The following is a 53,171-nucleotide window of genomic DNA, read 5'->3' as shown; positions in this document are numbered from 1 at the left end:
AATTTCAGGATGCAAACTCTCCTACCCATCGAGTTGGAAGCGACATTAATCAGGAATTTACTCAGGTGAAGCATAAATACCCCATGCTCTCGTTAAGTAATTCCTATTCAAAAGATGAATTGCAGGATTTTGATACCCGGGTTCGTAAGTTAATTGGAGATGAATTTGACTATGCCTGCGAACTAAAATTCGATGGTGCATCGTTGAGTTTATGGTACGAAAATGGGGAGTTAGTAAAAGCTGTCACCCGGGGCGATGGAGAAAAGGGAGACGACGTAACTGCTAATGCGCGGACTATTCGCAGCGTTCCTCTAAAATTAAAAGGAGACTCCTACCCTGATTCTTTTGAAATTAGAGGCGAAGTTTTACTACCCTTTCAGGTGTTTGCAGAGTTGAATAAAGCCCGCGAAGAAGCTGGCGAACCATTGTATGCCAATCCAAGAAATACCGCATCCGGTTCGTTAAAAATGCAGAACTCGGCAGAAGTTGCCAAACGTAAACTCGATGCCTATTTCTACTATGTATTGGGTGAAAATCTGACTAAAGATGGGCACTTTGAAACGATTCAGGAAGCAGGCAAATGGGGCTTTAAAATTTCAGAATACACGACTAAGTGCAAAAGTATTGATGACGTTTTCGACTATATTAATCACTGGGACAGCGCACGATTCGACCTCCCGGTAGCAACGGATGGAATTGTTATTAAAGTCAATTCGCGCCGCTTGCAGAACAACCTGGGATTTACCGCAAAATCGCCCCGTTGGGCGATTGCCTATAAGTTTACAGCGGAACAAGTCAGCACCATGCTAGAGTCGGTGAGTTACCAGGTAGGCCGAACCGGAGCTGTAACGCCCGTCGCCAATCTAACCCCGGTATTATTGGCAGGAACCACTGTTAAGCGAGCTTCTTTGCACAATGCCGACATTATTGAAAAGCTGAACTTGCATGTGCAGGATGTTGTTTTTGTTGAAAAAGGCGGTGAAATCATTCCTAAAATTGTAAATGTTGATGAATCAGCGCGAAAACCTGAAGCTGAAAAAATTGAATTTATCAAGCATTGTCCTGAATGTGGCACCGAGTTGATTCGAAACGATGGCGAAGCAGCGCATTATTGTCCCAATGAAACGGGCTGTGCTCCGCAGATAAAAGGAAAGATTGAACATTTCATTAGTCGCAAAGCCATGGATATTGATGGTTTGGGACAAGAAACTGTTGAATTGCTTTTCAACGAAGGATTGATTAATAATAGTGCCGATTTGTATAATATTAAGGTCGAACAACTGACGAGTCTGGAGCGAATGGGAGAAAAATCTGCCAATCGAATTTTAAAAAGTCTGGAAGAATCTAAATCAATACCTTTTGAGCGAGTTTTATATGCATTGGGTATTCGTTATGTTGGAGAAACTGTTGCTAAAAAGCTAGCCAACAAACTGGTTGATATAGACACAATAACCAATTCGAGCTATGACGAATTAGTCGACATTGATGAGATTGGTGGTAGAATTGCAGAAAGTATCCGATCGTTTTTCGACAATGAAGACAACCAGTCAATCATTCAAAACCTTAAAGATCAAGGATTAAAATTCAAACTAAGTGAAAGCAATTTAGAAGGCCGAAGTAATAAACTGGAGGGACTGAGCATTGTCATTTCCGGAACATTCGAGAAGCACTCCAGAGATGAACTAAAAAAGTTGATAGAGAAACATGGTGGCAAAAATACAGGTTCGATCTCGAAAAAGACTTCGTATTTATTGGGTGGCAGCAATGTAGGTTCTTCCAAAATGGAGAAAGTTGAAAAATTAGGTGTTCAGGTTATTTCCGAAGATGATTTTTTAACGATGATTCAATAAACGAAGTTCAGTTATCCGGAGTTCGTTCTATTTGGAGTGTTCTGTGGAACTTATTTTGACTTTAAAGTCCGGTTCTCAACGAAACGATTACTTTTAATTTAATCGTACTCGGCTTATCACAAACAATTTCTTATTTTTGTCACGTCTATGAGTTTCAAAAATCAATTCATCAGCTGGCTGCTTAAACGCAAATGTCGTGAGTTCAAACGATCGGTTCAGGTTATCAACCTCAATTATGCAAAAATAGCAGGCGTTCTTTGGAAAGTAGATGATCGTGAAGTTTTTAATCTGCTGACTCAGGAACTTAAAAGCCGCGGCGTGCAAGTCAATAGCTTGTGTTTTTCGGAACAACGTGGGTCGGTGCAAGGTGAAGCGGTTCTCACCAAAGATGATTTTTCAATGTTCGGCAAGGTAAAAAATGAAGAAATTGCCCGCTTTATCGATCAGAAATTTGACATTCTGCTTGACATTAGTTTAAGTTCAGGGATTGAATTGCAGTATTTGCGTTGCTTGTCGAAAGCTAAATTTAAAGTTGGTTGGTCAGCTAAAACACCTGACTATTTTGATTTGAGTATCGACATCAGCAAGCGAAAGGAACCCGGTTTTTTGGTAGAGCAAATGCTCTATTATTTAAGTGAGATAAACAAAATAGAAACAAATAATTAATTATTCTAATATGACACACCCGTTTAAAGGAGCCGGAGTTGCTTTAGTAACTCCATTTAAGGAAGATAATTCAATTGATTTTAATGCCTTGGAAAACATTGTTGAAGATCAAATCAGCAACGGCATGGATTACTTGGTTGCTCTCGGAACAACTGCCGAAACACCAACTTTGTCTTTGAAAGAACAAAAGGAAGTGGTTGCATGCATTAAAGCCAAAAACGACAAACGGGTTCCACTGGTTTTAGGATTGGGTGGCAACGACCCATACAAAATAATGCTTGACATTCAAGCGACTGATTTTTCAGCTATTGACGGCATTTTAAGTGTTACACCATATTACAACAAACCGTCGCAGGAAGGATTAATTGAGCACTACAAATTAGTTTGCAAGACCAGCCCTGTGCCTGTTATACTGTACAACGTACCTTCGCGTACAGGTGTTAATATGAAGGCCAAAACTTCCATTCAGGTTGCCAAAGAATGTTCAAATGCTATTGCCATAAAAGAGGCTTCAGGTATTTCATCTCAGGTAGCACGAATGGTGAAACACGGTCCGGAAGGATTTGCGGTTATCTCGGGCGACGACGTGCTGGCCTTGCCTATTATTTCTGTTGGTGGTATTGGTGTAATTTCGGTTACAGCCAATGTTTTACCAGGCAAATTAAGCCAACTGATTCATTTTGCAAATGAAGGTAAATTTGCCGAAGCCCGGGAGCTTCACCTGCAGATGATCGACTTTTTCAAGCTGTTGTTCCGTGAAGGAAACCCCGGAGGAATAAAAGCAGCGATGGAAATAGCAGGCAAAGCCAAAAACATTGTTCGCCTGCCAAGTTATCCAATCAGCAAAAAGTTATACGGCGAAATTGAAGCTGAACTAAAAACATTGCTTTAAGAAAAGCGACACACTTTATATCAAGGAGATGCATGACAATGTATCTCCTTTTTTACTTTCAAGAATCATTTCTCCGTCGAAAAATCTATAAATCTAACATCTCAAACCCTTATATTTTCTTAATTTGTAACCCCAAACCGTTAAAACAATTCGGGAATAATGATTGATTTAAATGCCATACCTTCACCTTGCTTTGTATTGGAAGAAAAATTACTTCGTAAAAACCTTGAGTTAATTCGCTCAGTTGCTGATGCTTCTCAAGTCGAAATCATCGTAGCGTTCAAAGGATTTGCGATGTGGAGTGCTTTCCCAATCGTTCGGGAATATTTTAAGGGAGCCACGGCCAGCTCGTTGAGCGAAGCGAAACTCTGCCACGAAGAAATGAAAAGCCTGGCCCACACCTATGCCCCAGCATACGAATCCAGCGAGTTTACTGAGATCATGGAGCATTCAAGTCATATTACTTTCAACTCGCTTAGCCAATTTGAGCGTTTTGCTCCACAAGTTAAACGGTCAGAACGCCAGATATCGATGGGACTCCGAATTAATCCGGAGTATTCCGAAGTTGAAACCGAATTATACAACCCTTGTGCTCCGGGTTCCCGACTGGGGGTAATTGTCGAACAACTTCCAATTCAACTACCCAAAGAGATTGAGGGATTACACTTTCATACACTTTGTGAGTCGGACTCCGAAGATTTAGCTAAAACGCTGGCAGCTGTCGAAGAAAAATTCCACCGCTATTTGCCTCATTTAAAATGGCTCAACATGGGAGGTGGTCATTTGATGACTAAAAAGGGTTACGATGTTGAACGCTTGATTAAGCTGTTGAAAAACTTCAAAGCAAAATACCCTCAGCTGCACATCATTATGGAGCCGGGCAGTGCCTTTGCCTGGGAAACTGGTTTTTTAAAAGCCAAAGTATTGGACCTGGTTGAAAATAAGGGAATCAAGACAGCGATGCTCAATGTATCGTTTGCAGCACACATGCCCGATTGCCTTGAAATGCCCTACCAGCCACGAATCCGGAATGCAAGTTCAACACCAATTACAGGTAAGCCAACCTACCGAATGGGGGGAAACAGCTGCCTGAGTGGCGATTATATTGGCTATTGGTCGTTTGATGAGGAACTCAAAATTGGCGACTCCATCATTTTTGAAGATATGATTCACTACACGATGGTGAAAACAACTTTCTTTAATGGGGTAAAACATCCATCAATTGGGATCATCCGGACAAATGGAGAGTTCGAGTATATTCGCCAGTTTGGGTACGAGGATTACAAAAATAAATTGAGCTAAAAAAAGCCCCGCGTTTGCGAGGCTTTAATTTCAATTAAGCTGTTACTTTATTTTTTTGATACATTCGATTGCGTTGTTCGCGAATTTCATCGCTACTGATGTAATCGTCATATTCCATTTGTTTATCGATCGTTCCATTCGGAGTCAACTCAATAATCCGGTTACAGACTGTATGAATAAATTCGTGGTCATGCGATGACATGAGGATGTTCCCTTTAAACTGCGTCAGGCGGTTGTTAAAGGCCTGGATTGATTCTAAATCCAAGTGGTTGGTTGGTGTGTCCAGCATCATCAGATTAGCGTTAGCCAACATCATTCGGGCAATCATACAGCGCATCTTCTCTCCTCCCGATAACACCTTTGTATTTTTGAAAATCTCTTCGCCCGAGAATAACATTTTCCCCAGGTAGCCACGCAGAAATTGCTCACTGGTGTCAGAACTATATTGAGCAAGCCAATCAACCAGCGACAAATCTTTATCGAAAAACTTAGAACCATCCAAAGGCAGGTAAGCTTTGGTTATTGTTACTCCCCAGTCAATATTGCCGCTATCCGGCTGATCGTTGCCATTCAGAATCTCAAAAAGTGCGGTCATCGCGCGAGGATCACGCGAGAGAAAGACAATCTTATCATCCTTTTCAACAGTGAAATTCACGTCTTTGAAAAGCAGATCGCCACCAGCCGATTTACTCAAGTTGTGCACTTCCAATACTGAATTACCCGGTTCGCGCTCTGGAGTAAAAATAATTCCTGGATATTTTCTGGTTGAAGGTTTAATCTCATCAACATTCAGTTTTTCTAACATCTTCTTCCGGCTGGTCGTTTGTTTCGACTTCGCCACGTTAGCCGAGAAGCGTGCAATAAACTCCTGCAATTCCTTTTTCTTCTCCTCCGCTTTTTTATTCTGCGAAGCTTGTTGTCTCAATGCCAGCTGGCTTGATTCGTACCAGAAGCTATAGTTACCGGCAAACAATTGCACCTTACCAAAGTCAATATCCACCGTGTGTGTGCAAATGGCATCTAAAAAGTGCCTGTCGTGAGAAACCACCAAGACCGTTTGATCAATGTTCGACAAGTAATTTTCCAACCAGCTCACCGTATCTAAATCCAGATCGTTGGTAGGCTCATCCAGTAACAGGTTGTCGGGTTTGCCAAATAAAGCCTGTGCCAGCAATACTTTTACTTTTTCTTTTCCGCTCAGCTCCTTCATTATTTTGTAATGAAGATCTTCAGCAATTCCTAATCCACTAAGCAAACTGGCAGCGTCACTTTCTGAATTCCAGCCATCCATTTCGGCAAACTGATCTTCAAGCTCTGAAGCTTTAATTCCATCAGCTTCCGAAAAATCTTCTTTCATATACAGTTGATCTTTTTCAACCTTGATTTTCCAGAGCTGCTCATGCCCCATCATCACGGTGTCTAAAACCGGAACTTCATCAAACTTCTGGTGATCCTGACTCAACACGGAGAGCCGTTCTCCTGAGCCGATGCTCACATTTCCAAAAGTTGGATCCTGCTCGCCGTACAACATTTTTAGAAATGTAGACTTTCCGGCTCCATTAGCCCCAATAATTCCGTAGCAATTACCTCCTGTAAATTTCAGGTTAACATCCTGAAACAATACTCTTTTCCCAAACTGTATTCCTAAATTCGATACTGTAATCATCTATTCGCTTCTTAATATTTTGTGATAGAGCCGTGCTCTAATAACAGCGTGCAAAAATACACGAAAATTAAAGAGCCCAATACTTAAATGACTTAACTTGATGGTAATTTAATCTTTAACGTGTATTCGAAAGCTCATCGCAAGATCAGATCTCAACTGAACTCGTCGTAGGAAATCATGTCGGCTGGCACCTTTAATTGATTCAACATCGCCAGCGTAGCTTTAATCAATGCAGGAGGTCCGCATAAGTAGTATTCAATGTTCCCGGGCTTTGTATGCGACTGAAGGTACCGGCGATTGACAACATCATGAATAAAGCCAAGGTCACCGTTCCACTGGTCATTCTCGCGAGGTGCAGACAAGGCGACATGGAATGAGAAGTTCTCATTTGTTTGTTCCATTTCTTCGAAGTATTCCTTGTAGAACAAATCATCCAACGCTCGGGCACCATACCAAAAACTAAGCTTGCGTTTTGTCTTTTTAGTTTCCAGCAAATAAGACAGATGAGCCCGGAGTGGCGCCATACCGGCTCCGCCTCCAATATAAACCATTTCACGCTCGCTTGGCTTGATCAGGAAATCGCCATGAGGAGCCGTCAGTTTCACCTGATCTCCCGGCTTTAGATTGAACAGATAAGCTGATCCAATCCCCGGGGAAACATCCGTTCCTGCGGGAGGTAATGAAAGCCTGACATTGAACTTGATTGTTGCATCAACTGCCGGATTGGTTGCAAACGAGTAGTTTCTTTTCACATAAATTGAATTCGATGCATGTAAGCCGAACAAATCATTTTCTTTCCATCGTTCAGCAAATGGCGCTTCAACATCAATGGTTTTAAAACTAGCTTCGTAGGGCGGAATGATAAATTGAGCATATTGTCCGGGCAAATAGTCGATGGCACCGTTGTCGGTTTTTTCCAAAACCAATTCTTTAATATAGGTGGCCACATTTTTATTACTAACCACCCGGCAGACCACTCCTTCGTCCAACAGTGCATTTTCCTCCTGATCGGGCAGGTCAAGATACAAATAAAGTCTCCCCTGCTCCTCTTCTACCTGATACGTATTCAGACCAATGCAGACCGGAGTTCTGGCGGGAGATCCATCAGCTAGTTTGAATCGCCCGTTGTGTTTCGGACATTCAATAACATCGCCCAAAATAATTCCATCCGAAAGGTGCGTATTCCCGTGGGTACACATGCCATCAGTTGCATAATAGGCACCATTGGCATGATAAACAGCGTAAGTACGATGCTCAAAATCGAACCGCGCAATATCCCCCTCAGCCAATTCTGATGCCTTACAGATTTCAATTTTACCATTGGCCCAATGTGCTTTGTTGCCAACAATAATGTCAGGCTGCTCGTGATGTTGACCAGATCGCTCCGGCAGTTTCCGTTCTACATAGTAGTATGGATCCTTCACTTGTTTCAATATGGCGGGGATGATTTCTTTGAAGGTTTCAATAATTCCATTGTAGGGTTTTGGACAATCGTCTTTAACCAGCTCGTGCAACTGAGGCAGGTTGTGGTAAGGCACCAGTGGAAACATGTGGTGCTCAACATGGTAATTCATGTTCCAGTACAGGAATCGATGAACCCGGTTCATGTAAACCGTTCGACAGTTTAGTCGGTGATCGAGCACATTTTCCTGCAAGCCGGCGTGCTGAGTGAAGCCGTAAACCGGCATCAGCCAGGTGCCAAACAAGGTTGGCAAACCGATAAACATTAAAGGCAGAATGGTTCCGTAAAAGATAGATAGAAAAATGACAAACAAAAAGATAGAAACATATATCCGAGCTTTAAATATCACCTTCCGCCATTCCCTTTCAGGCACGTAAGTAGCAACTTGCGGATCGATTCGGCCACTGGCATGGGTGATCATTTTCTTAAATTCGGGAACAGCACTTGCAACACCGAAAAAGGTCAATATAATCTGTTTGATATCCGGAGGACGTGGAACAGCAATTTCAGGGTCGCGACCCCGAATAATTGTATCGCTGTGATGCCGGGCATGACTGTATCGCCAAACAGTTGATTGCCGCAAGACCATAAACGAGGAAATTTCGTACAGTACGTTGTTCATCCAGTCGGTTTTAAACGCTGTACCATGACTGGACTCGTGCCAGCGTGAATCGGAAGTAGAAGCATACAATACACTGTAAACGATGTACGGAAAGGCGACATACCACGCCCCCCACCAGAGATAGACCAGGTAGCCGGAACCGAAAATCAAACCAAACCACAACAGGGTATCTCTAATTGCCGGGCCATCTTTCCGAACCAACAATTCTCTCATTTTATCTTTAGGAACCGGACTGGTGTACCACTGGGCATCGGCCAGTCCTTTTGCTACGGCGCCCTTCGACTCAGCACCAATCAAGCTATAATCCCTATCAATATCGCTGTTACTGCTCATAAGTCCCATTTTTATCTTCTGTGCGAGGTCAGCTTCTTACTCAAAAATTCATCAAATAGCTCTTACGCTCACTGGCCTACCATTGATTCTTTCGTATTCGGCACAGTCGGCATAACAATACAAACCCACATCGGGAGCTCTGACAAACCCCTGAACCGCCTGCATCTTCTTAAGACTGATATTTTGCCTCCACCAAGTGAGATGGATATTCAATTTAATCTTCAAACAGACAGACGAAATTTTAGTTTAATCTGAAAATGAAGCACAAAAAAACTCCTGCTGCTCAAGCAACAGAAGTTTGTATCTTATCTATCAAATGTAATTATTTCTTCAAGCTTATAATTTGGCTACCTCATCGTCAATAAACTTCAACTCTTCGCTGGTCAGATCAAATGTTGCAGCAAATGCGTTTTGTACTGCTTGGTCTTCATCTCGGGCTCCAGCCAAGGCAATTGTTATTCCGTCTCGTTCAAGAGTCCAACGAAGGACTAATTGAGCCAAGGTCACTCCACGTTCATTCGCAATGGGTTTGATGGTCTCCAAAAAAACGTTGGTCTTTTTAATGCTTTCATCCGTAAATGACGGATTGTCTGCCCGATGATCACCCTTTGCAAAGTGCTGCCCCGGCTTCATCTTTCCGGTTAATAAGCCACGCTCCAGCGGACTGTAGGCCAATACCGACTTCCCATGACTCTTGCAATAAGGAACTGTTTCCTCTTCAATACCACGGTTAACCATGCTAAATGGAATTTGATTAGAAACCAGCTTCGTTATTTTTTCGGCTTCAGCCATCAAACCGGCATCATAATTACACACGCCAACATGACGCACTTTACCCTGCTCCACCAGCTTGTTTACTGCTTCAAAGGTCTCCTCGACAGGTGTGGTCGAATCGTGCCAATGAATTTGGTACAAATCAATATAATCCGTATTCAGACGCGTCAGGCTTTCTTCGCACTCTTTGATAATACTTTCCTTTCCGGCGTATTTATAAATATCAATCGGGTTTCCGTCATTGTCTTTACTCTTGAAATAAAAGTCTCCTTTATCCCAATCCCAGCGCAATCCAAACTTGGTTAAAATCTGAACTTTATCCCGGGGAATTTTCTGAATGGCTTCACCAACAATCTCCTCACTGGTTCCCTGCCCGTAAATTGGGGCAGTATCAATGGAGGTCACTCCGGCATCATAAGCCGCTTTAATGGCTTTTACAGCCTCGTTTCGATCGGTTCGGCCCCACATCCATCCACCGGCAGCCCATGCTCCAAAGGTAATTGCGGATAGTTTTAAATCTGAATCGGCAAGTTGTCTGTATATCATATTCTCTTCTTAATTGATTGGTTCTTTTTATTCTTACTATAAAAATAAGTCACAGACCATATTGATTGTTCATTTTTTAACATTTAGATTGAAGAGTAACATAGCCGCAAAACTTCAGCAAAAGCAAAAAGACCCCATTGCGGAGTCTTTTATGATGTGAATACGTTAGTTGACTGGAGTTATTGGGTGTATGCAATTCGTCGAGATGCCTTTCTTAACAAGATATTAATCAGATCCTCGGTGCTGCTTCCAATCGTTCCATTCAGAGCTTTGTTATAATTGATTAAAACGTCTCCATCAGCGGCATTATGAATGTACATATTCATGACAGCTTTGTTTGTACTTCCCCAGAAACCTACTAATGCGCCCAATACGATAGATGCACCTTCAGACATCGGTTTATTTGTTTCAAAAGTGCCGGAAACCAATGCATCGACTTCTAATAATTTTGCAATTTCTTCGGGCGTGTAATCTTTCATGTTTTCATAAGTAATACCGTTCCTTTTTAATAGAGCATTGGTTTTATTAGGATCCTGAACTTTTACCGTAAGCTGTCCTCTTTTTTCCCGTTTCAGGAACCAGGAGTAAAACCCCATTTGCACACTCTCCCCTTCTGACTTTTCCATTCGTTCAAGTTGTTCCGTTGAAATATTTTTCATCTGTTTCGGACGCAAGGTCACAGAAGAGTCAAAGGGTATTATCGCTATGATTTTATGATCCTTCGCGATTTGTTCGAAATTAGGATTTTCATAAAGATGTGTCTGCGCAAACACAGAGAGGCTAAACAGACAGGCAATCAGAGAAAACATTAATTTGTTCATAATAAAAAATGATAAGTGAATTTTAAGTTAGCTTAAAGAGTTCTGTTAATAAAAAACCGAGTAAATATAAATCTATTTATCTAAAAATAGTAAGAGGTGTATTATTTAAATTCATTCCAGTTAAATGGCTGCTGGTTCCTGACAAAAATCCATTATAACGAAGCTAAAACCTATAGTGATTGATAGCTGTAACCAATGGTGCAAGCTAGGAAAAACAATTTCTCTGTATCTTGTGGGAATATTTATTTTTAATGCAACAACTATTCAGAGGTATGCAATATTTGTACAATCTTATATCTATAGGCATGACTTTCAAAAAAAAAGAATCTTCGTATTAAACACGGGTATAGTACTTTGTGCAAAATGTTTTATATATATTGCTGACAGTTCTTTCTTTTTCCTTTCTTTATAATTCTTTTCTATATATATTTGTAACCATTGTGTAAGGTTTAACAATGTGGTCATGAAAGAATATTTATCTCTTGCAGAAACAGCAGAACTTGTTGGAAAATGTAAAGAAACACTAAGAAGGTGGGATAACGAGGGGATTCTCAATGCCTTAAGGGAGCCTGTTTCTGATTATCGAATTTACAGAAAGAAAGATGTACAAGCATTCTTAGGCAGCTTATTTGATGATAAATTCGAAGAAACGATTTCAAACTATGTTGAGCCAACCCATGAATACTCTGTGCTTGAATTATTTGCGGGAGCAGGAGGCTTAGCCGTGGGGTTAGAAAAGTCTGGATTGAAATGTGTAGCACTAAATGAAATAGACAAATGGGCTTGTAATACTTTACGAAAAAATAGACCAAGCTGGAATGTATTAGAGGGTGATGTAAGAGACTTTAATTTTTCGAAGTATAATAATAAAGTTGATGTAGTTACTGGTGGTTTTCCTTGTCAAGCATTTAGTTATGCCGGAAAGAAGTTGGGATTAAAAGATGCACGAGGAACATTGTTTTATGAGTTTGCAAGAGTTGTTCAAGAAGTTTCCCCTGCAATCTGCATCGGTGAAAACGTTAGAGGCTTACTTAGTCATGAGAAAGGGAAAACGCTAGAAGGTATGATTTCTATTCTAGATGAAATCGGTTACAACGTTGTTCCAGTACAAATATTAAAAGCAATTAATTACAAAGTTCCACAAAAAAGAGAACGTTTGATTCTTGTTGGTATCAGAAAAGATATCAATATAAACTATCAATATCCGAAGCCATACAAAAGAGTATTTAACCTTTCTGACGCATTAAAAAAAGGTGAACTGTTTGACAAAAACGTTCCGAAATCCGATGGAGCCAAATATCCAAAATCGAAAAAAGAAGTTCTGGATTTAATACCTCCTAAAGGATACTGGCGCGATCTACCTCTTGAAATCCAAAAAAAGTACATGGGGGGTAGTTTTTATCTTGGTGGTGGAAAAACAGGAATGGCTCGTAGAATTGGTTGGGATGAACCAAGTTTGACATTAACCTGTAGTCCTGCTCAAAAACAAACGGAAAGATGCCATCCAGAAGAAACACGCCCTTTTACAGTTCGCGAATATGCAAGAATCCAAACCTTCCCAGATGAATGGGACTTTGATGGTTCTATTGCGCAGCAGTACAAACAAATTGGAAACGCAGTTCCTGTCAATCTTGGTCGTGAACTTGGTTACTCTATTGTAAAGTTTTTAAACGAATACTATAAGACTAAAAGTAAAAAAGAGGGGAGTTTTTAATCTCTTCGGCTAACTCATTACACCCTCTATTTATAAAATCGTGAGTGTCAATACTCAAAATACTTTCATGCAGCTCTTTGACTAAGACGTCATAGAAATTTTCGAATCCTGTAATTCTATGCCATAATTCTTTCCCAATTATAACCGGGTGTGTTTTATCAATCCGTTTATAATGCATACTTAATTCGTCTGGCTCCCCATATAAAACACCTACAATGAAATCAGTATTATTAATTCCTTCAAATGCACTGTTCGTTCTTGCTAAGTTTATTGTTCGTGTAAATTTATTCATTAAAGGTCTGACATCATCTGAATTTATTGTATTGGGGCCAGCTTTCAATTGACACCATTTTTTTCGTGTATCTATTTTATCAGTAAATTCAATGTCCATCCCTTTAATCATCGATCCTTGCGCCATTCCCAGCTTCACAAACATAATTTGTATCTGATTTCCAAATATTGTAGTTATTGATGTGCTTAATACACGTGGATAAAAAAGAGCTTTAGCAACACCCAAAGGAGTATATCCGTCATCAAGTACCTTGGAAAGGTATTTAACGGTGATAGGATTGATTTTGTATGACTTTAATTTTGCATTTCTAGTTAAAGATGCGTTGATATGATTCTTAAAAATGTTCTTCTCGAAATATTCAACAACCTCTTTGGTTAACTCCTTTTCTGTCATAACTCCATTAATTAAAAAATTAAAGATAACACTTTCATTCTAGTTTTAAGTTTTCAAAGGCATTCATCTCACTCTATCATTTATTTTAAAGGTATTCAATAGAATTCGCAAGCTTATTTCGTTAGAACTCATCTACAATGCCCCACCTGTATATAAAACCTTTATATGCTTGTTTCACGAGACTATTTTTGGTTCACTGTAAAAATGACCGTCTTAACAATTAAGCAAGCATTCAAAGATGCTATTATTTCCCATTTTTATTGTTTAAAGGTGCACAATACCGATGATATTGACAAGCATTGCGTTGCTTGTTAGCTGTATTGTGTTGTATATCCTGACTTAATATTTATGCCCCTGGCGCCAATAAAGAGTTAGCGCTTGGCTTGCAAGTCGAGAAAGCTTAACTGACTGGAATACAAGGGTCCCCCATGGCGTGGGTGAAGGTTTCAAACGCGTTTTATTGGTTCGTTGCTTGCGTGGGCATGGTTTCAAACGCGTTTGTTATGGCCAGCCGCTCCATGGAGGCCTGATCAAACGCGTTTGCTCTCATCTCCATGGGGCGGTTTATGGTTTCAAACCTGTTTTTTTTGAATACCACGGGCATGGGCATGGTAAAAAACGTGTTTGGAGGCTTAGCCACGCTGCCGGGCATGGTACAAAACGCATTGCACCGTAAAGCCCCACTGCCTGGCAACTGCTAAAACCCGTTTGCTCCAATAGCCATAAGTGGATGCTTGTCGTATTTCCTGTTTTACGGCGAAGGGCAGGTCATTTTATATCATACTTATCGGTTGGTTACCGTAAATCGATTCGCGGTAACAACTCCCACGCCATTGTGAACTTAAGATTGTTATAAAACATCTTTTAGGCTATTGATTTTTATTAACATATGATTTAATTTTATTCATTCAAACACCCTGAAACATCGAAAGTCATTCAATCGAATAAAAAAAAATCAACCGTTCATATTTTATCAACCCTAAAACAAGAAACAATGAAGAAGATTAATGCCGTCGTTTTTAGCCGTTTTCGGAACAACGATCATTTTCAGTTTATGACTGATTTTAAAACCCTGGTGAGTCGCACGACTCCTGTTGCATTAAACATCGAAAACCTGAACACCGAATTCAACGAAGCCTTTACGAGTTTAAACAATGTTTTTAAAGTAGACGAAGGGAGTGTACTAACCGTCGCGATTGGTGGAGCTGATGAAGACCGCGACCGCTTTTGGAGTGCCTTGTCCATGCGTATTCGGGCAACACAAATGGGACCTATTGAAGAAGAAGCTGAAGCGGCCGGGGTTCTTCAGCGGGTGTTCGACCTGTATGGTAATGTTCGTCAGCTGTCGTTACCCGAAGAGTCGGCTGCCCTGAGCAACCTGGTTGAAGATTTGGAGCAGGAAGACAATGCCGCACTTTGCAACATCGTGGGTGTTACGCATTGGGTTGCCGCATTAAAAGAGCAGAATGCATTGGTTCAGTCGTATATGCAAGAACGCAGGCTGGAAAATGCTCAAAAAATAAGCGGTAGTGTGAAGGCTGCCCGCGAGGTGATCGATCCGGTTTATGAGAAAATTGTTTCACGGATCAATGCCCTGGTCGAGTTGGACATGGCGACACCCGAAATAGCTGAATTTGTCGTTTTGCTAAATAAACAGATCAAAGAATTTGAAGAACTACTGGCCATGCGCCAGGGACATCGGAATAGTGACGAAGACAGGCCTGTTCCTCCTACCCCTCAATAAAACAGGCTAGGCAGTTGTTCTATCCGATAAAAATGGCATCCTCAATTTTGAGGATGCCATTTTAAATTTCTTATTGACCGGTTCACTTGTAAACGGTCGATCGTTTCTTGTTTTTTACAAATTTAGTAGCAGCTCTTCCGGATTAGCACCATCGTTTAATAAGCGTTCCGGGTTCTCAATCAATTCTTTTAACTTGACTAAGAAACCAACGGAGTCTTTCCCGTCAATGATGCGATGATCGTACGAAAGCGCAACGTACATCATGGGGCGAATCTCCACCTTTCCGTTAATGGCAACCGGACGTTCCACAATGTTGTGCATGCCGAGAATAGCCGACTGTGGTGGATTGATAATTGGCGTTGACAGCAAGGAGCCAAACGTTCCACCATTGGTAATGGTGAATGTTCCGCCTGTTAATTCATCAACCGAAATTTTCTTGTTACGGGCTTTTTCAGCCAGGTCTTTCAGGTCTTTTTCGATCTCCGGAACCGATTTACTTTCGGTATTACGAATAATAGGAACCATCAGCCCCTTAGGTGTTTGAACAGCAATACCCACATCAACAAATTGTGGGCTTACAATTTCTTTTCCATCAATCATCGAGTTAACGGACGGATGGAAATTCATAGCAGCAGCGGCCGCTTTGGTGAAAAATCCCATAAAGCCAAGCTTGAAACCATGCTTTTCAATAAAGCGGTTCTGATGTTTCTTGCGTAACTCCATCACACGGCTCATATCAACTTCGTTAAAGGTTGTGAGCATAGCCGTATCGTTTTTTACCGCCACCAGTCGCTCGCTCAGTTTCCGGCGCAAGGAGCTCATTTTACTTCGTTCCTCTTCGCGCGAAAATTTCGTTTGGGGTGAAGCATGGTCAACTTCGGCCGGAAGCTCCATTACTGCTTCAATCTCTTTTTTAGAAATACGCTTTAAGCCATTTAACACATCGTCGAGTGACAGGTTATTCTCTTCCATCATCTTTTTAGCGACAGAAGTTGTTTTCACATGCGATTGATCTTCGCTACTCTGCTTCGTTTCAGACTTCGACTCTTTTGGCTTAGTCTCGTCTTTTTTATCTTCTTGTTTTTCTTTTTGAGGGCTTTCCTCCTTTTCGGTTTTATCCGAAGTCGGTTCTTCTTTCGAACTTTCTTCGGGCTTTTCCGAGGTATCGATGGTGCAGGCAACTGCCCCCACTTCAATTGTATCTCCCTCTTCAGCTTTAAAGCTAACTTTTCCTGCTTCCTCTGCAACAAGGGTCAATGTTGCTTTGTCTGATTCAATCTCGGCGATCTCATCATCTTTATCAACGACAGAACCATCTTCGACTAACCACTTCCCTAACTCAACTTCTGTAATTGACTCTCCGGGTGTTGGTACTTTTACTTCAATGATCATGGTTTTTTATGCTTTTGCTAGTTCTTCTTCACTAAATATTTTTGTCAGGAGCTTATTTAATCTCAGGGTGTGCTGCTTCATCAAACCTCCTGCTGGGCTGGCGCTTTCTGAACGGGCTACAACTTCGAATGGAATGTGGCTTAGTTTTCTGGAAAGAAATGGCCATGCACCCATATTGGCCGGTTCATCCTGCGCCCAAATAATGCGTTCCGCTTTGTTGTATTTAGCCAGCATGTCGTCAATCTGATTAACCGGCAAAGGGAATATCTGCTCCAATCGCACAATCGCTGTTGTGCTGTTTCCCATGTCCACTCTCTTTTTAATCAAGTCGTAATATAACCTTCCCGAGGTAAATACCAATTGCTTGACTTCTCCTGCGCTAACGAGTTTATCGTCGATTATTTCCTGAAAATGGCCGTTACTCAACTCTTCCATGGTAGAATTAACCATAGGATGACGCAACAGACTTTTGGGTGTAAATACAATTAGTGGCACACGTATGTTCCATGTCAGGTGTCGGCGGATCAGGTGAAACATATTGGCCGGATTTGTAGGCACCACCACTTGCATATTGTTATTGGCCGCCTGCGCCAGAAAGCGCTCAATCCGTCCACTGGAGTGCTCGGGTCCCTGTCCTTCGTAACCGTGCGGCAGGTAAAGCACCAGGTTATTATGCAATCCCCACTTTTCAATAGCCGATGTGATGTACTGATCAACAATGACCTGAGCAACATTATGAAAATCTCCAAATTGTGCTTCCCATACTGTTAATGCATCCGGCTGAGCCATTGCATAACCATATTCAAATCCCATCACACCATATTCTGATAGCAACGAATTGTAAATATGAAACGGAGCTTGATCCTTGGCGACATGTTTCAAGGGGAAATATTTTCCGTCGCCGTCCTCATAAACAAAAACGGCATGCCGGTGAGCAAATGTCCCCCGCTCGGAATCCTGTCCGCTAATACGCACCGGGTGACCTTCAGAAACCAACGTACCATAGGCCAGTAGTTCGGCCATTCCCCAATCAATCCGGTCGTCCAAGATCATCTGCCGGCGGTCTGATAAGATCCGGTTTATTTTACTGAAAAACTTTCGTCCTTTAGGGATCGAATTAATTTTTTCGGCAAGTTCAACCAATTTTTCTTTATCGACACCGGTTTTCACCACCTGACAGAAATTGGCTTCTGTAATTTTTTCAAATGGTTCGTATTCGTCTACCAGAAACTGCTTAATCCTTAGTTTCTCAATTTCCTCCGAATCTTTGTATTTCGAATTCATCAAATCATCGAAGGCTTTAATTTCGCTCTTCACTTCTTTTGATGAGTAAATGCCTTGCTGAACCAACTGTTCCGCGTAAATGTCCCTTGGGTTCTTATGGCTCGAAATTGCCTGGTAAAGTAAGGGCTGGGTAAAACGTGGCTCATCACCTTCGTTGTGTCCATATTTCCGGTAGCACAAAATATCGATAAATACATCCGAATTAAACTCCTGCCTGAACTCCATAGCCAGTTTAATGGTGTAAATTAGCGATTCAACATCATCGCCATTGACGTGAAAAACCGGCGAACGGGTAACTTTGGCAATATCGGTACAGTAAGTACTCGATCTGGCATCCAGGTAGTTGGTTGTAAAGCCAACCTGGTTATTAATGACCAGATGGATGGTACCTCCGGTTTTATACCCTTTCAGGTTAGCCATTTGAACAACTTCATAAACTACCCCCTGAGCAGCAATTGCAGCATCGCCATGGATGACAATTGGGGCAACTGAATCCACATCTCCATCATACAATGAATCGATTCGTGAGCGAGTCAGCCCTTGAACCAGCGGCGCCACCGCTTCCAGGTGTGAAGGATTTGGCATCAGGCTCAACTTCACCTTTTTGCCATAATCTGACGTCACCTCATTTTCGAATCCTAAATGATATTTCACATCGCCAAGCGAGATGTCTTCTTCATATTCGGTACCATAAAATTCCTTGAAAATATACTCGTAAGGCTTATTCATGATGTTGGCCAGAATATTCAATCGTCCGCGGTGTGCCATACCAATCACAAATTCACGAATTCCCAGTTCTGCGCCTTGTTCAATAACAGCATCCAATGCCGGAATTAAAGATTCAGCCCCTTCGAGTGAAAACCGTTTTTGTCCAACGAATTTTTTATGAATATAGCTTTCAAAGCCAACCGCCAGCTTTAAATGATAGAAGATATGCTTCTTCATCTCAGGGGTAAACTCCTGAGAATTCTTAGAGGCTTCCATTTTCTTTTGGAGCCAGGAAACCACTTCCGGATGGCGCATAAAAACATATTCAACACCAATTGAATTGCAATAAGTCGCCTCCAAATGGGCAATAATATCTTTCAATTTTGCCGGTCCGATACCGATGTTATTTCCTGCTTGAAATTCCTTTTCCAAATCACTTTCTTCGAGTCCGAAGTTTTCAATGGCGAGTGTTGGGAAGTACTCTCGACGAGCACGAACGGGGTTTGTCTTGGTAAAGAGATGGCCTCGTTGGCGATACCCGTGAATAAGGTTCAGGATAGCAAATTCCTTGTCAATGTGCTGGCTTCCCTGGAATTTACTTGATTTATAATTTGTTCGGGCTAATTCGTAGCCTTTAAAAAAATGTCTCCAGCTTTCTTCTACGCTTTCAGGATCATTTATATAATCCTGGTAGAGTTCTTCAACAGCGGCAACCTCTTGATTACCTACTTGCGAAAATTTGTCCATATTTGGTAGTTCGATTGAAATGGTCTTGTAAAAATAATGTTTGTAGATTAACAAACCATCTCTTTCTAATGTTTATAAGGTTTTCAAGTTTTAATGAATGATTTAAAGCTCTTCTTTTGATTTTCGAATTTAATCCTTTCCTCGCTCAATCTCGTGAAACAATAGAATAGCGATTATGAAATCTCAAGTTTACCTATAATACATAGCCAATCGCTGATTCGGAATGATCGGGCAACTATATGAAGCCAATAAACAAAGCTTGGAGGATTGATACGAACCGTGATAACGCTTAATTCATCAAAACAATTAATTTTACAACGATTAAAAAATTCAACTTATGGGAAAGCTCTTTCGCATCGTTATCGCATTTATTCTGTTTGCCGTGTTCATCTACTGGGCAGGTCCAAAACCAACTACACCGACGTATAACAATAATATGAAGGAACTTAACCTTTCAATTGACGGAGTTGAAGCCTTTTTGCGCGAAAAAGAACGAAAACTTCCGGTAAAGCCCAATAATGAATCGCGTGTAATTTGGGCAAACGATAGTTTGAAGAACAAAACAGATTACTGTTTACTTTATCTTCATGGTTTCTCGGCATCAGGCTATGAAGGCCAGCCAACCCACGTCAATTTCGCCAACCATTTTCAAGCCAATGCATATATTCCCCGCCTGGCATCTCATGGGGTCGATGTTTCGGAGCCCTTACTGGATATGACACCTGACCGACTGTACGAATCGGCAAAAGAAGCCCTTCTGATTGCTAACCTCTTGGGTGAGAAGGTTGTTATTATGAGTACCTCTACCGGAGGAACACTGTCTTTAAAACTAGCGGCAGAATTCCCGGAAATGATGGAAGCGTTAATTCTTCTGTCGCCCAATATTCAGATTAATAATTCGGCTGCATTCCTTCTGTCAAAGCCGTGGGGCTTACAAATTGGTCGGAAAGTTAACGGTGGAAAATATCGCTATGTGAACAAAAACTTAGAGGACGAAGAATGTAAGTATTGGAATTGCTTTTACCGCATGGAAGCGACTGTTTACCTGCAACAGTTAGTTGAAACAACCATGAATGAAAAGCTTTTTAAACGCGTTAAGCAGCCTGTTTTTTTGGCTTATTATTATCAAGATGAAGAACACCAGGATGAAACGGTGCGGGTTGATGCGATGCTAGACATGTTTGAGCAACTCGGCACACCAGAGAAGCTAAAACAACAGCAAGCGTTTCATGCTGGAACTCATGTTATTGGCTGTGAAATGTTCTCCAAGACTCAGCCGGAAGTGGAACACGCCTGTATTCGTTTTGCTGAAGAGGTATTAGAGATGCATTCTGATGATTAACTATTTTCTAAAAGTCTGATATTGCTCTGCCGTGATACAGAAGGTGTTTAATGTGCCAGTACCCAAGCTAAATTCTCGATTGTTGAAAGCATAAAACTGATATCCGAGCGGTTTTAAAAACTGCATAATTTCTTCGGTCATGCTTTCAATTAGCAAGACGGGGTGATGCCTCTTCAATGTCTCGATACCCCCTTTTAATACTTCCAGCTCATGACCTTGCACATCAATCTTAACAAAGTAAGGATTTAGTTGAAAATCATCCAACTTCCGAACCTGACAGGTCATTTTTTGTATTGAAAGGTCTTTGTCGCGGAACTTCCAAAGCCTGTCTCTTAGCCAATCCCTGGCTTCCTCATAGTGAAAAGAGGACAGTCCATCGAACATCCAACGTCGGTAAAAAGGCACGAACAACGTGAGGTCTTCATTTTCACTTCCCAGTCCAAAGTTATACAGCTCCAAACGTTTCTTCGAGATGATTGGATTACGCTCAATCTTTTTAAAAACCCAGGGGTTAGGTTCAAAAGCAATGATTTTATTGGACAATCGCTTTTCAATCAGCATCGATAAGATAGCTTCTCCCCGATTTGCACCAACATCGACAAAAACCTGGTCAGTTTGGGGATTAAACAACTTCAACGCATTGAAATCTTTTTCTGAAGGAGATTTAAATCCTCTAATCCAGATAAACTTGAGATTAAAACGGAGATCATGCAAAAAGGGGAAAAACGTTTGAACAGACCTTAAAAATCTTTTCATTCAATAAAAAATTTAAGCCTGAATTCGATGAATCCAAGCTCAGTAAATAACTTTTGTTTAGAACTGAAAGATAAAAATTTTCAGGCTGATTATTATTCCCGCTATAAATAAATTCAGGCTATGGCACCAAAAGTTGGCTCCATGCCATTTTCATTTAGTCACAGCTATGTGTTGCCGTCAAAAAAATCAAGTTGACTTCTTACGCTCAGGCCAAATGACCGATCAAGTCAAATTCAGTAGAATCGGTAATATTCACTTGATAAAAATTGCCAGTTTTAATGCTGTCATTTTTTTCAACCAATACTTCTCCATCTACTTCCGGAGAATCATATTCACTACGACCAACGAAGTAGTCAGCTTCCTCCCGGTCAACCAGAACATTTAGAACCTGGCCGATTTTCTTCGTATTCAACTCTTCCGATATTCCCTGCTGGATCTCCATGAGCTCAGCGGCACGTGCTTGTTTTACGTCTTCAGGAACATCGTCCGTATACATTTTAAATGCATAAGTGTCGTCTTCATCAGAATATGCAAAAACGCCCATGCGATCGAATTTCTGCTCTTTTACAAAGGCTTTCAATTCTTCAAAATCCTCATCAGTCTCGCCCGGATGTCCAACCAGAAATGTTGTTCGCAAGGCTATTCCCGGTACTTCTTCCCTTATTTTTTTAATCAGGTCAATGGTTTCCTGTTTGGTTATTTTTCGGCGCATACGTCCTAACATGGGGTCGCTGATGTGCTGAAGTGGCAAATCTAAATAGGTTGCAACATTTCTTCGTTCGCGGATAACCTTTAGCAAGTCCATCGGGAATTTTGACGGGTAAGCATAATGCAAGCGAATCCATTCCAATCCATCAACATCTGCCAGTTGGTCTATCAGCTCGGCCAGCTTACTTTCGCCATACATATCGATTCCGTAGTACGATAAATCCTGAGCAATAACCAGCAATTCCTTGGTACCGCCTTCAACCAGATTCTTCGTTTCTTCAACCAAACTCTCGATGCTGCGTGATTTGTGAATGCCTGTAAACTGCGGAATGGCACAAAAAGAACAGTGGCGATTACAGCCTTCACTAATTTTCAGATATGAAAAATGAGTTGGCGTAGTTCGCACCCGATGATACATCTTTTGCTCAAAAAAGTCAGCATTCAGGTCTTTGATAATTTCTTTATAATCGAATTTGCCGTAATACTTATCCACTTCAGGAATCTCCTTTTGCAGGTCTTCCTTATAACGAGCCGACAAGCATCCCATAACCAAAAGCTTATCCAGCTTGCCTTTTTTGCGGTCTTCCACGTGGCTTAAAATCGAGTTGATCGATTCCTCTTTGGCATCCATGATGAAACCACAAGTATTCAAAATAACAATATTGGCATCATCATCTTCACTATCATGAACAACCTTAAAACCATTCAAGTCCAGTTGACTCAATAACATTTCCGAGTCAACCAGGTTTTTCGAACATCCTAAGGTGGTAATATTTACTTTTCCTCTTTTCATATACTCTAATATCTGCTTTTTTTCCTACCCTATAACAAACAAAATCGGCGGTGGTTTGCATATTTCCACGCGAAATCAATTCATCCCGAACCTGTTTCGGGATCTTTTTCAACAACAGATGCTAAAACAAGTTCAGCATAACCTTTTAAGGGGTTGTGACATGGCTATGAAAACAATGAATCTACGAATTCTTTTCTGCGGAAAATTTGAAGGTCTTCCATTTTTTCGCCAATACCAATGTATTTAACAGGAATTTTAAATTGGTCCGAAATACCAATCACCACGCCTCCTTTGGCTGTTCCATCAAGCTTTGTCAGTGCTAAGGCTGAAACTTCTGTAGCTTTGGTAAATTGTTTGGCCTGTTCAAAAGCGTTTTGACCTGTAGAGCCATCCAGAATCAGTAAAACTTCGTGCGGAGCATCGGGCACAATTTTCTGCATTACTTTTTTGATTTTAGACAACTCATTCATCAGGTTTATTTTGTTGTGCAAACGACCTGCTGTATCAATAATTGCCACATCAGCACCTTGCGCCTTGGCCGAAGCCAGTGTGTCATAAGCCACAGAAGCCGGATCAGATCCCATGCTTTGTTTTACCAAAGGAACATCAACCCGTTGAGCCCAAATTTCAAGCTGATCGATAGCCGCCGCGCGAAAAGTATCTGCAGCACCTAAAACAACCTTTTTACCAGCTTTCTTAAAATTATAAGCTAACTTGCCAATGGTTGTTGTTTTCCCAACTCCATTCACGCCAACAACCATAATCACATGAGGAGTATGGGTTGTTGGAAGGTCAAAATCCGCTTCGTCTACCGTGTTATTTTCTTCCAACAAGGCAGCGATTTCTTCTTTCAATACGGTATTGAGTTCATCAACACCAAAATACTTATCTTTTGAAACCCGTTCTTCAATGCGCCTAATAATCTTTAGAGTTGTATCAACACCGACATCCGATGTAATTAAAACTTCTTCCAGATTATCAAGGACTTCGTCATCAACTTTAGACTTGCCTGCAATGGCTCGCCCCAATTTTTTGAAAACATTTTCTTTGGTTTTTGACAATCCCTGATCCAGGCTTTCTTTTTTCGATTTAGTAAATGATCCGAATAGACCCATAGTATTCTGATTTTGAGTGGCGCAATTTACAAAATTTGAATGACATAATTTAATTAATATAGACAGGTCTAAGAAAGAGTTAACACGGGCGAAACTCAGGATTTACTCAGTTTCCTGATTTCTTGCTTCATTTCATCCAAAACCGCTGAAATGTGCTTAGTTTCATAAGATTCCGGTTTCGGTAATTCAAAGCTTAAAACACCTTTTGCCCGCCAGAGTTCGAGTACTGAATTCGAGTCGATAAAATAAGCTTCGTATTCCGGATTATCCGACTTTAATAAAAGTTGTCCGTTTTCTTTCAGATACACTCTTTTACATACTAATCCTTCGTCCTTGGTTACGAGAATATATGGTTGGCCCTCCTTTAAATCATCCACATCTGCAATAAATTCGCAAAACACGTATGAACCAGGCTGTATCGGCAACATGGAATCGCCCTTTAGCTGAAATACGCGATAGGTTCGCTCGCGCGACAATTCCGGGACAGGCATAAAAAAGCGCGGCAGTGATCCAACATATTGTGGGTCGGCAAATCCATTTAAATAACCGGCTGATGCTTTGACTGGCACAATTGGAATCAACTCATCGTTTTGTTGGTCGACCACCACCGAAAGCACCTGCAGAGATGATTTCGTGACAGGTTTCCGCTTTTCTAAATCGACACCCAATAAATCATCGATCGATAATTCCATTAGGGCTGCAAGTTGCTGTATGACCTGTATTTTAGGGGTTGCTCTACTCTCTTCGTATGAGCCAATAAGTGCCCGCTTAACAAGCAGTTTGTCGGCTAGTTGTTGTTGCGTCCACTTTTTAGTTCTCCGCAAGTATTTGATATTCTGAGCTAAATAATTCATCAAAACAAACGTATCTAAAAATATTAGTAAATACTAATTTAATTAGTATTTTTGAAGGGCATTTTGTTTGTATAAACACCATAAAGATAGAAGTTCATGCAGGAAAAGGTTCAGCAAAAACTAAAAATATTAGCAGATGCCGCAAAGTTTGATGTTTCTTGCGCCTCGAGTGGCAACAGCCGAAAAAATAACGGAGGAATTGGCAATGCCGTTGCCGCAGGAATCTGTCACAGTTTTACGGATGATGGACGATGCATTAGCCTGTTTAAAATACTGATGACCAATAATTGTATTTACGACTGCGCCTACTGCATTAACCGACGTACAAACGATCGTCCGAGAGCAACATTCACCGTTCAGGAGATTGTGGATCTGACAATAAACTTTTATCGCCGCAATTATATCGAAGGGCTATTCCTAAGTTCAGGTGTAATTAGAAATCCTGACTATACGATGGAGCGAATGATGCTAGTGGCCAAAAAACTTAGACTGGAAGAACGTTACTTTGGCTACATTCATATGAAAGCCATTCCAGGAGCCAACCAGGATCTCATTCAACAGGCCGGCAGGTATGCTGACCGATTGAGCGTAAATATTGAAATCCCTACTGAATTCCAACTAAAGAAGCTGGCTCCGGAGAAGAACTACCAGAGTGTATTACAGCCAATGAACCAAATTAAAGAAGGCATTCAAATTTATAAGGAAGAGAGAAAGAAATACCGACGAATTCCCAAATTTACGCCAGCAGGACAAAGCACTCAATTAATTGTTGGGGCAACCCCCGAAAGCGATCGACAGATTCTTCAGCTCTCTTCCAACTTTTACAATCAGCAGCAGCTAAAGCGGGTTTATTATTCAGGTTACCTTCCGGTAAATGAATACGACAAACGCCTCCCTGCCATGCAATCGCCACCATTGGTTCGCGAGAACCGATTATATCAAAGCGATTGGCTGATGCGCTTTTATCAGTTCTCTGTCGACGAAATCCTAACGGAAGAACATCCTTTTTTGGATTTAGATGTTGACCCGAAGCTAGCCTATGCGCTGAGAAACCTTCACCTATTCCCGGTGGATATCAACCGGGCCGACTATCCGTTGATTTTGCGGGTGCCGGGCATTGGTGTTCAGTCGGCCAAAATGATTGTTGATGCCCGCCGTTTTCGAAGACTGACAAGCTATCACCTCAAAAAAATTGGCGTGGTGATGAAACGGGCTCAGTATTTTATTACCTGTAACGAACTTGCAGGCCGGGTGCTCGATTGGGAACCGTCGCGTTTGAAAAGCCACATTGTAGCCGAAAGCCAAATGAAGAGAAGGAAGGCCGGTGACACCCAACTGATGCTATTCCCGCCCCAATCGCGTATGACAGAACAGCAGCCCAAACAACTTCACTTTAAAAATTAAAAACGATGGCTTATATCGTGTACGATGGCAGTTTTGAGGGTTTTTTAAGTGTTGTTTTTCATTGCTATCAGTACAAAATAACACCAAGCGATATTTGTAAAGACGCCAATTTCCAGAATATTCTTTTTGCGGATAAGGAAACTATTGCAACTGATGAACTGCGTGCAGCAAGAGTATGGAAAGCGATTCAAAAAAAGCTCCACAAAAGCAACAAGCAACTACTTTTTAAGGCATTTTTATCGGAAGAAACAGGCATCGAATTGATGCTTTACAGGTTTATTCGACGGTTGCTTGACTCAAACTTTAGTATTGAAACCGACTATGGAGACACAAATGTGCTACAGCTTAAAAAACTGGAGCGAAAAGTTATGCAGGAAGCGGCCCGCATATTACAGTTTGTTCGGTTTCAGGAAACGAAAGATGGCATCTTCTTCGCCCCCATTGAATCGGCATACGATGTACTTCCATTTGTTATCCGGCATTTTAAAGACCGATTTGCAGACCAACAATGGTTGATTTATGATCTGAAACGGGACTATGGATTCTTCTACGATTTGAAAAAGGCAGAGGAAGTTGTATTATCGGAGAAGTCGTTTTCAACAACCGATGGCAAAGTTGATTCCAATTTTTTAGAGGAAGACGAAGTAGCCTACCAAACTCTCTGGAAGGACTATTTTAACAGCATTAACATAAAGGCTCGTAAAAACCTAAAACTGCAACGCCAGCACATGCCTCGAAGGTATTGGAAGTTCTTGCCGGAAAAGCAGTAACGCAACGCTTCTGCTGGAGGTATTAGCGTGCCATGTCATCCTAAACTTGTTTTTGGATGACATGCCTAGCACCTTTAATATCATTAAACAGATTCCGAATGACGATCAGAAGAGGCGGTTAAAACAGAAAAGCTCCTATCAACTGATAGAAGCTTTTCTGTTTAGCAAACAAATATCTTTACTTTTTAAAAAAGTCTTTAACCATTTCGTTAGGAATGATATCTTCCTGAAATGTATACGCTCCGGTTTTATCAGATTTTACCATTTTTATTACTTTGGCATGCCCTTTACCGGCTCCTTTTTGTAGTGATGCAACTGCTTTCTTAGCCATATCTCAATTTATTTAATTTCGCGGTGTACAGTTACTTTTTTCAAAACTGGGTTGTATTTCTTTAACTCTAAGCGATCAGGAGAATTTTTCCTGTTCTTAGTTGAAATGTAACGAGATGTTCCTGGTACGCCACTGTCTTTATGCTCAGTGCATTCCAAAATAACCTGTACCCTATTACCTTTTTTAGCCATTTTCTACGCTTTTAAATATTCGTTACGAATCCTTTTTCTTTAGCTTCTTTCAAGGCATTGGTCAATCCTTTTTTATTGATTGTACGAATACCAGCAGCCGAAACTATTAATGAAATCCAACGATCTTCTTCTGGAAGATAGAATTTCTTCTTGAACAAATTCGGATAAAACCGACGCTTAGTTCTTCTTTTAGAGTGTGAAACATTGTTTCCCACCACTACTTTTTTTCCAGTAACTTGACAAATTTTTGACATTGTCTTATTTTTTATTCAGAATCACACATTTTTCAAACAGTTCGCAAAATAAGTGCTTTTTCCTGAGAAAATCAAATAGATTAAAAACTTTTTCACGCTTTTATTAACAAGTAAATGTTTAAAAATCAAAAAGTTTTTTCACCCACACTTAAAAGAGATTATTTTTTCAGGATGCTTCTTAGATTGAAGAGGACAAAGATAGTTATTTTTAACAGTAATATCATGAACTAATTGAACAAGCTACCAGTTGTAAAATAATGTTCAGTATTTTCTAAATCATAAAAAAAATAAAACCATGGAAGAACAAATCAATCAAATGCCAAGAATTGGGGACATTGCTCCCGATTTCGAAGCAAACACCACCTTTGGACCAATTAAATTCTCGGAGTACAACAAAGGAAGTTGGGTCATTTTGTTTTCTCACCCAGCAGATTTCACACCAGTTTGCACTACTGAAATGAGTGGATTTGCAGTGCGCAGCGATGAATTTAAAGCACTAAACACCAAGCTTATTGGCTTAAGTATCGACAGTATTCATGCCCATGTGGCCTGGGTTAACAATGTAAAGAAGCACAGTGGAGTGCTTTTCAATTTTCCAATTATTGCTGACATCGATATGAAAGTATCTAAACTTTATGGTATGCTTCAGCCCAACGAAAGTGAAACATCTGCCGTACGTGCTGTATTTATCATTGATCCTACCGGAAAGGTGCGGTTGATGATGTACTATCCGTTGAATGTTGGCCGAAATATGAATGAGATCGTGCGTACGTTAAAAGCCCTTCAAACTTCGGACAAACACGGTGTTGCACTTCCATTAAACTGGGTACCCGGTGAAAAAGTAATTGTGCCACCACCAAAAACAGTTGAAGAAATGGAAGCACGGGAAAAATCAGATTATGAAATGATGGATTTTTACCTGGCCAAAAGAGATTTATAGTTCAATCCAAGATTTCACTTAACGGGAAGTACGAAATACGTGCTTCCTGTTTTATTTTATCGAAAAGTCAGCTACTTTTAGAGCAACCATAAATTAATTGATGAATTCATCAGGGAACAAATATTATCCAACCATTCTAGGCGCAGCCCACTTGGTTATTCTTTACATCTTTATCCAGACAATCGTCGACTTTCCCCTGGCGATCTGGGATTACTATCATGGCACTGAGTTTTTGTCAAATCCAGTTAAGAAGATTGTCCTTTCGTTAGGCTCTATTTTGTTCATCCTGTATTTTGCCTATCGAAAAGCTAAGACCAAACTCAAAAACTTGTTCCCACTGAAATGGTTCAACCCGCTGATTTTTATCCCAATGATTACGTTTCTGGCAGCAGCTCATGTTTTTCTGGGGGAGGTTAATCGCCAGGTAGAGCAGCTTATACCCGCCCCTCCCTGGTTTTGGGAGCTCTTCAACCGAATCTTCGAGAATGATTATGGTTTTTTTGGTGCTGTTTTGAAAGTCGCTGTGATTGCCCCTATCGTTGAAGAACTCATCTTTCGAGGCGTGATTATGCATGGACTAATGCGCAACTACCCCAAAATTATAGCCATTTTTGTATCGGCTCTGTTTTTTGCCTTGTTTCATTTAAATCCCTGGCAATTTCCGGCTACTTTTTTGTTGGGACTACTGCTTGGCTGGGTGATGGTAATAACCCGCAACATTTTTGCTTGTATACTCGGGCACTCCATAAATAATTTGTTGGTTCTGTTGTCAATTGAATATTGGGACGAAATTAGCCAATTTTCTTTTTTCTTACTGGGTCAAAAAGAACAACTGCACATAAGCTATCTGGTAGCCGGGATTAGTGTGGTGTTTATTGGGTTGCTCGCCACTTTTAGCCGCAAACATACTACTTAGTAAACAATCGATGGATTATATCTTAATTTTTCTGGGAATCGTGATGATGATAGCCGGCCTGCTGGGTTGCATGCTGCCTGTATTGCCGGGACCTCCATTAAGTTATATTGGCATACTGCTACTTCACTTCACCGAAAAACATCAGTTTTCTTCCAATTTTTTAATTGGCTGGGCTGCAATTACCATTATTGTGTATTTATTAGACTACCTGATTCCGATATGGGGAACCAAGCGGTTCGGTGGCAGTATACGCGGCATTTGGGGAAGTATAATTGGCTTACTGATCGGCATGTTCGTTTTTCCTCCTATCGGTATTATTGTTGGGCCATTTGCCGGAGCAGTAATTGGAGAGCTAAGTGTAGGCAAACAATCCAAAGAAGCATTTCGATCCGGTTTTGGATCATTTATTGGATTTTTAATAGGCACCCTATTGAAACTAATTGCTTCTGGGATGATGACCTGGTATTTTATTGCCGAGATGATCTAACTCAAACCAAACAATTAGTTTTGAAAACAAGGGAGAATTTGATAAAAATAAAATAATTGAGTTGCCCGTTTAAGGTCACGGACCTATTTGATATTTTCGGTTTCGCTTCTATCACAAATTGTTAAAGAATCGAAACATGACACTAAATTATTCGCACTACTTATTAGACAGGAAGCGAAATTAAAAAGTGCAAAATCGAAAACTCACACGATAAATTTATACTTTATCCTTATACCATTCATGTTTTCCACCTTGAGCATAGTCATAAGTCTTGTTTAATAAGACTTCGATTTCTTTCTCGGTCATGGGTTCAAAATTACGTGTAATCTCCAAGTTGTGTCGCAAATGTTCAAGATTGTTCATTCCTGAGACGAGTGTTGAAACAGGCAATGTCATTGAAAAGCGCAAACATTCTTCAATTGATGCAATCTTTTCGTTTACAATAGCTCCGGAAGCGACTGACTTCATACCAATAATTCCTATGTTTTTTTCCTGAAGGATCGGTATAATTTCTTGCGAAAAGCTCAAGTAATGATGATCCAACACGTTGATCGGCATTTGTACTGTTTCCCATTCAAAACCTTTATCAAGCATGGCCTTATGTATGTCAGGCCGACTATGCCCGGTAAAACCGATATGGCGGATAACTCCGTCTTGCTTTTTCTTTTGCACGAAGTCGAGTACACCGCTTGAGTAGATTTTATCTACCGCATCAAGACTTTCAATTTCATGAAATTGCCATAAATCGAGGTAATCTGTTTGCAATCTCCTGAGGCTGGTTTCTAAATGCTCCTGTGCCGTTTTCACATCACGACCATGATGTTTGGTCATCAAAATGGCTTTCTTTCGATAACCATCCAACAGCGCTTTACCCATCAGCTCTTCACTACGCCCACTGTTATAATGCCAGGCATTATCAAGAAAATTGACGCCGCTATCGAGAGCTTCACGAATTAGTTTTACAGATGTTTCATCGCTAATATGACGATCGCCAATATGATGACCTCCCACACCAATCAACGAAACATCGAGATTGGTTTTACCCAGTGTTCGGTAAGGAATTCCATCCTTTTTAAATGATGATGATAGTCCAACCATAGACATTCCGGCCACGGTTGCTGCTGTATTTCTAATAAAATCACGACGTTTCATAATCTTTTTTTGTTTTATACAACAACATGACTATCAGATTGTTTTAAACAGCCCAATCATCAAAACAGTATATTGAACCCAAGTGCTATTCGTTAATAACACCTTAATTGCTTTTTGTAATACGAAAAGTTAGAGTTTACAACTGATTTTTGAATCAATTGGAGGGTGGCTATTCCGGTTCAAATTACGGTTTCTGAACGCCAATTCACCTTCACCATCTTATAAATTAGAATTCTGTAATCGAATTGTGATTTCGCGAATACCTTTCGTTATAGAACCTGCAGATAGCGTTGCGCCAGAAATAGCTTGCACTTCGTCGCCGTAATCGAGGTCTCCACCATCGTAACCAGCAAACTGATTTAACCAACGTTTTGACTGGATTTCGCCACCATGATCAGAATAGTACTTCATTACCCGAACGAATTCTACTTCCCGTTCTTCATTATAATACACGAGGTAATAAAAATGATCGTAACGTCCCATTCCAACTGCTGAAACGACATATCCCAAAGGCTCTCCTTTTTTTGCTAAGCGAGAAACCCCTTCAATATAGTCGCTCTTTAATCCGGGGTTTGTCACGGGAGTCAATTCCAAGTCTGAGCGATCGACATCAAATTCTTTCGATAGCAGTTTTAGCACCTTCTTTGACTCCTTTCCGCTCAATCCTGCTGCGGAAAGATAAGCCTGCCCACTTGTAAAAACAAGCAGGCAAGCGATAGCTATGAAAAGTTTTCTTAGAACCATATTCCAATTCCTAAATTCAATTGCGTTTTGGAATCATCAGAAGCTTCGTTGCTAAACCATTGCATATCAGCTTTCAGCACAGCCCCCGGTGACATCCACCAACCAATACCGGCAGTTACATCAGTACGATCGTAAGCCAGGTTTTGCGTAATCCCTTCAACCTCCTGATGCGTGTTGTACTTTTCGTATCGTGCAAATGGAACCAATTTCTGATCCGTGTTCTTCGAGTTCAATAAATCATATCCGGCTTCCAGATAGTAACCAAACAGCTGGCTTCCCAAATCTTTCCCGGTAAAAGCGTTGTACTGATCAGTATTATTTAATGACGCGTAATTTACCTGACCTCTAAATACCCAACCGTTTGTCGAATAACGACCATCAAAACCTATCATGTTAATCCCTATAACTGATGAGTCAGCCATAGCTTCCAAGGCAGTATTTCCTTTTTCGATTCCATCGTAAAGGCTGGTTTGTGTTTCACCCAAATAAGCGCTAAACCCAAATTTCAATCCGGGCACCCCATAATAGTCAAACTTTGCAGCCAGGTTCGGGTGTGTAAAAATTGATTCAGCTCCTTTTTGACGTCCTTTACGGAAAGCATCGGTTCCGCGCAATACACCGCCATCATCGTAACTCTTAAATCCGTTAACCACGTATACCTGGTATTTCAAATCCAGATTCCGAATGTTTCCAGTAAATCCACCACCAATTTCCCGCCAGGTTGTAGGTACAATTTTACTATCCAGATTAGGACGTTCAACGCCATTATAGGTAGCCGGCTCGTGGTATTCATTAGTAATCCCCATGGGAATCAGCAGTAGACCTCCACGAAAACTCATCCAATCGTTTACACGATAATTCAGGAAAGCCTGCTCTACAAATACTTCTTTTACATGCTCATATTCAAGCTCGGTTACAAACTGGGTGCGTTCGTTAAAACGATAAGCAAACATCATAACCAACCGATGTACATCCATATTTCCATTTTGATGAACATCAGACGATAAGGGCTGATTATAATCGATTTGGGCGTACCCTCCAATACTCAATCTGTCTTGTGATTCCAACAACTTCTCTGCTGTATTCTGCCCATTTACTAACAAAGCCGAAATTCCAGTCAGCACTGCTACAAGTAAAACTCTCATTCTCATATCAAGGTCATTTAAATTAAAAGGTGAATTTATTTACACCTGCAAATCTAGATGGAGATGGGAAACCTGACAATACCAAGATGTTGGGATATTTGCGGAGAAGTGGACCGAAGGTGAAAACTTCTATCATCAAAAGGCAACAGAAGAATTAGTGGGTTTAGAGGAATTAGAGAGAAAATCGAATTCGATATACAGCATCGGTATTTTTGTTGATTTTAAATCGATTATCAATGCGATGACCCACAATCCAAACCACTTTGCCACCACTATACAAAATCCAGGCATCTTCTTTTTGGGGAATGGAGAATTTTTCGTCAATAAAAAAGTCGCTTAACTTTTTAAAACCGGTCATCCCGAGCGGTTGAAAATATTCACCCTGCTCCCATTTTTTGAGCATCAATGGAAAGTCTAGTTTATCAAAGTCAAGGTCAGCAATATTTTTTTCTCTTGAAAACTGAAACTGCTCATCTTTTTTCAATTTTGAAAACTGCACCTCAAAAGGGACGGCTATTGACAAACAATCCTTTTCAATATAAAAGCGCTCCTGTTGATCTTCTGCTCTGGGAGTCAGAATAAAAACCTCACGATCTTTTACCAAACGATGAGTTTCAGAATAAAATATTTTACCTGCTTCCGCCTGCAACAATTGGCTAATTTCAAAAACCTGATCAGCATTAAACCCAAATGGATGAAGCACCTCAAAAAGCAGGCTCTCTGCAAAGGAGGATTGTTGTAAGTATGCAATATTTAAATGCAGATTGATTCCCTCCCTGCACATCAGGTTTGCTTTTTCTTCATCAATTTTAGCCTGATAAACCTGCTCTGTTTGTTTTAAAATACTCGCTGTTTTGGCAGCGTTCGACTTAAAAGCCGGATTAATTTGTTCCAACAATGGAATGATTTGATGCCGCACCAGATTACGCTGATGAACCAGTTCTTTGTTTGAAGAATCCTCATGAAAAGGTACTTGATTCGTCTGGGCATATTCCCGGATTTGCTTTCGCGAAGCAAACAACAACGGACGAACTAACCGGCCTTTCTTTGGATGAATACCGGACAGGCCTCTAATTCCCGTCCCGCGGCTCAAATTAATGAGCATGGTTTCAACCAAATCATCCTGATGATGCGCAGTCAGAAGGAAGTCGTATTTTAACGAGTCCAATAACTCGTAAAACCACCGATAACGTAACTCGCGGGCGGCCATTTCAATTGAAATACCTTCCTGCAAGGCAAACTCGCGAGTTTCAAAGGTTTTTATATACAACTCCAAACCATGTTCGCCACAGTAATCACGCAGAAAAACTTCGTCACTGTCAGACTCTGCACCACGAAGGTTAAAGTTGCAGTGGGCAACAACAAAGTCATGCTCGATCTGCCTAAACAAATCGAGCATAACCATGGAATCGCAACCGCCACTAACAGCAAGAACTAACCTACTGTCAGAAGCAAGTAATTCTTCTGCAACAATATAGTTTTTAAGATTTTTGAGCATCTCCTAAACGAACAACTTTCTCACAGATACGAATAATCACTTCAACCGCTTTTACCATCGAATTAACAGGGACATATTCGTAAGGTCCATGAAAGTTATGACCTCCGGCAAAAATATTTGGACAAGGCAATCCCATATAAGACAACCGAGAACCATCGGTTCCTCCACGAATTGCTTTTATTTTGGGGTCAATACCAATTTCGGTCATGGCATCCTCGGCCAAGTCAACGATGTACTTTACGGGCTCTACCTTTTCGCGCATGTTGTAATACTGATCAACCATTTCAAGCTCAACTGTGCCCTCTCCATAAATTTGATTCAGATAACTGCAAGCCTGTGTAATTGTGCTTTTACGATGATCGAATAGCTTTTTGTCATGATCGCGGATGATGTACACCAAACTGGATTTCTCCGTACTCCCTTGAAAGGAAACACAGTGATAGAATCCTTCGTACTGCTCGGTATACTCCGGGCGTTCCTGAGTAGGCAGCATCGACATTAATCGATTCCCCACTTCTATGGCATTGATCATTTTATTTTTGGCTGCTCCGGGGTGAACACTTCGTCCATTAATGGTTATTGAGGCCATTGCAGCATTGAAATTTTCATACTCCAATTCACCAATTTCTCCCCCATCGAGCGTATAGGCAAATTCAGCACCAAATTTTTCTACGTCAAAATAGTCAGCTCCTTTGCCAATCTCCTCATCCGGAGTGAAGCAAATTCGTACTTTCCCATGTTTTATTTCTGGATGACCATTCATATAAGCCACAGCAGTCATAATTTCTGCCACTCCTGCTTTATCATCAGCCCCCAACAACGTAGTTCCATCAGTAGTGATGATTTCCTGTCCAACGTAATTCAGTAAATCAGGAAACCGATCAGGCGACAACACGATTTTATCATTCAATTGAATATCGCCACCTTCATATTTACGAATCTGAGGGTTCACATTTTCTCCTGAAAAGTCAGGGCTGGTATCCATATGAGCAACGAAGCCAATAACCGGACATTTTTCAGTAGTATTCGAAGGCAAAGTTGCCATTACATATCCATATTCATCTTTTTCAACCTCTTCCATTCCAATGCCTTCCAATTCAGCAACGAGCTTATCTGCAAAGTCCAACTGCCGCGTTGTACTTGGAAATGTTTTACTCGCAGAATCGGAAGTTGTATACTCTTTGGCGTACCTGATAAATCGATCAATTACTTTTTCCATATTTTAAACATCATCTGAGTTAAACTTGAAACCAACACGTTTGCCGGTCTTTATTTTTGAATGACTGATTTCTTCCTTCATTTGTTCAACCGAAGCAATCTTCACCTGATCGTAAGGAGGAACAAGAAGATCGAAATCAACTGCATATTTTATTGCTGTTTCTAATATTTGTTTGAACGTATCACGAGTTACTACATCGTTTCCAAAGTCCTTTACCAACTCTCCTGACTGTCGTTTCCCTTCAACGAAGAAGTGGTTTTCCTGATTAATAAAAACCCGGGCAATTAAATAACCAAGATCCTGCAACCGATTATATTTAAACGAATCTGACAAAAAGTTGTAAATATGAATGACACCACAATAACCATTCATCGGATGATTTTTAACGTAATCAACTTTCCATATCGGATGTTCCCGGTTAAAAATAAAAACATTGGAATGCATGCTGAAAACCAATAAATCACCAGCTAAACGAAACTCAGCTTCAAAAGGCCCTTTCTCATTAAATGCCGGCAAAATATCCTTATCAACTCTCCCTTCCAAAGCCGACTGATATCCATTAACCAATTCTTTCAAAACTTCTTTAAGTAAGTTGAATGACGTCAGTGTATTGTTATAAGCCAACTGTTTGACATTCGACTTCGTAACAATCGATTCGTATGGTAACTTTTTCCCAGCACTTTTCTTCATCGCTTAGATTTTTCATAAAAATAAGAAAAGCAGCCAAGACTGACTGCTTCCTTTTATCATGTTATGCAAAAAAAAATCTAATACGCCAGGGCAAACAATACGCGTTGCGATGATGGGTTTCCTGTGTAAATACACTTTCCTTCCTCTTTTTCACCCTCAAAAGGAATACAACGAATGGTTGCTTTTGTTTCATCTTTAATTTTCTGCTCCGTTTCAGGAGTTCCATCCCAATGCGCCAAAATAAAACCACCCTTGCCATTCAACACCTCTTTAAACTCCTCATAAGTATCCACCTTAGTAGTATGAGTTGTTCTGTAATCAAAAGCTTTTTGGTAGATGTTTTGTTGGATTTTCTCTAACAAATCGGCTACATACTGATCGATATTATCGAGTTCAACCACATTTTTCTCCAGAGTGTCACGTCGTGCAACTTCCACGGTTCCGTTCTCTAAATCACGCGGTCCAATTCCCAGACGTACAGGGACTCCTTTCAATTCATACTCGGCAAACTTCCAGCCCGGTTTTTTAGTATCCGCATTATCGTATTTCACAGTAATGCCTTTGGCTTTTAGTTTCGTGATTATTTCATCAACCTTTTCGTTAATGGCAGCAAGCTGTTCATCTTTGCGATAAATTGGTACAATAACCACCTGAAAAGGAGCTAACTTTGGAGGTAACACCAAACCATTATCGTCGGAGTGAGCCATAACCAAAGCCCCCATCAAACGGGTTGAAACCCCCCAGCTGGTTGCCCAAACGTAATCGTCTTTTCCGTCGCGATTGGCAAATTTAACATCAAAAGCCTTTGCGAAATTCTGGCCTAAAAAATGCGAAGTGCCCGACTGCAATGCTTTTCCATCTTGCATTAAGGCTTCGATGGTATAGGTTTCCAAAGCTCCGGCAAAACGCTCATTTTCCGATTTGGCTCCTTTAATTACCGGCATGGCCATAAATTGCTCCGCAAAATCGCCGTAGACATTGACCATTTTTTCAGTCTCTTCCAATGCCTCTGCTTCCGTTGCGTGGGCGGTATGCCCTTCTTGCCACAGGAATTCCGCCGTACGCAAGAATAAACGCGTACGCATCTCCCATCGCACAACATTAGCCCACTGATTACATAGAATTGGCAAATCGCGATACGATTGAATCCAGTTTTTGTAGGTATTCCAAATAATAGTTTCCGAAGTGGGACGAACAATTAATTCTTCTTCCAGTTTTGCATCCGGATCAACAATAATTCCATTCCCTTCCGGATCATTTTTTAATCGGTAATGCGTAACTACGGCACACTCTTTGGCAAAGCCTTCAACATGACTGGCTTCTTTACTAAAAAACGATTTCGGTATAAACAACGGGAAGTAAGCATTTACATGCCCTGTTTCCTTAAACATGCGATCCAGCTCAGCCTGCATTTTTTCCCAAATGGCGTAACCATAGGGTTTGATTACCATGCATCCACGCACAGCGGAATTCTCCGCCAAATCAGCCTTTACAACCAATTCGTTATACCATTGAGAATAATTTTCACTTCTGGGGGTTAATTCTTTAGCCATATCTTTTGTTTTGGTATGGTATTTGCTTCTTTTGTATTGATTTTAAAAGCTACAAAGTAAATAATTTATTTTTAAAGATACAGGAGGTCTAGTTATGAAAGCAAAAGTTACACTCATCTCAGCATTAGTCGTATTGCTAGGTGCATGTTCTACCGGAACATACGTAACCGACAGGTACGATGACATCTATTTTACACCCGGAGATGTTCCGCCTCCCGCAGTTATTGAAAGCCCTGCACAACAACAGAATAGATCAGAAGTGGTCTCGAGGCAACAGGTAATTACGGAGTTGGAGGAAAGTGGAGAAGGATCCAAAACCTTGAAGAATCACATTTTTGAAAGTGATAACCAATACGCTGATGAATTGGTTTACGACATGGATAACATGGAGTTGATGGATTCTGACACAACAATTTATGAAAATGATGGAGACGTCGACTATGTAATTAATAATTATTACGACGCTGACGAGTTGGATTACGCTTATCGGATTAATCGTTTCCACCGTCCATTTTTCTATGGTTCGTTTTACAGCCACAGCTGGATGTATGATCCGTTTTATTACGATCCATACTACTATGGAGGATACTACGGAAGTGGGTATTATGGAGGTGGATACTACGGAGGTTACTATGGTGGATATTATAATCCATGGGGATCAAGTTGGTACAGTCCATATTACTCAATTGGATACAACTGGCACAGCCCTTATTACAGTTGGGGATATCCTTCTTATTATGGCGGATATAATAATTATTGGGGACATGGACACAATAATTATAGAGATGACGTAAGAGTTGGAAGAAGAAATACACCTAATTACAGTTACAATAGTGGAGGTGTGTCTCGATCGGTTTCCAGGACAACGACAAATACAAATATTAAAAGCACATCGCTTCAAGATCGTAATGCATCAAGAAGATCAAGCTCTTCATCGATTAGTAATGGACGAAGAACAACCTCTGACGGATTAAATACGACCAAGAGTGCCACCATCTTAGAGAAAAGAAGAACAATTTCTTCAGGTCAAGTCAGCAATTCAGGTCGAAGAAGTACATCAACCGGTAGTTCAACTACAAATTCAGTAAGAAGTAGTTCAAGCAGCCAACGTACTTATCAACCTCGAGTCAATTCTTCTCAAAGTCGAGAATATACTCCCAGTTACAGTAAACCAAGAACTGTGACCCGATCAAGTTACAATAGCAGCAACTATATTAAACCAAGAACATCGACCTACAGTAAACCAAGTACAAGTAGTAGTTCAAGGAGGAGTACTAGCACTCCTAGCAGTTCAAGCAGCTACAAGAAAACTTATCGGTCGAGTTCAACTTACAACAGAGGATCAAGCTCCAGCAAAAGTAGCAACTCTACTTATCGCTCAGCACCTTCAAGAAGTAGTAATAGTGGAAGCAGTTACCGTTCAAGCGGAAGCTCTTCATCCAGAAGCAGCTATAGTAGCCCTTCAAGAAGTAGCAGCAGCGGAAGTAGTGGTAGCAGCCGATCTTCAAGCTCTGGATCCAGTTCAAGATCTAGCAGTGGAGGAAGACGTTAAAAAAAATCTAATTCAGTCATCATTGTTTATCAAATTTGATTCAGTCATGAAAAAAACACGATATATATTTATTGCGATGCTTTTAATGAGCACAATGGCTATGGGACAAAATTTTTCAGAAGCCCTGCGCCTATCAAATCATCAAATTCAAGGAACGGCCCACTCAATGGCAATGGGCAATGCAATTGGAGCAATTGGAGGTGATTTTACATCACTTTCAATAAATCCTGCAGGAATTGCTGTTTATCAGACTAACGAGTTTACTTTTACACCAGCTTTTAACTTCAATAAATCGGAGTTGAAGATTGATGAAAGTAATTTTTCTGATAATAACTTTAAATTTAATTTTAGCCAACTAGGATATGTAAGTTCATCTTCACTGGCAAATACGTCTAGCATAGTCCGTTTTAACTTTGGTGTTGGCTTTAATCGGTTAGCTGATTTTAATCAAGTGTCAATGGGATCCTATGGAGAATCAAGTTCTTCGTTTCTGGATGGTATTGCAACTTATTCTACAAACGAATCCTTATCAAATGCATACTTAAATCAATCATTTAATCAGGTTGAGTATAGGGATTGGAATTCGAAACTTGCATGGGACACCTATCTGATTGATCCCTCTACTGATGGGAATGAAAATGAAATAGACGGAGAATATGTAAGTATTCTATATGAAGGAGAAAGAGTGAACCAGCACAAATCATGGGAAAGCAATGGTGGAATAAATGAGTATCTAATCTCTGGTGGGCTTAATTTCAACCATAAAGTTTATCTAGGTGCAACTATAGGCATTCACGATCTCTATTATAACCGGACATCCTTTTACTCCGAAGAGTTTACAGATGATCTAGACTCATTTTCATATATTGATGACTACGAATTGTCAGGAACAGGTTACGTCTTTAAGCTTGGAGCAATATATAAACCGATTTCATCTATCCGTTTAGGATTAGCATTTCACACCCCCACATACTATGTTCTGGATGAAGAATCTAATTTGTCTATGGAATCAAATCTAAGTGAAAATTATTATTCTTCAGGCACAAATCTATTCAGCTATAATTTCTACACCCCATTAAAAGCCATCTTTAGTGGAGCATTTGTCATAAGTAAAGCTGCGATGCTTAGTTTTGATGCTGAATATGTTGATTATAGTGCTATGAGATACAGGGATGGTAGCAATAATGATCCGATGACAGATGTTAATACAGACATTGACAACTCTTATAATCAAGTTTTCAATTACAGATTGGGTGGAGAGGTTCGTGTTTCAAAAGCATTAAGCCTACAAGCGGGGTATGAACTATATGGCAATCCATTTAAAAGCGATGCTACATTAAATGGAGGATCTTTAAAAAATGAGTTGAGTTCAATTTCTGCAGGAGTCGGGTATTCCAATAAGAGCTTCTATTTTGACACCGCTTACAAGTACTCTACAGCTAGCACTGTGGTTAATGATGTACAACCTAATTATTCAAATCTTCCTTTAGATTTCACCAATCAAAAATTAATCATGACTTTCGGATTTAGGTTTTAACAAAAATCATAAGTAATTCAAACGCCGGTAATTCCGGCGTTTTTTTATAAAGCGACTAGTCTACTTATCAATATCAACCAATAATTGTTTATAAAAACATGTTGTCAGATTAGGTATAGAAGATTAAAATGTCGTAAATTGAAGTAAGCAATCAAAAGAAAAAAGATGGTGAAATTTAAGGAAATAAACTATCAAGAGTCTCTCAATCTATTCAAACAAGCAGACCATTCGGGTAAGCGTATGCGATTGGGCGATTTCACGACTTCGCAGTGGTTGCAGAAAGAAAATATCAATTTGTATGAGATAAAAACAATCTCAAGTAACTACCCCGATTTAAAAATTTTCATTATTGGAGAAGGCGAATCCGAAGGTTTCTATATTTATTCTCAAAAACAAGAAACTTGTTTTAAATTTGAAGCTGAATTATCTTATTAATTAACAGCTTAAATTTCTTATGATTTCTCACATGCAAGATCCTATTTCTCAAGGTGTTTTTAATTATCATTATCATCGTGACAATTCCCCAATTTTGATTCATTCTGATGGATTTGACACTGATGAAGTACTCCCCTCCTATTTTTTTAGAAGTTATAAGCAAATGCCCAAGCTAGAGCAAAAAGCGCTTGATTTAGCATTTGGTCGGGTGTTAGATGTTGGTGCTTGCGCTGGTTGTCATTCTTATTATTTGCAAAACAAAGGACTTGATGTAACTGCTTTGGAGCAGTCGCAAATGTGTTGTCAGGTGATGAACGACCGAGGAATAACAAATGTCAGCAATACAAACCTGTTTTATCTTGAAAATGAAAAGTTTGATACAATTCTTCTTTTAATGAATGGAACCGGAATTGCCGGAACGCTTAACAATTTAAATCTTTTTTTCAAAAAACTACGCAGTTTACTCAATCCAAATGGGCAAATATTGATCGATTCATCCGATCTTATTTTTTTATATACTGAAGAAGACGGTTCAGCCGTTATTGATATTGCAGCAGATAAATATTATGGAGAACTGACGTTTCAAACAGAGTATAAAAATCAGAAAAGTCCAACTTTTCCCTGGCTTTATATTGATCAGGACTTACTGAAAGAGTATGTCAAAAAGAGTCAGCTAAAAGTTTCTCATATTTTCAAGGGAGATCATTTTGACTATCTCGCAAAAATCACCTATTAAACAACACGTTATGCCAGAAAACAGCTACCGAAAACTTACAGAATCCGAAATACTACAACTTGAGAAAAATAATTCCAAAGCCGACAATTGGTCAAACATTGAGGTAAAAGATGGTTTTGATCCCCAAAGAGTTGAACATTGCCGCTTTTCAGGGAAAGTGCGTATAGGACAATTCAATCAGGCCATTACATTTTATGGGAACATAGAAAAAGCATGCGGGCTTTATAACACCCATATCCACAACTGTACCTTAGGCGATAATGTTTTTATCAGCCATGTCAAAAACTACGTTGCCAATTATATTATCGAAGATCATGTTGTTATCGACAATACTGATCTTATTGCAACAGAAGGTGAATCAACTTTTGGCAATGGCATTCAGGTTGCGGTGTTGGATGAAACGGGCGGGCGACACGTACCCATTTACGACAATCTTTCGGCTCACTTAGCATACATCGTAGCTTTTTATAAACACCGGCAACCGTCGATTGAAAAGATCGAAAAACTGATTGATAACTATACAGAAAGCATAAAATCTGATTTTGGTGTTATTGGACAATACGCCCGAATTTCAAATTGCAAAGAAGTTAGAAACGTAAAAATTGGTGCTTACACGCAGATTGTAGGCGCCAGTAAAATCATTAACGGTTCTATAAATAGCAACGAAGCTGCACCGGTAAAAATTGGTCACGATGTCATTCTAAAAAATTTCATCATTTCATCCGGCTCCGAAGTTATTGATGGCGCCATTGTATCGAACTGCTTTATAGGCCAGGGATGCAAACTGGGCTCCCAATATTCGGCTGAAAACTCGTTGTTTTTTGCGAACTGTCAGGGTTTTCACGGCGAGGCTTGTTCATTGTTTGCCGGCCCGTACACGGTCACTCACCACAAATCAACCTTACTTATTGCCGGTATGTTTTCGTTTTGTAATGCGGGAAGTGGATCAAACCAAAGTAACCACATGTATAAATTAGGACCTATCCATCATGGAGTTGTTGAGCGTGGTTCTAAAACAACCAGCGATTCCTACATTTTGTGGCCGGCCAAAATCGGACCTTTTACAATGGTTATGGGGCGTCACTACAAAAATAGCGACACCTCTGAAATGCCTTTTTCTTATTTAATTGAAAACAAAGACGATAGCTGGTTGTCGCCGGGAATGAACCTCAAAAGTGTGGGAACGATACGCGATGCGATGAAATGGCCCCGACGCGATACACGGACAGACCCTAAAAAAATGGACTGCGTTAACTTTAACTTATTGAGCCCTTTCACCATAAAAAAAATGGCACAGGGTATTCAAAAGCTAAAGGAAATACAACGGATTTCAGGCGAAACCTCTGAAGTTTTTTCATACAATAATACTAAGATTACGCATAGAGCTTTAAAAAGGGGACTTGAACTCTACCATATGGCGATCATGAAATTCGTGGGAAACTCTATTATCACTCGTTTAAATACCTGCACCATTGAGACTCCCGAAGCTATGAAAGCTTGCCTTAAAGCCGATTCATCAGCAGGGCAAGGTGACTGGATTGACTTAGCAGGACTTATCGCACCCAAAAATGTGATAAAAGAAATGCTTGATCAGGTTGAAAACAAATCGATCAACCAACTGGAAGAAATAGAAGAAGTATTCTACTCGTTGCATTATAATTACTATAATATGGAGTGGAACTGGACAGTTGATTTTATTGCATCGTATTATGGGAAACCGATTGAAAAAATGGAGGTCAGCGATATTATCGATATCATTAAAGAATGGATTCGAAGTGTTGTTGAAATTGACAAGATGCTATACTCTGATGCGAAGAAAGAGTTTAGGCTCGAATCGATGACTGGCTTTGGAATTGATGGAGACCAAAAAGTCAAACAGCTTGACTTTGAAAATGTAAGAGGAAAATTTGAGAGTAATGACTTTGTAAAAGAAATCTTAAATCACATTGAGCGGAAAACAAACCTGGGAAACAAGGTTGTCAATAACTTAAACAAACTTCAGAACTCACCGAAAATTGTTTAACCCGTTTCCCGACAAAGAATATAAAAAAACAGAGAGGATTTAATAAAGTTAAATCCTCTCTGTTTTTTAGTCTAATACGAATCGGTAAGTAATGGTACCCTGCTGAAAAGCCGGGGCTTTGTCGTCAACGTTAAAGCGAGCTTTTAAAGCTGCTTGCTTCGCTGCGTTAAGCAGTTGTGAGTTATAGGTTGTCGAACCGCGTACGCCAGGCTCGGCACTAGTCACTTTGCCATATTTATCAACCGTAACCTGTACCACAACAACTCCTTCTTCATTACCCGGATAATAAGGCTTGGGAAGAGATTGTGCCGAACGTCCGGCAAGACTATAGGAAATGCCATCTCCTTGTCCGCCACCTTCTCCATAATTGTCCGAATTAGCTGATCCGTTTGGAGATCCTTGATTGCCCCCCGGAAATGAAACTCCTTGCCCGGTGCTTTTCGAATCATCTGATCCTGCTCCACCAGAACCAAAAGCACTGGAAGCCCGGTTGTTAATTTCACTAATTTTTTGCTGCTCAGCTTCTTTCCGCTTGCGTTCTTCTTCAGCTTTTCGCCTTTTTTCGGCTTCTTCAGCCAATCGTTGCTGCTCCAATTTCTCCTGACGCTGGCGTTCTATTTCTACCTGACGTTGTATCTCAAGTTCTTTTTCCCGCTGCTTACGAAGTTCTTCTTGTTTGCGTTTTTCTGCTTGCTCTTGCTGACGCTTAAGCTCCTCTTCTTTTTTCTTTTTAGCAGATTCAATAGCTACAGTTTCTTCGTAGTCCTGAGTCATTACTTCCTCTTTAGCCTCAGGTTGTGAAACTTTGGGTTGTGGCTGTGATGAAGGAGTTGGTGGTGTTACTTTCTTTTTTTCTTGCTGAACGACAGGTGTAGATGATTTACGACTAGGTGCCGGTTCTTTGATTCCACTTCCCTGCTCCGAATTTCCAAAATTCACCAATATTCCTTCTTCTCCTGGCAATGGTAGTGGTGTGAAAAAGCCAAACAGAAGTAACAAGATTAGAACAATGGCGTGAACAACAATTGTCCCTATAAAACCTCTTTTATGTTTCGAAAAATAACTCATTAACGTCCTTCCGGTGCGGTAGCCAAAATCATTTTATACTTATTGCGCTTAGCAATATTCATCACCTTTACAACCTGCTCAATTGGAACTGACTTGTCAGCGTGTAAGGATACATAAGCGTCAGGGTTGTCGCCAATAGCTTTTTGCAACGCAGGTTCAATTTCATGAAATGCAACACGATCTACATTTTCTCCTGTATTGACATAGTACTTCAGGTCAGCAGTAATCGAAACAGTCGTCATCGGTTTAGCTGCTGTTTGATTATTGCTCTGAGGTAAGAGCAATTTTAGTGCGTTGGGTGCAATCAAAGTGGATGTCACCATAAAAAAGATCAGCAACAAAAATACAATATCAGTCATTGAAGACATGCTGAAACTTGCATTGACTTTATTTCTACGTTTTAATGCCATTGCGTTTATTTAGCTGGTTCATTCAATAAATCAAGAAATTCAGATGTTGCTGCTTCCATTTTAAAGATTACTTTTTCGACATTGGCAACCAAAATATTGTACGCAAAGTAAGCGATAATACCAACCGTCAAACCAGCAACAGTTGTCACCATCGCTTGATAAATACCTGAAGAAAGCAAGGTTACATCAATGTTGTTCCCTGCATTAGCCATATCGTAAAACGCCTGAATCATCCCAATTACAGTTCCCAGAAAACCAATCATTGGAGCACCTCCGGCAACACTGGCTAATACCGGCAAGCCTTTTTCCAATTTCGATATCTCAAGGTTCCCGATCGTTTCAATGGCGGAATTAACATCGGACATTGGTCGTCCAATTCGGCTAATTCCTTTTTCAATCATGCGTGCAGTTGGTGTTTCCTGCGAGCGAGTAAGCGCCAACGCAGCATCAACTTTCCCTTCGGTAATGTATGCTTTCACTCTGTCGAGCAAGGTTTTATCAACTTTACCAGCTTTTTTTATGGCAAAATACCGGTCAAAAAAGATAAATACAGCAACTAACGAAAGGGCTATAATTGGAATCATGATCCACCCACCTTTAATTGCAATATCAAAGAATCGAGTTACAATCCCATCTTGTTGAGCTGATTCTGCAAGAGCTTCGGCACCTTCGCCGGCTGCATTAGAAACTTGTAAAAAAATATATCCAAACATAAGTTTTCATTTAGAAGAACATATAAAAAACGCGGTATAATACTAATTATTATACCGCGCAAAAATAATGATTATTTACAAAGTATCTACTTATAATCCGAACATCATATAATAGACTGCCGCACCTGACAAATACCCAACAATTGCGAGCAAGGAAATCTTTTTCATATACCAGATAAAATCGATTTTCTCTAAACCCATGGCAGCAACTCCGGCAGCCGACCCAATAATTAAGATACTACCGCCTGTGCCGGCCGTATAGGCCAGAAATTCCCAGAAAGCACCATCCTGAACAAAACTAGCTAAATAGCCGGTTGCAGCAGGATCTGCAGTAGGATACATACCCATTGCACCAGCGACAAGTGGCACATTATCAACTACCGATGAAAGTACCCCAACTGCTAAATCAATCAAATAAATATTACCTAGTTTCTCGTCCAGATACTGAGAAAGGAGATGCAGGTGGCCCGCCGACTGAAGTGAAGCAACAGCCGAAAGAATACCCAGAAAGAAAAGAACTGTAGGTACGTCTACTTTGCGAAGCACAGCTGTAACTTTCAACCGATGTTTTATTTCTTCGGATTTGTCTTTATGCATAATTTCGGAAATGACCCACAATACCCCCAGCGACAATAACATGCCCATGTATGGTGGTAAATGCGTTATTGTTTTAAACACGGGAACAAAAAGCAGCCCGAAAACGCCAAGGATGAGCATGAAAACTCGTTCGAACTCGGTCGTTAAATCAATTTCTTCATTCTCTACAACTGGTCGTTCTACGTTGCCTTTCATTGTAAGTGACAATATCCCAAGAGGGACAACCATACAGACTAAACTTGGAAGAAGAACACCTTCAATAATTCGTGCGGCTGTAACTTGGCCTCCAATCCAAAGCATAATTGTGGTTACGTCTCCAATTGGAGACCAGGCTCCACCGGCATTAGCAGCCAACACAACCATACTCGCAAAAAACCAACGTGTTTCTTTATCATCAATCAGCTTCCGAAGCAAGGCGACCAACACAATTGTTGTCGTCAGGTTATCAAGCAGTGCAGACATAAAAAAAGTTAGGAAACTCAAAATCCACAACAATTTTATTTTATTGGTCGTCTTGATTTTATCAGTTACCACTTTAAATCCTTCATGTTGATCAACTACTTCAACGATGGTCATTGCACCAAGGAGAAAGAATAGGATTTCACTAATTTCGCCCAAATGGTGAACGATTTCAGAATCAACAATAAACTCGTGTATAGACGCTTCCAGCAAGCCAATGTGACCATGTGCAAAATTTGCCCATGACGGGCTGAACCCCATAGCTAAGATATCTTCGGCACCAATAGCATAAATAACCCAACAAAGCGTCCCTATAATTAATGCTGAAGCTGCTTTGTCGACTTTGAGCGGATGTTCTAATGCAATGGCAATGTAACCAAGCACAAAAACAACAACCATTAAAATAAACATGGAAATAGTTTTTAGAAATTAGTAAAAAATTTCGCGCAAAGGTAAAGGTCCACTGAGAATACAGCTTAATTTTTTGAAAAAAAGCAATTGTGTATAATAAATTTAACAGAGTGATGTCGAAAGAAAATTGCTTTTAATTATTTTTTGTCTACTGAAGTATCCGGTTATTTGAAAAACGATAGCAGGATTACTCGTTAATCCTCTCCTTTTTTTCCCCACAGGCGTTTAAACTTTTGCCAAAGCTCGTTCCAGCTATTGTAGTTTTCACGATACGAAAGACCTATTCCCTGGGTATAAGGTGACGTTTCGTAAATCAGATTGTCATTTGATCGGTTGTATGCTTTGAGTTGCAGTTTCCCATTATTGGTCAGCTTTACGTTCAAATCAAAATCACCAACGATATTGTTGTTGTTGGATCGGTTCATAGTAGATGTATTGTTTCCAATATTCCCATTAATCGTAACCCGATCGTTAAACATTTGGGTACTTAAAGCCAATTCAATTTCATCATTCGTAATCTGATTTCCCGGGCGATAATTAACACCAATGTCCCAATCATTGCTTATTTGTGAAAGCCAATTACTCAACTGGTTCGAAAACAGCTCGCTAGCTGTACTACCAACCACATTGGTGTTTGACGCTTGATATGAACCCCGCAGATAATCGGGAGTATAAAAACGTCCCAAAACCAACAACGATAATATCTGCTTATTCATCTCCTCTTCGGTACTAAAAAACTGTTGAACCTGATCCTTTATACGGTCTTCGGCAGTGGGGAATTTAATATCAAACGCAATTTTCGGATCAGTTAGGTTTTCGGTTAAATAAATTTCACAGGAAACAGGAATTCGCTGAGAGTAATCAATATTCTCAACCGAGTTTGGAAACAATTCAGTCAACGATGCTTTTAATCGATAAATAGCATTTAAATCGATTGTCGCATTGTATGGATCACCATTCCAGAGAATGGTGCCACCACGAGCTATTTCGAATCTCTTATTGATCACATTTTGCAGTGTAAACAGATAGTCTCCTTGTTCCACACGGTATTCGCCAAACATGACCATATTAAAGTCAGGGTCAATACGAACCTGCAAATCACCACTTCCTCTGGAGCGGATAACATCACCAATTTGCGAATTATAAATCAGTTGAACCTGAGCCTCAGGCGTGATATCGATATCAAATTTCATATTCAAATTCGACTTATCCTGCTTTACCCGACGTTCGACTTTCTCGCTTTCAATATTGCTTTTATTAACAAACCTAATGAAGTCATACTCCTGGGCTTCCTGATTGTAGTCCAGTGATATATTTATATCGGTTCCACTTAAAGTAGCTGCATTAGCCGATAATAAGACATCCCTTCCATGACCGGTAATTTCAAAATCACCATTCCCAAACACTTTCCCGTAAAATCGCTCATTATCTTTCACCGTCGTATTCATGGCTAAAATTCTTGGTGAGCTAAGCGACAAATCATAATCCATATTCTTGAAATTATCATGTCGTATAAAACCATCAAACAGTCCAGTGTTCCCCTGATAATCTGCTATTTTTATCCGATCAAAAATAATTGAATCAGAACGAAATTTAACCGTGTCACTGAAATAGTAATAAACCTGAATAGCATTTATTGACAGCCCTGCATCCAGTCCGAGCACATCGCCATCCATCAATATCTTTTCTGGTGTCCCGTGTATCCAAACATCCCCCGTGCCTCGTCCCTGAATATTTTGAAATGTGTTTCGAAGCACTGGCTGAAGAATCGCCAGAGATAAGTCATTCAAACTTACTGTAAAGTCAAGCGAATCGGTACTTGGAGTGTAAGCGCCAGATGCAAATAGAGACTGATGGCTTTTAGTGTCAATTGTCAACTCCGCGTTTACCTCTTCTGAATCCCGATCCCACTTACTCACCATACTCACGTTGCCAATATCATGTTGCCGATAGCTAAGATCGCTTATCGTTAAATCCGACAGAAACAACGCTCGCTCGTAGATATCAAATACACTTGCCGACCCATTGATTGTTCCTTTTAGCTCAGCATCCTTAGTTGTAAGCAAATTGATATTGTTTAAATTCAAATTGTTAAGCTTCACATTTAGCCGGGCATCCTTATCTTCCGAAATTGAACCATTAACAGAGAGCCGTTGCGATTGATTTGAGATTTCGAAACCATCGACAGCTATTCGACTTGAATCTATCGTAATCATAGACGGATGAATTTGCCAAAGTGTATCAGCAATGTATATTTTCGACGGGTTTACTTCAATTTCAACATGTGTTTTATTGTAGTCGGTTTTTGTGAAGTCAACCTGCGTTTCCAACTCTCCGCTATATGTTTTTAGGTGAAAGTTATTCCATACCAATTTAGAATTTAAGCGGTCGTCCGAAGCATCGGCCAGAATAGCCAAATTATAAAGACGTTTATTTTCATTGAGCTGTAATTCCTCCAAGCGATTTTTCAGTTCTAGCTTTTCCCCTGAATGAACAGATAACGTATAGTTATTCAAAATAAAGTCACGGTATTCAATGCGCGGAATATCAGCCACAAAATCCAGAGACATTTCAAGGTCATCAAAACGTCCGCTAATCTCCGAAGGGCCTATAAAAAGGTTCGGCATGAATGTTTTGGTTAGCGGCTCAGTGTTCTTTATCGTCACATCAAAATCGAATTGATTGGCATGCAAATCTTCATCAACTTTTAGCCCTGCCGAAGGTAAATACTGAGCTAGCAAATTTTTGAAGCTTTTAGAAATCGTAAGAAAAGAATAATTTCCGGCAATATCCACATCAGCAAAGTCTGACCGAATCTGTAAATGTGGGTGTCCCTCATAAAACGTGCGAACACTTAAACTACTTAGCTTTATTGTATCATTTTCATTGAGGTATCGTCCTTCATCTACCCAAATATTACCATCCAGATTGTCGATATTGTTCCCTTTAAAATTAGCACTCAAAGCCATTGATAAGATCGACTTTTCATGCTTCGTGTCAAGATTCAATGCTTTAAGATTTGCCTGATCCAATACCATTTCAAAATCGAAAGCCGGAATTGGCGCATTAAAATCAAGCTTTCCGGCAAAATTGGCATCCAAATTCGGATCTTTGATTGTAAAATCGCCTTCGAATTTTTCATCTTGAATCGTTCCATCCAAACTCAGGTTTTTAAATTTGTAGGCATTAAATATCAGGCTATCAACAACTCCATCCAATGCAACATCAAATGCCCGATTTGCTTTATCGTACGAACCATCTACCTGTCCGTTAAAGGTTAATTCTCCAAAATGCTTTGATTGTGTAAATTTTCCTAATTTAAAATTAACGGTCTTTAAATGCCCGTTAACTTTCAGTAAATCACTTTCAGAAGGTAAAAATGACAAGTCCATTTTTATTTGGCCAAAATTGGAACGCACCGTCCCATAGGCCACAAAATCACTTAAGAAGCCTGTAAAATTCCCTTCATAATGCACAATTCCAGCATCATGAAGCAATGGTGAAAAGGTCAGATAATCAGCCTTCGCAGAATACGGTAATCGGATTTCACTCAAGTCGTTAAAATCCGCTGTTGACTTTTTCAAATCGAGCAGAATATAGGTTTGATCAAGGTTGGGTAAGCCATTGGTGTAGAAATCGCAAACCAGATTTGTATTTTGTCCGATCTTCATTTCCAAGTCTTTGGCTTTCAAGTCAGCTATCGTACCATAAACATGACCTGATAAATTTATTCGTAAATCCATTCCGCGTAAGGCTGGAACAAACTGTCCGACATCTACAAAATCCAAGACCGATTTTTTCAGGTCAACATCGAGTTTTAAGAACGAAAAATCTTTCTCTTCATGCATCTCTGATTGATCCAATGAAATATCTGCGTCAACAATTACCGAATGAGGAGTTAACACTTTTAGGTCATTCAGTTTAATCACATGATTTGACGAAACAACCCGAGTACTTAAGGAACTCAGTAAAAAAGACTTGTTATCGTCCAGCGAAAGCTTGTTGATTTGGAAAGCCAACGAATCTTGGTTCAGCACAAAATCAGTTACATCAAGCTGCACATTATGCAGGTCTATTGCATTCGACAATTCCATATTGGAATACGAGTACCCAAGGCGAGTATCGCTGAACAAAAAATTCTGACATTCAAAACTCCAGCTATTGGTTGTTGGCTTATCCGATCGCAAAGCGTCGAGTACAAATTTGTAATTTGGAACCTGATCTTCAGTGATTGAAACAAACAACCTGGTTTTTATCATTTCAAGCGAAGACAGATTAATAAGCCGCTTTTTATACGTGAACTGATCGATTGAAGCAACCATTTTATCCACGTAAAAAAGAGTATCTTCCTGCTGATCTTCTATTAAAAATTCATTCAATATCACTTTATTAAAAAAACGAATATCAATACTCTTCAATGTAATGTGCGTGTTCAGTTTTTCTGAAAGCCGACTTGCAATTTGCTTAACCAAAAAAGTCTGGACCGTACTGGTTTGAAAAGCCAGATAAGCAGCAAAAAACAGGATCGCTATGATCCCGAAAAGCCAGAGTGCTATTTTGAAAGATTTTTTAATAATTTTGAGCCTTTAAGTTTCAGAAACAAAATAAACTAAATTCCTTGTAAATCGTTAGGTTCAACAGATAAAATAATTGAAATCTACCTTGAAAGTTGATTCATGAATAACAAAAAAGATATCATCATTTTAGGAATCGAGTCATCATGCGATGACACATCTGCCGCTGTCATTAAAAACGGTGTTTTATTGTCTAATATTATAGCCAGTCAAAAAGTTCACGAAGCTTACGGTGGTGTTGTACCCGAATTGGCTTCGCGTGCACACCAGCAAAATATTGTTCCTGTTGTCGATCAGGCATTAAAGCAAGCTAACATCAACCGGGATGAAATTTCTGCAGTTGCATTCACTCGTGGCCCGGGACTACTTGGTTCACTGCTTGTTGGAACTTCCTTTGCCAAAGGTTTTTCGTTGGCATGCGGCATTCCGTTAATTGAAATTAACCATCTGCAAGGGCATGTATTGGCTCACTATATTCAGGAAGAAGGAGTTGAATTTCGTGAGCCAAGATTTCCACATCTTTGCTTGTTGGTGTCTGGCGGAAACTCGCAAATTATTTTGGTGAAAGACCATTTAAAAATGGAAG

General features: G+C 40.2%; 43 protein-coding genes. 17 read left to right on the top strand and 26 right to left on the bottom strand.

The window, feature by feature from the left end; translation table 11 throughout:
* The 4 genes from ligA to nspC all read left to right on the top strand — a co-directional run.
* Positions 1–1,850, top strand: a 1,850-nt coding sequence (gene ligA, locus ACTB00_RS14975) for an NAD-dependent DNA ligase LigA (RefSeq protein WP_463300726.1), incomplete at its 5' end; no start/stop codon positions are given.
* A gap of 147 nt (positions 1,851–1,997) precedes the next feature.
* Entirely contained in the window at positions 1,998–2,516 is a 519-nt protein-coding gene (locus ACTB00_RS14970) for a DUF6913 domain-containing protein (protein WP_463300725.1), read from the top strand.
* Between the two features lie 10 nt (positions 2,517–2,526).
* Entirely contained in the window at positions 2,527–3,408 is an 882-nt protein-coding gene (gene dapA, locus ACTB00_RS14965; protein ID WP_463300724.1) for a 4-hydroxy-tetrahydrodipicolinate synthase, read from the top strand.
* Positions 3,409–3,567: 159 nt separating this feature from the next.
* Positions 3,568–4,710: a carboxynorspermidine decarboxylase gene (gene nspC / locus ACTB00_RS14960; RefSeq protein WP_463300723.1), complete on the top strand. Its 1,143-nt coding sequence runs from the start codon at positions 3,568–3,570 to the stop codon at positions 4,708–4,710.
* A gap of 34 nt (positions 4,711–4,744) precedes the next feature.
* Here the strand turns inward: nspC and ACTB00_RS14955 are convergent, their stop codons facing one another.
* The 4 genes from ACTB00_RS14955 to ACTB00_RS14940 all read right to left on the bottom strand — a co-directional run bounded on the left by ACTB00_RS14955 (position 4,745) and on the right by ACTB00_RS14940 (position 10,772).
* A complete protein-coding gene (locus ACTB00_RS14955) occupies positions 4,745–6,376 on the bottom strand; it encodes an ABC-F family ATP-binding cassette domain-containing protein (protein WP_463300722.1) in 1,632 nt (543 codons plus the stop codon).
* Between the two features lie 152 nt (positions 6,377–6,528).
* Positions 6,529–8,793 carry an NADH:ubiquinone reductase (Na(+)-transporting) subunit F gene (nqrF, locus tag ACTB00_RS14950; protein ID WP_463300721.1) on the bottom strand — a complete coding sequence of 755 codons (2,265 nt, stop codon included), beginning with the start codon at positions 8,791–8,793 and terminating at the stop codon, positions 6,529–6,531.
* Between the two features lie 336 nt (positions 8,794–9,129).
* A complete protein-coding gene (locus ACTB00_RS14945) occupies positions 9,130–10,113 on the bottom strand; it encodes an aldo/keto reductase (RefSeq protein WP_463300720.1) in 984 nt (327 codons plus the stop codon).
* 179 nt (positions 10,114–10,292) lie between these two features.
* Complete coding sequence (locus tag ACTB00_RS14940; protein WP_463300719.1) at positions 10,293–10,772, bottom strand: hypothetical protein; 480 nt, start codon at positions 10,770–10,772, stop codon at positions 10,293–10,295.
* Between the two features lie 625 nt (positions 10,773–11,397).
* On the opposite strand from ACTB00_RS14940, the gene dcm reads away from it, so the two are divergent.
* Positions 11,398–12,648, top strand: coding sequence for a DNA (cytosine-5-)-methyltransferase (dcm, locus tag ACTB00_RS14935; protein WP_463300718.1), 1,251 nt, complete (start codon positions 11,398–11,400; stop codon positions 12,646–12,648).
* On the opposite strand, the gene ACTB00_RS14930 is transcribed toward dcm, so the two are convergent.
* On the bottom strand, positions 12,620–13,333 hold the full coding sequence (locus ACTB00_RS14930) for a PmeII family type II restriction endonuclease (RefSeq protein ID WP_463300717.1): 714 nt from the start codon (positions 13,331–13,333) through the stop codon (positions 12,620–12,622). The genes dcm and ACTB00_RS14930 overlap by 29 nt on opposite strands.
* A gap of 994 nt (positions 13,334–14,327) precedes the next feature.
* Between ACTB00_RS14930 and ACTB00_RS14925 the strand changes: the two genes are divergently transcribed.
* Entirely contained in the window at positions 14,328–15,077 is a 750-nt protein-coding gene (locus tag ACTB00_RS14925) for a DUF6261 family protein (RefSeq protein WP_463300716.1), read from the top strand.
* A 114-nt stretch (positions 15,078–15,191) separates the two neighbouring features.
* On the opposite strand, the gene odhB is transcribed toward ACTB00_RS14925, so the two are convergent.
* Positions 15,192–16,469 carry a 2-oxoglutarate dehydrogenase complex dihydrolipoyllysine-residue succinyltransferase gene (gene odhB / locus ACTB00_RS14920; RefSeq protein WP_463300715.1) on the bottom strand — a complete coding sequence of 426 codons (1,278 nt, stop codon included), beginning with the start codon at positions 16,467–16,469 and terminating at the stop codon, positions 15,192–15,194.
* Between the two features lie 6 nt (positions 16,470–16,475).
* Entirely contained in the window at positions 16,476–19,208 is a 2,733-nt protein-coding gene (locus ACTB00_RS14915; RefSeq protein ID WP_463300714.1) for a 2-oxoglutarate dehydrogenase E1 component, read from the bottom strand.
* 337 nt (positions 19,209–19,545) lie between these two features.
* Between ACTB00_RS14915 and ACTB00_RS14910 the strand changes: the two genes are divergently transcribed.
* Positions 19,546–20,550, top strand: coding sequence for an alpha/beta hydrolase (locus ACTB00_RS14910; RefSeq protein WP_463300713.1), 1,005 nt, complete (start codon positions 19,546–19,548; stop codon positions 20,548–20,550).
* Here the strand turns inward: ACTB00_RS14910 and ACTB00_RS14905 are convergent, their stop codons facing one another.
* From ACTB00_RS14905 to ACTB00_RS14890, 4 genes are all read right to left on the bottom strand, one after another.
* A complete protein-coding gene (locus ACTB00_RS14905) occupies positions 20,551–21,306 on the bottom strand; it encodes an FkbM family methyltransferase (protein ID WP_463300712.1) in 756 nt (251 codons plus the stop codon). It lies immediately after the preceding gene.
* Positions 21,307–21,511: 205 nt separating this feature from the next.
* The gene (gene rimO / locus ACTB00_RS14900; RefSeq protein WP_463300711.1) at positions 21,512–22,807 is read right to left on the bottom strand and encodes a 30S ribosomal protein S12 methylthiotransferase RimO; all 1,296 of its coding nucleotides are present in this window, start codon (positions 22,805–22,807) and stop codon (positions 21,512–21,514) included.
* A 164-nt stretch (positions 22,808–22,971) separates the two neighbouring features.
* A complete protein-coding gene (ftsY, locus tag ACTB00_RS14895) occupies positions 22,972–23,922 on the bottom strand; it encodes a signal recognition particle-docking protein FtsY (protein WP_159517339.1) in 951 nt (316 codons plus the stop codon).
* Positions 23,923–24,017: 95 nt separating this feature from the next.
* Positions 24,018–24,776, bottom strand: a complete 759-nt coding sequence (locus ACTB00_RS14890; RefSeq protein WP_463300710.1) for an XRE family transcriptional regulator — start codon at positions 24,774–24,776, stop codon at positions 24,018–24,020.
* A 96-nt stretch (positions 24,777–24,872) separates the two neighbouring features.
* On the opposite strand from ACTB00_RS14890, the gene ACTB00_RS14885 reads away from it, so the two are divergent.
* Entirely contained in the window at positions 24,873–26,180 is a 1,308-nt protein-coding gene (locus ACTB00_RS14885; protein WP_463300709.1) for a putative DNA modification/repair radical SAM protein, read from the top strand.
* 5 nt (positions 26,181–26,185) lie between these two features.
* Entirely contained in the window at positions 26,186–26,950 is a 765-nt protein-coding gene (locus ACTB00_RS14880) for a TIGR03915 family putative DNA repair protein (protein ID WP_463300708.1), read from the top strand.
* Positions 26,951–27,128: 178 nt separating this feature from the next.
* Here the strand turns inward: ACTB00_RS14880 and ACTB00_RS14875 are convergent, their stop codons facing one another.
* Genes ACTB00_RS14875 through rpmB form a run of 3 tightly spaced genes read right to left on the bottom strand, consistent with a single transcriptional unit; the run spans position 27,129 to position 27,726 of the window.
* Positions 27,129–27,281: a DUF4295 domain-containing protein gene (locus ACTB00_RS14875; RefSeq protein ID WP_159517343.1), complete on the bottom strand. Its 153-nt coding sequence runs from the start codon at positions 27,279–27,281 to the stop codon at positions 27,129–27,131.
* 8 nt (positions 27,282–27,289) lie between these two features.
* Positions 27,290–27,472: a 50S ribosomal protein L33 gene (gene rpmG / locus ACTB00_RS14870; protein WP_053180834.1), complete on the bottom strand. Its 183-nt coding sequence runs from the start codon at positions 27,470–27,472 to the stop codon at positions 27,290–27,292.
* An 11-nt stretch (positions 27,473–27,483) separates the two neighbouring features.
* Positions 27,484–27,726 carry a 50S ribosomal protein L28 gene (gene rpmB / locus ACTB00_RS14865; RefSeq protein ID WP_159517344.1) on the bottom strand — a complete coding sequence of 81 codons (243 nt, stop codon included), beginning with the start codon at positions 27,724–27,726 and terminating at the stop codon, positions 27,484–27,486.
* A gap of 295 nt (positions 27,727–28,021) precedes the next feature.
* Between rpmB and ACTB00_RS14860 the strand changes: the two genes are divergently transcribed.
* The 3 genes from ACTB00_RS14860 to ACTB00_RS14850 all read left to right on the top strand — a co-directional run bounded on the left by ACTB00_RS14860 (position 28,022) and on the right by ACTB00_RS14850 (position 30,069).
* Entirely contained in the window at positions 28,022–28,666 is a 645-nt protein-coding gene (locus ACTB00_RS14860; protein ID WP_463300707.1) for a peroxiredoxin, read from the top strand.
* A 100-nt stretch (positions 28,667–28,766) separates the two neighbouring features.
* Complete coding sequence (locus ACTB00_RS14855; RefSeq protein ID WP_463300706.1) at positions 28,767–29,582, top strand: lysostaphin resistance A-like protein; 816 nt, start codon at positions 28,767–28,769, stop codon at positions 29,580–29,582.
* Between the two features lie 10 nt (positions 29,583–29,592).
* On the top strand, positions 29,593–30,069 hold the full coding sequence (locus ACTB00_RS14850) for a DUF456 domain-containing protein (RefSeq protein WP_463300705.1): 477 nt from the start codon (positions 29,593–29,595) through the stop codon (positions 30,067–30,069).
* A gap of 216 nt (positions 30,070–30,285) precedes the next feature.
* Here ACTB00_RS14850 and ACTB00_RS14845 read toward each other — a convergent pair whose 3' ends face one another.
* The 7 genes from ACTB00_RS14845 to proS all read right to left on the bottom strand — a co-directional run bounded on the left by ACTB00_RS14845 (position 30,286) and on the right by proS (position 38,070).
* Positions 30,286–31,221, bottom strand: a complete 936-nt coding sequence (locus tag ACTB00_RS14845) for an aldo/keto reductase (protein ID WP_463300704.1) — start codon at positions 31,219–31,221, stop codon at positions 30,286–30,288.
* A 219-nt stretch (positions 31,222–31,440) separates the two neighbouring features.
* Positions 31,441–31,965 (bottom strand): FMN-binding protein, encoded by a 525-nt coding sequence (locus ACTB00_RS14840; RefSeq protein WP_463300703.1) that lies wholly within the window; start codon positions 31,963–31,965, stop codon positions 31,441–31,443.
* Positions 31,956–33,116, bottom strand: coding sequence for a hypothetical protein (locus ACTB00_RS14835; protein ID WP_463300702.1), 1,161 nt, complete (start codon positions 33,114–33,116; stop codon positions 31,956–31,958). The genes ACTB00_RS14840 and ACTB00_RS14835 overlap by 10 nt, the downstream gene beginning before the upstream one ends.
* Before the next feature lie 166 nt (positions 33,117–33,282).
* Positions 33,283–34,608: a tRNA lysidine(34) synthetase TilS gene (gene tilS, locus ACTB00_RS14830; protein WP_463300701.1), complete on the bottom strand. Its 1,326-nt coding sequence runs from the start codon at positions 34,606–34,608 to the stop codon at positions 33,283–33,285.
* A complete protein-coding gene (gene pepT / locus ACTB00_RS14825; protein ID WP_463300700.1) occupies positions 34,592–35,827 on the bottom strand; it encodes a peptidase T in 1,236 nt (411 codons plus the stop codon). Before pepT ends, tilS begins: the two co-directional genes overlap by 17 nt.
* 3 nt (positions 35,828–35,830) lie before the next feature.
* A complete protein-coding gene (locus ACTB00_RS14820; protein ID WP_463300699.1) occupies positions 35,831–36,517 on the bottom strand; it encodes a hypothetical protein in 687 nt (228 codons plus the stop codon).
* A 77-nt stretch (positions 36,518–36,594) separates the two neighbouring features.
* Entirely contained in the window at positions 36,595–38,070 is a 1,476-nt protein-coding gene (gene proS, locus ACTB00_RS14815) for a proline--tRNA ligase (RefSeq protein WP_463300698.1), read from the bottom strand.
* 1,403 nt (positions 38,071–39,473) lie between these two features.
* Between proS and ACTB00_RS14810 the strand changes: the two genes are divergently transcribed.
* From ACTB00_RS14810 to ACTB00_RS14795, 4 genes are all read left to right on the top strand, one after another.
* The gene (locus ACTB00_RS14810) at positions 39,474–41,159 is read left to right on the top strand and encodes an OmpP1/FadL family transporter (protein WP_463300697.1); all 1,686 of its coding nucleotides are present in this window, start codon (positions 39,474–39,476) and stop codon (positions 41,157–41,159) included.
* A gap of 165 nt (positions 41,160–41,324) precedes the next feature.
* On the top strand, positions 41,325–41,594 hold the full coding sequence (locus ACTB00_RS14805) for a hypothetical protein (protein WP_463300696.1): 270 nt from the start codon (positions 41,325–41,327) through the stop codon (positions 41,592–41,594).
* A 31-nt stretch (positions 41,595–41,625) separates the two neighbouring features.
* On the top strand, positions 41,626–42,330 hold the full coding sequence (locus tag ACTB00_RS14800; protein WP_463300695.1) for a class I SAM-dependent methyltransferase: 705 nt from the start codon (positions 41,626–41,628) through the stop codon (positions 42,328–42,330).
* A gap of 10 nt (positions 42,331–42,340) precedes the next feature.
* On the top strand, positions 42,341–44,353 hold the full coding sequence (locus tag ACTB00_RS14795) for a DUF4954 family protein (protein WP_463300694.1): 2,013 nt from the start codon (positions 42,341–42,343) through the stop codon (positions 44,351–44,353).
* A 66-nt stretch (positions 44,354–44,419) separates the two neighbouring features.
* Here ACTB00_RS14795 and ACTB00_RS14790 read toward each other — a convergent pair whose 3' ends face one another.
* From ACTB00_RS14790 to ACTB00_RS14770, 5 genes are all read right to left on the bottom strand, one after another.
* Complete coding sequence (locus ACTB00_RS14790) at positions 44,420–45,421, bottom strand: hypothetical protein (RefSeq protein ID WP_463300693.1); 1,002 nt, start codon at positions 45,419–45,421, stop codon at positions 44,420–44,422.
* On the bottom strand, positions 45,421–45,831 hold the full coding sequence (locus ACTB00_RS14785; RefSeq protein WP_463300692.1) for an ExbD/TolR family protein: 411 nt from the start codon (positions 45,829–45,831) through the stop codon (positions 45,421–45,423). The genes ACTB00_RS14790 and ACTB00_RS14785 overlap by 1 nt, the downstream gene beginning before the upstream one ends.
* A gap of 5 nt (positions 45,832–45,836) precedes the next feature.
* Positions 45,837–46,544 (bottom strand): MotA/TolQ/ExbB proton channel family protein, encoded by a 708-nt coding sequence (locus tag ACTB00_RS14780; protein ID WP_463300691.1) that lies wholly within the window; start codon positions 46,542–46,544, stop codon positions 45,837–45,839.
* A 90-nt stretch (positions 46,545–46,634) separates the two neighbouring features.
* The gene (nhaD, locus tag ACTB00_RS14775) at positions 46,635–48,011 is read right to left on the bottom strand and encodes a sodium:proton antiporter NhaD (RefSeq protein ID WP_463300690.1); all 1,377 of its coding nucleotides are present in this window, start codon (positions 48,009–48,011) and stop codon (positions 46,635–46,637) included.
* A gap of 194 nt (positions 48,012–48,205) precedes the next feature.
* Positions 48,206–52,390: a translocation/assembly module TamB domain-containing protein gene (locus tag ACTB00_RS14770; protein ID WP_463300689.1), complete on the bottom strand. Its 4,185-nt coding sequence runs from the start codon at positions 52,388–52,390 to the stop codon at positions 48,206–48,208.
* 297 nt (positions 52,391–52,687) lie between these two features.
* On the opposite strand from ACTB00_RS14770, the gene ACTB00_RS14765 reads away from it, so the two are divergent.
* On the top strand, positions 52,688–53,171 hold a 484-nt coding region (locus tag ACTB00_RS14765), incomplete at its 3' end, for a tRNA (adenosine(37)-N6)-threonylcarbamoyltransferase complex transferase subunit TsaD (RefSeq protein ID WP_463300688.1).

The sequence above is a fragment of the Sunxiuqinia sp. genome, from assembly GCF_055140945.1.
This window is presented reverse-complemented; position numbering and strand designations above follow the sequence as displayed.

What these genes read in the sequence shown, in the direction of transcription:
- ACTB00_RS14940 (WP_463300719.1), bottom strand. Translation starts at nt 10,772, where the DNA reads ATGAAAAATATTTCAACGGAACAACTTGAACGAATGGAAAAGTCAGAA.
- ftsY (WP_159517339.1), bottom strand. Translation starts at nt 23,922, where the DNA reads ATGGGTCTATTCGGATCATTTACTAAATCGAAAAAAGAAAGCCTGGAT.
- ACTB00_RS14885 (WP_463300709.1), top strand. Translation starts at nt 24,873, where the DNA reads ATGCAGGAAAAGGTTCAGCAAAAACTAAAAATATTAGCAGATGCCGCA.
- ACTB00_RS14835 (WP_463300702.1), bottom strand. Translation starts at nt 33,116, where the DNA reads ATGAGAATGAGAGTTTTACTTGTAGCAGTGCTGACTGGAATTTCGGCT.
- ACTB00_RS14855 (WP_463300706.1), top strand. Translation starts at nt 28,767, where the DNA reads ATGAATTCATCAGGGAACAAATATTATCCAACCATTCTAGGCGCAGCC.
- ACTB00_RS14860 (WP_463300707.1), top strand. Translation starts at nt 28,022, where the DNA reads ATGGAAGAACAAATCAATCAAATGCCAAGAATTGGGGACATTGCTCCC.
- ACTB00_RS14955 (WP_463300722.1), bottom strand. Translation starts at nt 6,376, where the DNA reads ATGATTACAGTATCGAATTTAGGAATACAGTTTGGGAAAAGAGTATTG.
- rpmG (WP_053180834.1), bottom strand. Translation starts at nt 27,472, where the DNA reads ATGGCTAAAAAAGGTAATAGGGTACAGGTTATTTTGGAATGCACTGAG.
- dapA (WP_463300724.1), top strand. Translation starts at nt 2,527, where the DNA reads ATGACACACCCGTTTAAAGGAGCCGGAGTTGCTTTAGTAACTCCATTT.
- ACTB00_RS14925 (WP_463300716.1), top strand. Translation starts at nt 14,328, where the DNA reads ATGAAGAAGATTAATGCCGTCGTTTTTAGCCGTTTTCGGAACAACGAT.
- ACTB00_RS14930 (WP_463300717.1), bottom strand. Translation starts at nt 13,333, where the DNA reads ATGACAGAAAAGGAGTTAACCAAAGAGGTTGTTGAATATTTCGAGAAG.
- ACTB00_RS14790 (WP_463300693.1), bottom strand. Translation starts at nt 45,421, where the DNA reads ATGAGTTATTTTTCGAAACATAAAAGAGGTTTTATAGGGACAATTGTT.
- ACTB00_RS14875 (WP_159517343.1), bottom strand. Translation starts at nt 27,281, where the DNA reads ATGGCTAAGAAAGCAGTTGCATCACTACAAAAAGGAGCCGGTAAAGGG.
- ACTB00_RS14840 (WP_463300703.1), bottom strand. Translation starts at nt 31,965, where the DNA reads ATGGTTCTAAGAAAACTTTTCATAGCTATCGCTTGCCTGCTTGTTTTT.
- ACTB00_RS14820 (WP_463300699.1), bottom strand. Translation starts at nt 36,517, where the DNA reads ATGAAGAAAAGTGCTGGGAAAAAGTTACCATACGAATCGATTGTTACG.
- ACTB00_RS14785 (WP_463300692.1), bottom strand. Translation starts at nt 45,831, where the DNA reads ATGGCATTAAAACGTAGAAATAAAGTCAATGCAAGTTTCAGCATGTCT.
- odhB (WP_463300715.1), bottom strand. Translation starts at nt 16,469, where the DNA reads ATGATCATTGAAGTAAAAGTACCAACACCCGGAGAGTCAATTACAGAA.
- ACTB00_RS14845 (WP_463300704.1), bottom strand. Translation starts at nt 31,221, where the DNA reads ATGAAACGTCGTGATTTTATTAGAAATACAGCAGCAACCGTGGCCGGA.
- nhaD (WP_463300690.1), bottom strand. Translation starts at nt 48,011, where the DNA reads ATGTTTATTTTAATGGTTGTTGTTTTTGTGCTTGGTTACATTGCCATT.
- dcm (WP_463300718.1), top strand. Translation starts at nt 11,398, where the DNA reads ATGAAAGAATATTTATCTCTTGCAGAAACAGCAGAACTTGTTGGAAAA.
- ACTB00_RS14910 (WP_463300713.1), top strand. Translation starts at nt 19,546, where the DNA reads ATGGGAAAGCTCTTTCGCATCGTTATCGCATTTATTCTGTTTGCCGTG.
- ACTB00_RS14970 (WP_463300725.1), top strand. Translation starts at nt 1,998, where the DNA reads ATGAGTTTCAAAAATCAATTCATCAGCTGGCTGCTTAAACGCAAATGT.
- ACTB00_RS14795 (WP_463300694.1), top strand. Translation starts at nt 42,341, where the DNA reads ATGCCAGAAAACAGCTACCGAAAACTTACAGAATCCGAAATACTACAA.
- tilS (WP_463300701.1), bottom strand. Translation starts at nt 34,608, where the DNA reads ATGCTCAAAAATCTTAAAAACTATATTGTTGCAGAAGAATTACTTGCT.
- ACTB00_RS14800 (WP_463300695.1), top strand. Translation starts at nt 41,626, where the DNA reads ATGCAAGATCCTATTTCTCAAGGTGTTTTTAATTATCATTATCATCGT.
- nqrF (WP_463300721.1), bottom strand. Translation starts at nt 8,793, where the DNA reads ATGAGCAGTAACAGCGATATTGATAGGGATTATAGCTTGATTGGTGCT.
- ACTB00_RS14890 (WP_463300710.1), bottom strand. Translation starts at nt 24,776, where the DNA reads ATGAATTATTTAGCTCAGAATATCAAATACTTGCGGAGAACTAAAAAG.
- pepT (WP_463300700.1), bottom strand. Translation starts at nt 35,827, where the DNA reads ATGGAAAAAGTAATTGATCGATTTATCAGGTACGCCAAAGAGTATACA.
- ACTB00_RS14880 (WP_463300708.1), top strand. Translation starts at nt 26,186, where the DNA reads ATGGCTTATATCGTGTACGATGGCAGTTTTGAGGGTTTTTTAAGTGTT.
- ACTB00_RS14850 (WP_463300705.1), top strand. Translation starts at nt 29,593, where the DNA reads ATGGATTATATCTTAATTTTTCTGGGAATCGTGATGATGATAGCCGGC.
- ACTB00_RS14915 (WP_463300714.1), bottom strand. Translation starts at nt 19,208, where the DNA reads ATGGACAAATTTTCGCAAGTAGGTAATCAAGAGGTTGCCGCTGTTGAA.
- ACTB00_RS14905 (WP_463300712.1), bottom strand. Translation starts at nt 21,306, where the DNA reads ATGAAAAGATTTTTAAGGTCTGTTCAAACGTTTTTCCCCTTTTTGCAT.
- nspC (WP_463300723.1), top strand. Translation starts at nt 3,568, where the DNA reads ATGATTGATTTAAATGCCATACCTTCACCTTGCTTTGTATTGGAAGAA.
- rpmB (WP_159517344.1), bottom strand. Translation starts at nt 27,726, where the DNA reads ATGTCAAAAATTTGTCAAGTTACTGGAAAAAAAGTAGTGGTGGGAAAC.
- proS (WP_463300698.1), bottom strand. Translation starts at nt 38,070, where the DNA reads ATGGCTAAAGAATTAACCCCCAGAAGTGAAAATTATTCTCAATGGTAT.
- ACTB00_RS14805 (WP_463300696.1), top strand. Translation starts at nt 41,325, where the DNA reads ATGGTGAAATTTAAGGAAATAAACTATCAAGAGTCTCTCAATCTATTC.
- rimO (WP_463300711.1), bottom strand. Translation starts at nt 22,807, where the DNA reads ATGAAAAGAGGAAAAGTAAATATTACCACCTTAGGATGTTCGAAAAAC.
- ACTB00_RS14780 (WP_463300691.1), bottom strand. Translation starts at nt 46,544, where the DNA reads ATGTTTGGATATATTTTTTTACAAGTTTCTAATGCAGCCGGCGAAGGT.
- ACTB00_RS14945 (WP_463300720.1), bottom strand. Translation starts at nt 10,113, where the DNA reads ATGATATACAGACAACTTGCCGATTCAGATTTAAAACTATCCGCAATT.